Here is a 56,732-nt window from a genome sequence, read left to right as displayed (position 1 = left end):
TGGAGTATCTGGAGAAGCTGGTAAACGACATTCTGGAGCGCTACCCTGCGGGTCAGCTTCCGCCGACCGAGCTGATGACCCAGCGCGACCCCGAGGCGGTACGCGCCGTCCTCGCCGGCGAGCGCCATATCTATACCCTCGCATACGATTGACCGGAGGAGAGTGAGCGAACATGAAAAATCTGCTCGCCATCACGGCGATCACCAGCGGCGCCCCGCGCGCGCCGCTGGTGCTGCGCGGCGATCTGGTGAAAGCCGTCGGGCAGGCTGCGGATTGGGGGTATGACGCCATCGAAATCCACATCATCGATGCGGGCGATTTTCCGCTCCCGCTGATGAAAGACGCATGCTCCCGTTATGGCGTCAAGGTTTCCGCTATCGTCACCGGTCAGATCTTCACCCGCCGGAACCGGTGCATCACCTCCCCCGATCCGGCGAACCGCGAAGCCGCCATGGCCGAAGTAAAGGCCTATATCGACATCGCCGCCGCGCTCGGCGCGACGGACGGCGTCGTGATCGGCTGGGTAAAGGGCAACCGGCCGGATACCCAGCAGGAGGAGTTCGACCGCCTGCTGGCCGGTCAGCTGCGCGAGCTTGGCTCCTATGCCTCAAACAAGGGCCAGCGCATCCTGGTCGAGGTCATCAACCGGTATGAAACCAACCTGTTCAACACCGCCGCCGAGCTGCGGGAATTTCTGGACAAATGGGCGCTGCCGAATTGCTGGATCCATATGGACACGTTCCATATGAATATCGACGAAGCGGATATGCCGCAGGCAATCCGCACCGCCGGCGACAAGCTGGGCTATCTCCATGTTGCCGATTCCAACCGCCTGTATCCCGGCGCGGGGCATTTGGATTTTGCCCCTATCCTTGCCGCGCTGCAGGAGGTGGATTACCAGGGGACCATCTCGCTGGAGTGCATCCCCGAGCCGGACAGTATGACTGCCGGCGTCCGCGGCATGGCATTTCTGTCAAAAGCCGTGAAATGTTCTTGACAGTACTTGGAGATTATAATAGACTAATTTTAGCAATTCGATGCAAAATAACAAAATTATGGTCTCCTAAAAGGCTGTGAAGAATGGTGAAAACGAATGGAATTTTTTGACGAAGGCACTGCAAACGGCGAAAGCAAATCGGAATTTGTATATCGGGTCCTGCGGGATAATATCCTCAACGGCACTTATGCCCCCGGCGCTGCGCTGTATATCCGCGAGCTCAGCAGCCAGCTTGGGGTCAGCCGCACGCCTGTGAAGGAGGCCATCAGCCGCCTGGCGTTCGAGGACTATGTCGAGCTGCTTCCCAACCGCTGCGCCATCGTCTCCAGGATCAGCGCTACCGAGGTCATCGAATTGCTGGAACTCCGGGAGAGCCTGGAACGCTCCGCCGCCTACTATGCCGCGCTGCGGCATACCGAGGCGGATATCATGGAGATGCAGCAGATCCACGATTACCACCGGACGATACCGGCTGAGCAGAAAGAGGCTGTGGCGAAATGCGATCAGCGCTTCCACATGGCGATCGCCAAAGCCACCTACAACCGCCAAATGTATCAGACGATCGAAAAGGTGTTTACCAAGATGGTTCGCGTATCCGTCGCGATTTCCCAGGCGCGCCTCCCCGACTCTCTCGTACAGCATACCAACATCCTCAATGCCATCCGAGAGGGCAACGCAGAGGCCGCGCGCCGCTATATGTCGGAACACGACCAGGATATCCTGACCTCCGTAAAGCTGTTCCAGTATCAAAATATCCATTTGTTCCGCTCGTAACCCTTACATCTATAAAAAGTTCCAGATTCCAAACGGATCTGGAACTTTTTTGTCTTTCCGCGCATTACAACGCCGCGTCTGCGCGCGAACAAAGGAGAAATTGAAAATGGAAAAGCTGATTGACCTTCTTCCCTCCCTGCAGGATAAGCTGCAGGACAAGCCGCTCGCCCTGTACCCCGAATCCTGGAACCAGCTGGAAAACGGCCAGCTCTGCATGGCGGATTTCGGCTCTTACGACGCGATTCTTTTCTGGGGCAGAAACTGCCCGTTTCCGACCGACGAAGTCGTGGAAATCGACCAGCTCCCGCTCGCCAGGGTCCCCCTGACCCACGAAACCGCGGTCTGCCTGCACCATCTTCTGCCCTTCACCGCCCCGCAGCCCGTCCTGGGACAGGACCGCAGCTTCGGCATGGGCGACCGGCTCGGCATCGCCACCCTGGGCCATATCCGCGCCATCCGGAAATATGATGTGTACCCGATTTTCGCCCAGCAGTCCATGCGCGAGATCAAGCTGATGAACCGGACGTATGACGACGTGCTGGACCGCGTGACCTTCCAGGTGCTGCAGGCCGGCTTCAAAAAGGGCTACGGCGCGGACGGCGACCACCTCAAGTCCCTGGAGGAGGTCAGATACGCGATCGGCTGCGGCTATACCATGATTACCCTGGACTGCAGCGAGCATATCCGCGGCGAGGCGGCGTCCATGTCCGGCATAGAGCTGGAAGCGCTGCGCCCACTCCCTGCCGCGCTGGAGCAGGAATATCTCGGCCGTTCGTTCCAGCTTACGGGCGACGTTTCCGTCCAGTTCACCCGCACCACCCTGCACCAGGCCTACCTGATCTATGGCGAGGCCATTTCCTTTGCCAAATCGATTTACGACGCCTGCATCGCCGGTTCCAGCGTGGAGCTTGAAATTTCGATCGACGAGACCGAAACGCCCACCACGCCCGCGCAGCATTTCTTTGCCGCCAATGAGCTGAAAAAGGCCGGCGTGGTTTTCAAAACCATGGCGCCCCGCTTCTGCGGCGAATTCCAGAAAGGCATCGATTATATCGGCGACCTTGCGCAGTTTGACGAGGAATTCAAGGTGCATGTTGCGGTGGCCGACCATTTCGGCTATAAGATCAGCGTGCATTCCGGCTCGGACAAATTTGCGGTCTACCCCTCCGTCGGCCGCATGACGCACGGGCGGTTCCACGTCAAGACCTCGGGTACCAGCTGGCTGGAAGCGCTGCGCCTGGTCGCGGTCGCGGAGCCCGCGCTCTTCCGCGAGCTGTACGCCTATGCCATCGGCGTATTTCCGGAGTCGCGCGCCAATTACCATGTTTCCACCGAGCCCGAGCAGATTCCCGATATCTCCGGCATGGCGGACAAGGATCTCCCCTCCCTGCTCAATCTGGCCACCTCGCGCCAGCTCCTGCATATCACCTACGGCAAAATCATGAACGAAACCAATCCGGACGGCTCGCTCCGCTTCAAGGACCGCCTGTACCGTTTCTGGCGGGAGCACCGCGCGGAATACGACAGCATCCTCGAGCGGCATATGGACCGCCATCTCAGCCTGTTGATGCCCCATATGTGACTTTGTGAAAAAAACGCCTCCAAAGCGCTGCTTTGGAGGCGTTTTCCCTGCGTTTTTTTACCGGCGGGCCTTGAAGCCGCGCGCATACGCCGCGGGCCAGTCGTAATCAATCCGGTAATCCCGCGCTGTGTTGAGCACCCAATAGGGGTTGCGCAGCAGCTCGCGGCCGAGCGCCACAAGGTCCGCGCGGCCGTTCCCCAGGATTTCTTCCACCTGATGCGGGTCGGTAATCAGGCCGACCGTAATCACCGGCAGGCCGGACGCCTGACGGAGAAATTCCGCCGCCTTGACCTGATAGCCGGCATACAAGGCCGCGGGCGGGGTTGGCACAACGCCGCCCGTGCTGACGTCAAGAATATCCGCATAGGGCCGTATGAGCGCCGCGACCCGCGCCATCTCCTCCGGATGCATCCCCTCCGGCTCGTAATCCTCCGCGGAAACGCGCACCAGCACCGGCTTTTCCGCCGGCCACACCTCATGCACCGCCTGCAGCACCTCAAGCAGCAGCCTGCAGCGGTTTTCGGTCGAGCCGCCGTAGCCATCTGCGCGCCGGTTGGTCAGCGGGGACAGAAACTCGCTGAGCAGGTAGCCGTGCGCCGCGTGGATCTCGATCGCATCGAACCCAATCCGCGACGCCCGCTCGGCCGCGCTGCGAAACGCCGCGACCGTTTCCCGCATGTCCGCTTCGGTCATTTCGTGCGGCAGGGGCGAGCCTTCGTCAAAGGGGATCGCGCTCGGCGCATAGACCGCGGGGACCGACGCCTCGCATTTGCGCCCCGCGTGGTTGAGCTGAAGCGCCATTTTCGCCCCCTGCTCCTGGCAGGCCCTGACGATCGGCGCGAGCGCCTCTGCCTGCTCGTCGTTCCACAGGCCCAGACAATGATCGGAGATCCGTCCGCAAGGCAGAACCCCCGTGGCCTCCATAATAATCAGCCCCACGCCGCCCACGGCGCGCGCGATGTAGTGCGAAAAATGGAACGCTTTCGCCACACCGTCCGTCCCCGCGCTGTACATGCACATGGGCGGCATCACAATCCGGTTGCGCAGCGTCATATTTTTTATGGTAAAAGGGGTCAATCCATACATATGCAATTTCCTTTCCCGCCGGATACCGGCGCGCAGCAGATTTCTGTTTTCTTTTCAAGGCAGCGGCTCCGGCCTTGCCGTCCGCTTCCGCCGCTCTATTTACAGTATACGCCAAATGGTCCGGCGGCACAATCCGCTCCGTTTATTTTTCCGCAGGAGGCCTGTCGGACTGTGCGCGCCTTGAACGTTCACTATCCATACATTTCACGAAGTTTTGTCTAAAATCCGACTTTCTTTTTCCCCTTCCCGCGCTTATAATAAAATTGGTATAAACCGGTAAAACAACGGAGAAAGAAAAAGGGGGATGATTCTTGATGGAACAGTATCCGATCACAGCCGCGCAGCGGCTGCACCTTGTCACGCTGCAGAATGCGTGCGAAAAGCAGGTGCTCAATATCTGCGTCAGCCTGTTCATCCATCTGGAGGTTGATTTTGACGCGCTCGCGCGGGCGGTGCGCCGCGCGGTTGAGCGGGACGACTCCGTGCGCGTTCGCTTCACCCGCGGGGAGGACGGAACCGCCCGCCAGTATATCGTGCCGGCGGACGACCGTCCGGTCCGCCATGTCGATCTGTCCCGCATGACCGAGTCCGAGGCCATGCTCGAACTGCACCGCTGGAGCCGCCAGCCGTTCGAGCCGCGGTGGGACGCGCCGCTGTTCGAGATCGTCACCGTTGCCATGCCGGACGGCTGGAACGGCGCCTTTGTCCGCATCGACCACATGCTGTCCGATTCCTGCGCCATGATCGTGCTGCTCTGCGATGTGGTCGAGCTGTACGCCGCCGAGGTGTTCGGCACCAAGCCGCCCGCGGACCGCGCCCCCTACCTTGCCTCGCTGCAGCGCGACTTGGAGCGCGCGGCCGATCCGGTCCGCACGGCGCGCGACCTTGCGTTCTGGAAAGAGCAGGCCGAACGGGAGGGCGAACCGCTCTACACCGATATCCGCGGCCCCGGCCATACCGCCTCCGGCGCGCGCTGGGCGCACAGCGAAAAGCACGACCTGACGGTCGGCCAGCGCACATTCATCCTTGAGCCCGCGCCCGCCGAACGCCTGCTCGAATTCTGCGAGGAGCAGAATATCTCCATGACCAACCTGCTGCTCATGGGCCTGCGCACCTATCTGTCCAAGCAGAATGGCGGTGAGCCTGATATCAGCGTGCGCAACTATGTATCGCGCCGCGTGTCCCGCATCGACCGCAAAGCCGGCGGCACGCGCATCCACTGCTTCCCCTGCCGCACGGTGATGCCCGCGGATACCAGCTTTATCGAGGGCGTGCGCCAGATTGCCGCGGTCCAGAATCAGGTATACCGCCATACGGATTTCGATACGCTGGAAGCCGACCGCCTGCGCCGCGAGCGCTGGGGCGCGCCCGCGGACGCTCTGTACGAAAGCATTGCGCTCACCTACCAGCCGTTCCCCATGCGGATGCAGGACGACCGCCTCAACCAGATCGAGTACCGTTCGATCTGGCACGATAACGGCACCGCCGTGCAGCCGCTCTACCTGACGGTCATGCATCGTCCGCTCGGCACGGGCATGGATTTCTATTTCAAATACCAGGCCGCATGGTACAGCCTGGAGGAAGTCGAAAAGCTGTATTACTACCTGATGCGCATTCTGTTTGCCGCGGTCGAGGATCCGGAGATCACCATTGGAGAGCTCATCCGCACGGTCTGACGCCGCTCTGTCCCACTTCGAAAAACCGCCTGCCGGCTTGTGGGCCGGCAGGCGGTTTTTATGCTTTTTTATCCCCGCTGGGCCGTCTGCACGTTCTCCGGACAGGGGCGCGGATCGAGCAGCGCGCGCTCGACGCTCCAGTAGAACGCCTGCTCGCCCATCAGCTCCACAATGCCCGCGCGCCGCAGCATGGTCATGGAGGCCGTGGGCAGCCCGCAGATCGCCACGTCCACGCCCCTTTCGCGGAAGCCCTCCAGAATGGCCTGCAGGGTCTGCGCGGCGGATACGTCCACCGTCGGCACCCCGCGCATGGACAGCAGCAGCGTATCGCAGCCCGCCGCACGGTCGGGCAGCTCCTCGAGCACGCTGATGTTGGCGAACAGCAGCGGACCGGTGATGTAAGCGACCATCGCGTTGCTGTACCGCGCGTTCAGCACCGGATCGTCGTTTTTCAGGCGGGACATATCCACCCGCTCATAGTTGATCTGCAGCTTGGACAGGCGCGCGACCATCAGGATCAGCCCGAGCCCCACGCCGACCACGATCGCGACCGTCAGGTCGAACACGATCGTGCAGACCATCGTGACCGCGAATTTCGCAATCGCCCCCTTGAACCGGTGGGAAAACATATACCGGATCGCATGCCACTCGTTCATGCGCCACGCGGTCACCATCAGGACGCCGGCCAGCGCAGCGAGCGGCACGTTGCGAATCACAGGCGCGAGCGCGAACATCATAATCAGCAGCCCAACCGCATGGAACACGCCGGTCAGACGGGTCTGCGCGCCCGAGCGCACCGCGACCGAGGTACGGGCCAGCGCGGCGGTCGCCGGTATGCCGCCGAACAGCGGCAGCACCAGGTTGCCTACCCCCTGCGCGAACAGCTCCTGGTCGTTATTGAGCTTGACGCCGGTCGCCCGCCCCGCCGACGCGCCGCACAACAGGCTTTCCAGCATGTTCAGCACCGCGATGGAAAAAGCGGGCGCCAGCAGCGCGGGTACGGCGCTCCAATCGACCGCCCGCGGGGAAAGCCGGTCGGGCAGCAGCAGCGTCTGCGGTATTTCTCCCACCGTCGCGATATCCAGGCCGAGCAGCATGGTCGCGGCAGTCGCCAGAATAATGCCGATCAGCGACGCCGGAACAACCGCGTTCCACTTCTTCGGGAACACAACCATCAGCACCGTCACAAACAGCGCGACCGCCGTGGTCGCCAGATCGGGCCGGAAGCCAAGCGTGCCGTAGCTTGCCAGCTTGGCCAGCGCCGACCCGCCCTCGGAATATGTGCCGAAAAAGTTGTCGATCTGCCCCATGGCAATGATTACCGCGATGCCGGAGGTGAAGCCTGTGATGACCGGCGCGGGTACGAACGCCGTCAGGTTGCCCAGATGCAGCACCGCTGCAATCAGCAGCATGATGCCCGCCAGGAAGGTGGCCACAAACATCCCCTGCATCCCATATGCGCCGATCAGCGAACCGAGGATCGCCGCCATCGCTCCGGTCGGGCCGGATATCTGGTAGTAGCCTCCGGTCAGCGCCGAAATCACCAGTCCGGCGACGATTGCCGTTACCAGGCCGCAGGCTGCGGTCGCGCCCGCGGAAACGCCGAACGCCAGCGCGAGTGGCAGCGCAACCGCCGCCACTGTCAGCCCTGCCATCAGATCCTGTGACAGTTTATGCCCGTTGTATCCCCTGAACTCGTTCCTGAGCTGCTGCAGGAATGCCTTTCCCATTTCATTTCCCCCATTTTCTGATTTTTCCCGCGCCCCTCACGGCGCGAAAAGCCCCGCAATGCTGCATCGCGGGGCTGCGGGACATGGAACGGCGCCGCGCCGTCCATGTCCCCTGTTTGTTTCAGCGCGCCAGGTACTCCCGACCGATCCGGTCCGCTTCCAGAAGCGCCTGGTACACGTCCTCCGCCGTAATATCGGGGGACAGGTTTTTGGTGGACTGCGTCGGTACGCAGGCCGCCTCCGCCACCTTGCGCAGGGTTTCCTCCCTGATCTCGGTAATGCCGAGCTGTGCAAGCGTCATCGGCAGCTCGACCCGCGCCAGGAAACCCAGCACCTCCTCAAGCGTCTGCGCATCCGCCTTTTGCAGCACAAGCTGGGTCAGCACGCCAAACGCGACCTTTTCGCCGTGGTACATGCCATGCGCCTGCGGCTCCTGCGCGAAGCCGTCGTTGATCGCGTGGGCCGCCGCAAGGCCGCCGCTTTCAAAGCCGACGCCGCTGAGCAGGATATTCGCCTCGACCACCTTTTCCAGCGCGGGCGTATATTCGCCGCGCTTGACGCCGTCGAGCGCTTCCGGCCCGTAGCGCAGCAGCAGGTCATAGCACAGGCGGCTCATCATGGCGACGGTTTCGGTCTCCTGACCGCGCGCCATGGTCTTGACGCCGTTTTTGCGGCACGCCTCCGCCTCGAACCAGGTCGAGAGCGCGTCGCCCATGCCGGCCGACAGCAGACGGGCCGGCGCCTTGGACAGGATCTCGGTATCCACCAGCACGAGGTCCGGATTGCGGCGCATCATGACCGCCTTGACCACCACGCCCTGCTCATTATAAAGCACCGCCACGCCCGAGCACGGCGCGTCGTTCGAGGCCACGGTCGGGATGATGATGCAGGGCAGGCCGCCCAGATTCTCGGCAACGGTCTTCGCCGTGTCGATCACCTTGCCGCCGCCCATGCCGATCACGGCGTCGCAGCCCGCGGCCTTGCAGGCGTCCATATGGGCGAAGACCTCAGCCTTGGTCGCCTCGCCGTGGAATTCGGCAAAGACAACTGTTTTTTCCTGCTCCGTCAGGCTTTGCTCGATCTCCTCGCCAAACCGGCGGCGGCCGCCGGGCGAACAGAGCACATAAAACGTGCTGCCAAGCTTTTTCACACTCTGACCGAGCTTTTTTCGCTCCCCAAAGCCCTGTACATACCGGCCGGGCGCTTTCATTGCGATAGACATTGTGGTGCATCCTCCTTGTTGTTCCCCGGGCGTCCCCTGTCCGTCCGGTGCAGTTTGTATTGCCGAAACGAGCCGCTGTATCCGCTTCTGCGGCTATTATATCATATGTATCCGTATTTTTGAAGAAAAAACCGTTCCCGCGCGCAATTTTCTTCCATGCGGAGCTCCCCTTTCCTCCCCACCTTTGCTTTTCGCCCCCGCGCTGTGTAAAATAAGGGTGTCTTAGGGCGGCGGACAACGTCCGCCGCCCCTGGTTATACCTGTCCATGCGGATCGTTATTTAGCAGATAGGCTTGTTTTCCCCAGTCTCCCAACGCCTGTAGCGCCGGATCAATCGCTTTCCCCAGCTCGGTCAGCGCGTATTCCACCCGCGGCGGAATCTCATTATACTGTTTGCGGTCAACGATCTTGCACTGCTCCAGCTCCTCCAGGGATTTGGAAAGCATAACGCTGGAGATCCCGTTCAGCCGCCGCTGCAGCGCATTGAAGCGAATGGGCTCTTGCTGGTTCAATTCCCAGAGGATCTGCAGCTTCCACTTTCCGCTCAATAAATCCAGAGCATATTTTACCGGACAATCCATCCCAACGTCTCCTTTACTTTATTTTTTCTAAGCAGGTAAATAAATATTGCGTACTTGTTATATTCTTATCAGACAGTATAATTATAAACACGGCCGAAAAAAATGTAAAGGAGTCTGACTGATGAATGTGTTCCATGCGATTGAACTGAGGAGAAGCGTCCGCGCCTATACCGCTGCGGCCGTTGAAAAAGAAAAACTGGAAGCCATCGTCAAGGCGGGAAACCTTGCGCCTGTGTTTGGACGGTTCCATATCACCGTGATCCAGGATCCCGCGCTGCTGCAGGCGATTAATCAAACCACACTGGAACGGATGAAACACTCCGGCAACGATTTCTTGGAAAAACGGGCCGCCACAGAAGGATATATTCCTCTGTACGGCGCACCCGTTCTGCTCGTGCTGTCCGCGCCGCACGGTAATGACCGCAGCGGATTCAATATGGCGAACGTCTCCTGCGCGGCGGAAAATATGATCCTTGCGGCCACAGAGCTGGGCTTGGGGACCTGTTTTGTTATGGGACCCATGCTCGCTTTTGACAATCCGGAACTGGCCGAAAAGCTCTCTTTGCCGGCGGATATGGTGCCGCTTGTCGGGGTGCTGGTGGGCTACCCCGCGGAACCCCTTGCAGCCAATGCCCGAAAAACACCGGAAAATGTGACCTATCTCATCTGAACCCGCCATATGCCGCCTTACCGTCTGCGGGATTTCTTTTTCAGAACCGTTGTGATTGCATTAATTTTTGTCGTTTCATGTCGCCCGTTGTCGAATATTACATATTCTGTCATATCATGGAATCATCTTACAATCAAGGTGGTTTTATCATATGGAAAAATCCGAGCGAATCATTCGAACGATTATCGGCGCGGAAAAGGCAAACACCCATGCGCTCGCGCTTTCCGTGGATGTCATGGCCGACCTGCTCTTCCGGCAGAAAATCCCCATGGATGATATTTATGTCGGCAGCGACGTCTATCCGGTCGTGGCCAAGCGGTCAGGTAAATCGCTGACTGCCGTCACGCGCCAGATCGAACGCACCGCCAACCTCTGTCTGGACGCGCTGCACAGCCCGCTGGCCAAGCAGTATATTGGCCGCACGACTTCCGCTCGGCCGACGCCGCGCATGCTGATTATTTATCTGGCGTTTTACGTCCATTTCGACAAGCCCTTTTTCGAGGTCATCCAGGAGCATCCCTCGCTCCTCTTCTGAATCTGCCGATTCCCGCGGCTTATCTCACATGGCAAACAGGCCGGAGGCTTATGCCTCCGGCCTGTTCTCCGTTTGTATCCGCTTGCGTCCGACGCGCCGCGCTTCCACAAAAGCTGGGACGCAGCCCTAACCCAGGAGAGCCTCCTTTTCCTCCCACTGGTCATTTGCTGCGCTGCACCGCAATTCATACATGGGGTCAGCGTAATGGAATTGCTCCGCAAAAAGCTCCACCTCCACCACAACCCGATTGCTTCCCGTCCGAAACAGCGCGGGAAAAATCGCCGGCGCTTGTTTGATCCGGCTTTCCCTGGATACCGTACACAGATATTCGCCCCCGGGAATGCGCATGATTTGCGAGTGCTCTTGCAACGCATTCCCCGTTTCCCGCAGGTCGATGAACAAATAGGTGCGCGCTCCCTGTTCGGTATAGCGGAGCAGCTGTCCATTGTTAAATCCAGCATGCAGTCCATGCCGCTCGATCTCGGTAATCATCCGGTACATGGCGGCATGAAAATCCGGATCGGTCTGCGTCCCTTCATAAGGGATGGTCCAGCACTGCCTTTCCGGAAAGCAGGCCTTGATAAGATGTTGCGCGCTGCAGCTTTCTGCGTGGCACATCTCCTGCTGCATGCTCTCTAAAAAATACAGCCGCTCCTGAATACGGCGCATTTTCTCATAGGCAGTCTGCTTTCCATATTCCAGCAGGCCTGCATAATCAATCCGTCCATCCGTTTGCGAGAGGAACGCTCGAAAAGCCTTGAGCGGGATATCAAGCTCCACACAGTATTGAACCGCCTCCACGATCCGCGTCTGGGAAAAGGTATAGTACCGGTATCCGCTGTCTGGGTCGACAAACGCCGGCTTCAAAAGGCCAAGGCTTTCGTAATAACGCAGGGACTGGATATGTACACCGGTCAGCTTGGATAGCTTCCCGATGGAAAACAGCCGCTTCTTATCCATAAATTTTATCCTTCCCTATTGACTCTCATATTATAGTAGACTTTATAATAAATCGCTGTGGAGAAAAAGTCAACCCGCCTCACTGCGGCGGGACGAAAGGAGAATATTTATGGATCTGCTCAGAGACAAGGTAGGTGCGCTGTATCAAAGGTTCCTGTGGCCCTCCCTTTTTGCCGCGATGGTGACCACGATCTACAGCTTTGTGGACACGGTCGCTATCGGCCAGGGCGTCGGGCCGGACGGGGCGGCGGCCGCCGCCATCATCTACCCCATTTTAGGGGTGGCGTCGCTGATCGGTTTTCTGTGCGGGATCGGCGGTTCGGTCCGGCTGGGAAAGGCCCGGGGCGAGGGCGAAATGGAAAAGGCCAACGCCTATTACACGGCGTCCCTTCTCCTGGTGCTGATTCTGACCGCCATCGTCTGGCCGCTCACCATCCTGTTTGACGAACAGCTCTTCACCCTGTTTGGGGCCAGCCAAACGCTGATGCCGCTGGTGCTGGAATACGGCGACTGGGTCATCTGGACATTCCCCGCCTTTATCCTCTCCGCTTACTTCACCTGTATGATCCGCTGCGACGGGGCGCCGAATTTTGTCATGGCGGCCGTATTGGCGGGCGGCGCGTTCAATGTGTTCGGCGACTGGTTTCTGGTTTTCCCCATGGGCATGGGGATGGCGGGCGCGGCGATCGCCACGGCGGGCGGCACAATCATCCAGTTTTTGATCCTGCTGTGCTACCTGCTGCAAAAACGCTGCCGACTAAAGCTGGTGCGCCCGTTCCGGTTCGCGGGCGCGATCTGCAAATCGGTTTCCGCCGGCTTCAGCGCATCGGTCCTGGAATTTGCGTTCATCGTCCTGACCTGCATTCTGAACAACCAGATCATGCGCTACGGCGGCGAGGTCGCGCTTTCGGTCTTCGGCGTGGTGCTCACCTGCTCCGGCATGTTCCAGCATATCTATACCGGCGTGGGACAGGCCATCCAGCCCATTGCGGCCAATAATTACGGCGCGGGACAGTTTTCCCGCATCTTCCGGCTGCGCCGGATCTCTCTGACAACGGTGCTGCTCATGGGCGTCGTGTTCACCGCGTTGGGTCTGCTGTTTCCCACGCAGATCATCCAATTTTTCATGGACGCCACTCCGGCAGTGATCGAGGCTGCGCCGGAAATCGTCCGCATCTATTTCCTCTCGTTCCTGTTCATGGGAGTCAACATCTGGGCCACATCGTATTTCCAGTCCATCATGCGGACGCTCACCTCCTCCGTGCTCACCATCCTGCGGGGATTTGTCGTCAGCAGCATCCTGCTGTACCTGCTCCCTGTTCTGATGGGAGGCGTCCGCGGCGTCTGGTGGGCGATGGTGCTGACCGAGGGCATTGTGGCGGTGGTCACGCTGTTCTGCGTCAAAGCCGCAAACCGGCGTATGCAAGCCGAGCAGGTATCCCACGGTGAAGCGGCCGCCTGACAAAGCAGATTATCCCCATCGGCAGTACGGGCCTGCCAATCGAAGATCTGCAGCGGATCACCATCATTCTGCGCGATATTCTCTCTTTGGAATTCAAATAGCGTTTTTTCTGTTTGAGCGGCCACTGTTACCCTTTGGTCTTCACGGAAAGGAATGGAACGGCAAGCCAGTATTGCTACACGATTTGAGGCAAAATAAAACCCGCACTTTTTCAATTAGAAAAAGTGCGGGTTTATGGCGGAGACGGAGAGATTTGAAAAGCAAAAACTTGATTTTTTCAATCTTTATAGGTCTATTATCTGCAGAAATATTTAATATTGCCAATAATTCATGACATATTGCACATGCTGTTTTGGTTGATTGTTTTGGGATTGCAGCACGATTGCAGTCATACTTGTTATAGTAGAAAAAATACTGCACGATAGTTTTTAGATTCGAGCAAATCGGCGTGCATTTCAATTACATGGGCAAAGCCATGGAGCATTGCTTTTTGTTCAAGAATATAAGGAAGTAGCAAAAGAAAGATGAGGAAAAAATAGAAGCCTCCTTTCCCCGATATGATATCAGCGACGAGGTATGGGGCCTGCCGGAGTTGCATCTGCCCGGGCAGCAAGGACAATGAGTTGGAAATACCAGGATAATCGGCGCTTTATCAACGCAGTATTTTGGGGCTACGAACCAAAGGACCTTGGCGTGATCTGCCGCCGGATTATGAATGGCTGCTGATCGACGCAAACCATATGAAAGTACATCCTCGTATGGCAGGCGCAAAGGGCAAAAAGCAGAAAATATGTTTTCAAACTTTTGCCGTTGTTAATCCACCCATTATGTACCAAAAATACAAATTTCATCACTGTTAGCACATACAATTCAGGTTGTTATCAACGTGTTTGCACTCGCCGCTGCACTCAAACAAACATGATATTCCTCGCTCACCAGCCTGTAACTGGCTGGTGTTTTTATTTTCAACACATTTTGTTCATGCAAGGGGCTGCTCCGTACTGTCTTTCGCTTTTCGAATCGCTTGGATCAGCTCATTCTGCTGCGCTATACTAAACAATCGTATAACAATCATCCTCTAATAAAAAGGCAGCTTTGTACGTTTCGCAACATTATCCGTATATCCGTTCAGCTCAATTGATTGACGATTTTGCTGATAACGGCGTTCTGTTGAGCCTGTCAATAATAAAGGCCAAAAACGCCCGCAAAGTCACGATATGGCTCGTGACATCCTCTTTTCTTGATAGCACCGTACGTTGAATACAGGAAAGACGTTAACAGGCGGTGCGCGGCGAACTTCCGCAGCATCCTCCGTGACCGCGCCAAACCAGTTTACGATATATCTGACCTCAGGCTGCGTGGCTGGCACCTGCGCGGTTTGCGATACGGGTGCCACCTGTTCTTCAGGCACCCGCGGCTAACTTGTTGTCTGGTGTGTACTGGCTGTGGTGCGGAAAGATGGCCTGCCTGTGGCATCTGCTGCACACTGGGCTGCCCCGTATAATCCGACTCAGGTTGAGGCGACTGCACCTTCTGCAGTTTGGACTGTGACTGTGCTTCCGGAGTTACGGAAGGCTGGTATTGACTGAGGTTTCATTGCCTGCGCTAATGCGGATATTTGATTCCCAAGACCTACAGCGAGAAGGCTTATCTTAAAAACTGCTCTAAGCTGTTGCCAGTTCCCAAATTCATTCCATGCCCATTGTTTTGCAGTTCACTCAAGTCTTTTGCCTCTATTCTCTGCTGTATTCATCCGGCTATGGAAGTATGTACAGTTCAGGCAAACAGACTGCCTCTTGGGCTGATTGCTACAATCTTATTTCAGCCTTACTATCTTCTTATTTCCGTTTTGCGAAGCAAAGGCGCTCTCTCCATAAATACCGGATATGGCAGACGGGCTCTTTTGCTAAATATCTTCAGCCTGCGCAATCCAGAAATCTAGGATCTTGTTCATTAGCTGGATCAACTCCATGGCTGCCTCCGGCGGAAGGTTGGTTCCATATTTTTCATCCCAAAGGGCATAGTGATGCATAGCCGTGACATACATCATTTCCCCAGCCAACTCCATGTCACTGTCGGACAGCTTCTTCCCCATAGAATCAAGTCTTTTCTTTAAAATTATTTTCTTTCCATGGATAAAGCGTTCCTTCCAAATATTGAATGGAGCGTTGAGGTCGTCCGACTCGGACAGATTTTTTCCGAGCGACTTGTTTCCATTCCAGGCTTGCAGAAATTTTTGCAATACAACTACCGATGTAGAATCCAAATTATTCAATGCCAAATTTCCCTCTGCAAGGGTACTAAAATAATCGTCAACATACTCTCCGATCTCTAAAAGGCTCTTGGAGTATATTGAATTGGTGATATAGGTGGCTAAGTCATATTTGTCACGAAAATAATGATAAAAAGTTTTTCGGCAGACGCCGGATTTTTGGCAAATATCGGAGACAAAAATATTCTCCAGCGGCTTTGTTTTGAGAAGGTCAGACATGGTTTGGGCCAACAATTCCTTTATGATAGTCCGCATCATCATTCCTCCCTTTCAATGTCAATAAGAACGGGGATGAACTATTTTTAGCATAGCATGAAACTTACCAAAAGTAAAGATACAGCTTATCATGTGCCGACGTATACACATCCGAAAATTGTAGCCAAATGTAACACAAAAAATATCTGTAAATTGTACTATTTTGCCTATTGAAATATAATAAAAACAGTTATAAGAAGTGTGCAAAACTCCTGCAGATCTCGTTTTTTTCAAACAGGCTCTAAGATATATATGGGCTTTCCAGATGCAGCATAAACGGTAACAGATGCAATGGAGAATGGGTAACGGCTCAAGGCTTAACCTGCTCTCCTATACTTAAAAATAATTTTGGGGGATAGGTGTTTTTCCATTAGCTATCTCTTTGCAGCGGGATAGTATTTTTGTCAGACCTGGCTAAGAAAGGAGGATTCCAAAGCTATACTGCAATGACTGTTTTATCGCTAACTAATTGGGACACGTTTTTCTTCTGGGCGTATAGTTCGCATTCCGCCTACCCTCTTAGGGCGTATGGACATAATGCTACAGCCATATCCTCTGCAAAAGCCGCCTATCCGTCTATTACATTTGCAACCCTTCTCAAAGACATGAAGTATGCGGGGAAGGGAGTCTTTATACTGTGAACAGCTATGCAGCGAAGCATGAAATCGCCTGGCAGGGCTCTCACACGAAGAGACTCTAAATACTCTGCGTTCGGATTCCTACTCATCCCTATTATTATGACTTCACCCAGATGCCACAATGTATGTGGCGATGTTTTGATAAGCGCTGGTTGGGTCTGGTGGAGAATCCTCTGCCATGCTTAGGGACTTATGATGACCCGCCAATGTATTGCTGTATGGTAGACTATGCTTTGTACAGCTTCAAGGTGTTTAAAAGGCAGTCCAATTTTAAAAAATTGCACTTTTTTACCAGAGAGAAGCGTACGGTTAGGAGACATTATGAAAGAGACAATCGATGCGAAACAGATGCGGGGAGATGTTAAGCTTTCTTTTCGCCAGAGAGTAGATTACGGTGTTTATGAATTCGGATACTATTTGACCTATAACTGGATCACCCTTTTTATGTCGTTGTACTATACGGAGGTAATCGGTGTACCGCTGACATCTGTAGCAGCGCTTACGTTGCTTGTACGCATTTTTGACGCCGTTAACGATCCAATTATTGGCTCTATTGCAGACAGAACCAAAAGTAGATGGGGGCGTTATAAGCCGTGGACTCTTGTGGGCGGACTATGCTTAGCGGTTCTGGTCGCCCTTATGTTTAGTGCCAGCCCAGATTGGGGGATGAGTCTGAAAGTTGTATATATGTATGTACTCTACATCCTGGTCACATTAGCCTCCACCGCGTGCTACATGCCCTACTCCGCTCTGAATGGGGTGCTGAGCGCCAATGCGGCAGAGCGCGTAACACTGTCGAATTTCAGGGTTGTATTTCAAAATATCGGCGGACAAATGACGGGGATGATCGCTGTCCCAATGGTCCTGTATTTTGCCGGTACAAAGACTGGTCCTGAAGCCGCACCTGGCTATTCAAAAGCCGTTATCATTTGTGCGGCTGTGTTCATCCCCATCGCAATCTACACCTCTGCCAGAGTAAAAGAGGTGGTCCTACAGCCGCCAAAACAGGATAAGATCCCGCTAAAAACACAATTGGCTTGCCTGGTGAAGAACCCCTGTGCGCTCATCGCTGTCTTGGGCCTGTTTATGCACGGTACCGCACAATACGGAAGAGCGGGTATGCTGTCCTACTACTTCCAGTATGTCGTGGGCGATTTGGGCTTGGTAGGTGTCTATAGTACCATTTCCCTTGTGGCCTGTTTTATCGGGCCGCCTGCTGCAAGCTTACTCCATAAAGCGCTAAAGCATAAAGGAAAGGCTATGACAATTGCATTTTTAGGTGTGGTTGTGACGACCGCGCCCATTTACTTCATACGAGAGATCGGTATTGCGTTCTGGTTACTGCTGTTTATTGGGCAAATTTGCGTATCCGCAGTAGGTGGAATTTCCTATGGCTTGGTTGGGGATGTAACCGACTACGGAGAATACAAGTTTGGCGTTCGTGTAGACGGCTTCCTAGCCTCCTTTGTGTCGCTCTCCTTGAAAGTGGGCGGTGCTGTAGGGCCGGCCGCATTGATGCTTGCAATCGACCAGTTGGGCTTTGTCCCCAATGCTGCAACGCAAAACATAGCAGTGGTCAACGTACTGGCGGCCAGTATAAGTTTAGTGATCTCTGCCTGCTCGCTAATAGCAGCCATCGCTTTTCTCTTTTATAAACTGAGCGACACAGAGCAAAGCCGTATTTGGGCTGAATTAGAAAAACGTCGCGCACAAGATATAAGCTGAGAATTACCCGCCTATATATTGTAGCAGCGCTGGACGGTTTCATGTTGGAACAATTGACGAAAGCGCGAGCAGAAAGGGGAGCGGTGTGAGGATGCTTTTTTGTGCAGACGACTGCACATACACGAAGGGTCTGTCCCAGGATATTTTCTCCTTTTTGCTTCAGCAGGGGGTAGATTGTGAACAACTTTCCCTGCATGGTGATCCTCGCCTCTGTCCAGAAGAGCAGTCACCACCTTTCTGCCAAGACAAACGATTCTCTCCCAAGTGCCTTGTAATCGCATTAGGGCGAGAAACGCTCTTGGCCAAAGCCACAGCTATGGCAGCCGTGATGCACTTTCCAATTCTGAGACTTGGGACTGAACGCGACAGCCAATTGTCAGATCTGCCTGCGGAGGAGTGGGAACAATTGTGGAAGTTGTTGCAGGGTGCGTTTGAAATAAAAAGTTGTTTGATGCTGGCAGCTCATGTAAAACGAGGAAACAGCATAGCCCACAGGATAGTGGTGGCTGGCGATCTTGCAATCACAGGAACGTATCCTGGACAGATAGTGCATTTAAATACTTTTGTGGCGGAAGAATTGCTGTGGGAATTACATGGCGATGGCGTTGTTATTTCCACCCCTACTGGTGCAGGAGGCTACTCCTACCGAGCCGGTGGATGTTGGATGGACCCGAGTATGCAAAATTATATGGTTACACCAATCTGTTGCCATAGCATTAAAATGAGACCCGTGATTCTAAGCCATAAACAAACCTTAAAGGTTTCCCAGGCAAATCGTAGCTACGTTCCTGTCAGAATTATAGTAGATGGATGTTACGCTTTCCACTTGAAACAAGGAGATAGTCTAATAATCAGCGCTTGGGAGCAGAAGAGTTTTTGCGTACGGTTGAATGGATCAAACATATTTTCTTATTAAGCAAATAGGGGGTAGTATCATTGTATCGAATCGCAACCAAACGCCGCCTGCACGACACGGTAACGCTACTGGAGGTGGAGGCGCCGGGCGTGGCGCGCAAGGCGCAGCCCGGGCAGTTCATCATCCTGCGCATTGACGAGCAGGGCGAGCGCATCCCGTTGACCATCGCGGGATATGACCGGGAAAAGGGTACGGTCACCATCATCTTCCAGAAGGTCGGTGCGACCACGCGCCGCCTGGACACGCTCGAGGAGGGCGAGGCGCTGCAGGACTTCGTCGGCCCGCTGGGCAAGCCGAGCGAGCTGGAGGGCAAGCAGGGCAAGAAGATCGCGGTCATCGGCGGCGGCCTGGGCATCGCCATCGCCTACCCGCAGGCCAAGGCGCTGCACGAGGCGGGCGCAAACGTGGACGTGATCGTCGGCTTCCGCTCGACCAGCCTGTTCATCCTCATGGACGAGCTCAAGGACGCCTGCACCAATCTGTACGTCATGACGGACGACGGCTCGAACGGACACAAGGGCTTCGTCACCACCGCGCTGGAGGAGCAGCTGAAGGCGGGCGTGCAGTATGACGAGGTCATCGCCATCGGCCCGCTGCCCATGATGCGCGGCGTGTGCAACATGACCAAGGAATATGGTATCCCCACCATCGTATCCATGAACCCCATCATGATCGACGGCACTGGCATGTGCGGCGGCTGCCGCCTGACCGTCGGCGGCGAGACCAAGTTCGCCTGCGTTGACGGTCCGGACTTTGACGGCCACCTGGTCGATTTTGACGAGGCGATCAGCCGCAGCCGCATGTACAAGGCGGAGGAGGCGGCCAGCATGGAGCGCCACGCAGATTGCAACCTGATGAAGAAGGGGGAAACGGCAAATGCCTAACATGGATCCGAAAAAGACCCCGGCGGTCGAGCAGGACCCGATCGTCCGCAGCGGCAACTTCAAGGAGGTCAGCGCGGGCTACACCACCTACGAGATGGCCAAGGGCGAGGCCGAGCGGTGCCTGAACTGCAAAAATATGCCCTGCGTATCCGGCTGCCCGGTGAACGTGCAGATCCCGTCCTTTATCCAGAAGATCAAAGAGGGCGATATGGCGGGCGCGCACGCCATCCTCAAGTCCACCAGCAACCTGCCCGCGATCTGCGGCCGCGTTTGTCCGCAGGAGAGCCAGTGCGAGTGCAAGTGCGTGCGCGGCATCAAGGGCGAGCCGGTCGGCATCGGCCGCCTGGAGCGCTTCGTCGCGGACTGGGGCATGCAGCACGCGGACGAGCTGCCGCAGGCCGAAGCCGCGGCGCCGAACGGCAAAAAGGTGGCCGTGGTCGGCTCCGGCCCTGCCGGCCTGACCTGTGCGGGCGACCTGGCCAAGCTGGGCTATCAGGTCACGATCTTTGAAGCCCTGCACACCCCGGGCGGCGTGCTGGTATACGGCATCCCTGAGTTCCGTCTGCCCAAGGCGCTCGTGCGGCAGGAGATCGCGACCGTCGAGGCGCTGGGCGTGGAGATCCGCACCAACGCGGTCGTCGGCCGCATGGAGACCGTGGATGAGCTGCTCGAGGAGTACGACGCGGTATTCGTCGGCTCGGGCGCGGGCCTGCCCAACTTCCAGAAGATCCCGGGCGAGAACCTGAACGGCGTATATTCGGCCAACGAGTTCCTCACCCGCATCAACCTGATGAAGGCCTATACCTTCCCCGAGGCGGATACGCCGGTGCGCGTGGGCAAGCGCGCGGCCATCATCGGCGGCGGCAACGTGGCCATGGACGCGGCGCGCTGCGCCAAGCGCCTGGGCGCGGAGGAAGTGTACATCGTCTACCGCCGCTCGGAGAAGGAGATGCCCGCCCGCGTGGAGGAGGTCCACCACGCCAAGGAGGAGGGCATCATCTTCAAGATGCTGTGCAATCCAGTCCGAATCGAGGGTGACGAGAACGGCTATGTCAAGCGCATGGAGTGCATCGAGATGGAGCTGGGCGAGCCGGATGCCTCAGGCCGCCGCCGTCCGGTACCCAAGCAGGGCAGCGAATTTATGCTGGATGTGGATACGGTGGTCGTTGCCATCGGCAACAGCCCCAACCCGCTGATCAAGAGCACCACGCCCGGCCTCGAGACCCAGAAGTGGGGCGGCATCGTGGCGGACGAGGATGGCCGCACCTCCAAGAAGGGCGTTTACGCGGGCGGCGATGCGGTCACCGGCGCGGCGACCGTGATCCTCGCTATGGGCGCGGGCAAAAAGGCCGCGGCTGCCATCCATCAGGACTTGTTGAGCAGCCAATAAGGAAAAAATGTTGCAGTGGTCACAAAACAGCCCCCGCACCTATCCGGTGCAGGGGCTGTTGCTTGCGTACGGAGTGGGAAAACAGAGAATCGCGATGCAGCTCTGTTTATTGGCAGATAACACCTAAACGCTGGATACTCCCCGAGCTGTCGCCGCCAGCAAGCTTCTTCGATCTCAAGTATAGATTCACTTTCGCAGGTGTGTTTTTTGGGGAATATGGAACTTCTTTACAAGGAAACTTTCCCTATATTTGAGAAATACTATGGCAAACTGAATTTATACCCATCAAGGGATAACCATAAAACTCTGCTATTAATAACCTTATTTCAAAATATGCAATATTGGGTATTCAATATACACATAGCAGGATACTGCGCAGATATTGGCATGGTTTTGGGCAGATGCATAGCATGCAAAGAATTAAGCAAACAACATATTTAGGTAGACGTTTTTAATTCCTAAACCGAAATCGGTTAACTGCTCGATAACTACGAAAGGGCGCTTTAAAGCGCCCTTTCGTAGAAACAATATAATTTTTATTGTGTGAAAATCAAACCGTCATCATAAACCCGCCATCTACATTAATTGCCTGACCCGTAATGAAGCTGGACTCTTCCGAAGCCATAAATGCAATTACAGAAGACATTTCTCTGACAGGCGCAACTCGCTTCATCGGGACAAGGTCTTTTGCCCACGGTGCATTGTGCTCAACCGCTTCTTCGAAAGTCATACCCTCCTTCATCAGTTGCCGCAGACTCGTGCCTACGACCGGCATATCCGTTGCGAAGCCGCCCGCTACCAGGCAGTTGCTGCGAATACCATATTCGGCAACTTCCCTTGCTATCGTACGAGACAGGGTAATATTTGCGCCCTTTGCGCAGTTATAAGCTGCGGTTCCCGCTCCACCATGCTTTGCCATGACGGAAGAAATGACAATGAGGTTGCCCGATTTCTGCTCCTTAAACCGTTTGATTGCTTCCTTCGCAACATACCAGAACGAGTTTCCGTTGCTATTCTGCACCTTATGCCACATATCATAATCGAAGTCCTCAGTCAAGCAAAAACCCGGACCAGAAATGCTCGCACAGTGTACAACAACGTCGATTCTACCGAACTCCTCATCAATTTTCTTAAACATCTCTTCGACCTGAGTAACATCTGTCAGTTCCGCATAAACAGGAATGGCTTTCCCCCCCATATCCTCAATTTCTTTGACAACACTAGGAACCCCTTCCCAACCTTCAGCGATATCATCGGGATTTGTTCGCTTGCCTGGACGTCCATGTACTGCTACGATACATCCTTCCTGAGCAAGGCGCAGACACGCGTCATGTCCCATACCCAGCTTGCTGGCAGAACCTGTCACAAGAACAAACTTACCTTTCAGATCATTATACATAATAATACCTCCTGTTTTTGTATGTAAAGTCCGTGACTTTACTTTCTTGTTCAAACTTTATATATGTCTACCTCATATGATAGATGCAATCCTATATGCGCTGTGGATCGCATCACCAACACGCCGTGGATGGATAGCGTCGCCGATCACATATACGTCATCTGCCAAATCTTTCACAGAATTGTATAGACTGCTATTCGGCACCATTCCCATGGCAAGTACAATCGAATCACCCTCGATGCGGACGGGGTTCCGGTTTTTATCCAGCGCAGAGATACCCTTCTCATCAAATGCTGTAATTTTGGTATCGGTACTGAGTTTTACACCTGCACGTTTCAGCATCTCCAATACCGTTGCGCGTGTTACCGGCGAATCACTAACAACCTCTGGCATCATCTCAACGACTGTTACATTCTTACCTTGTTCGCTCAACCATATTGCGGTTTCGCAACCAACAGCGCCACCACCGGCTACGATTACATTTTCACCGACTTCAGCTTTTCCGAGAAGCAAATCAATGCCAGCGATAACATTCTTTCCATCGATTCCGGGTATATGTGGCTTCAGCGGATTTGAGCCGGTTGCCACAATAATCGTATCCGGCTTATCATTTCTGCAACAGTCCGATGTAAACTCTTCGTTAAGATGTACGTCGATATGAAGTCTATCCATTTGACGTAAAAGCCAGTTCTTAATTTCTCCAAGATCCGCCTTGAATGTAGGCACACTTGCTTCATGCAGATGTCCGCCGAGTTTATCACTTTTCTCATAGAGTGAGACCTTATGACCGCGCAAGGTCGCCACGCGGGCTGCTTCCATACCGGCTACGCCGCCGCCAATGATAATCACTCTTTTGGGGGGCGTTGCTTTTCTGAGCGGTCCCTCATCTTCGTGGCCACACTCAGGGTTAACTGTGCAGCGCACGCCGGTAATGGATTCCTTTCCAATGCAAAATTCGTTACAACGGATACAGGGACGGATATCCTCTCGCTGACCTTTTCTAAGCTTATTTACCAACTCCGAATCTGCAAACATGCTACGTCCAAAACCTACAAAATCCAACTCACCTTTTTCCAGGAATTCTTCTGCCAGCTCTGGTGTCATAGCATTGCTGCAAAGGATCGGGATATTCACCGCCTTTTTAATCTCTGCCACATTCCGCATGAAATGTGCGCGCGGCACCAACATACAGGTTGCGGAGTCCCCAGGGATCGGATTTAATGCAGCTTGCTCATAAGTGCCTCCCGAAATCTGCAACGCATCAACTAAGCCTGTCTCTGCGACTGCAATCGCTGTTGCTTTTCCTTCTTCAAACGGAATCCCACCAGGCAGATAATCCTCGCTGTTTAACCGGACAATCAAACCTATGCGTGAACCGATCACCTCACGAATCCTACGAATGGTCTCCATTAGAAATGTCATTCGGCCGTTTAGATCTCCACCATATTTGTCCGTTCTCTTATTTGTTCTTGGGGAAAGGAACTGACTGACTAAATATCCATGTGCAGCGTGCAATTCAACCGCGTCAAATCCAGCAATTACTGCGCGCCTTGCCGCCTGTGCATACGCTTCCACAAGTGCTTGGCACTCTTCCGTTGTCAACTCTTTTGGAACCGGTAACCCTGGAGATGCAATTGCGGATGGTGCTACAACAGGTAAACCAGTGTTTTCCGAACTGGTTTGACGGCCGGTATGATGCAGTTGGATGCATGCTGCGGCTCCATATGCTTTAATAGCTTCCGCCAGGTTTGCCAACCCAACGATCATTTCATCTCGATCAATTGCAAGTTGGTTGGGGAAGGATCTTCCTTCACGGCTGATGCATGCCGCACCCGTAATAATCAGACCCGCACCACCCTTGGATCTTTCCGCAAAATGATCAATTGTCTTTTTGTTTACGCTACCGTCAAGGTTCGCATAATTTCGAATCATCGCCGGCCAAATGGTTCTGTTTCGAATATGGACATTTCCAATAAGGCCCGGCTCTAAAATCTTTTCATACCGTTTATCCATTAAATATTCCCCTTGAATTAAAGAATTTTCTTCATCAGATCACGTTGAAGGCGTATTCGTCCGCTATCTCTCCGTTTTTAATCATGGCGTCCATGCCAAAATCACCGGTTAGTGTATTTCCGTTGATAAAGCTTGCCATTTGACTATTCAGAAAGACGAATGGCTCTGCCATCTCGCGAGTTTCAGCCAGGCGTTTAGCAGGTCCAGTCGTTTTTAACAGTTCGTCCTCCATTCCTGCTTCGATAAAAGCCGCTGTCATTGCGGAATGCGTGCTACCAGGCATCAAAAGATTAATACGAACCTTTTTATCGGCCCAGTATTTTACATGACTGAGCGCATAGTAAGCAATGGCTCTTTTGCTCAAAACATATCCGTCAATTCCAGTATGTTTATCTGGCTCAAGCTCCTTAATCTTGGCAATCATGCCATCCCAATCATCCGCATCTGCAACGGCCTTATATTCGTCCAAATACTCTTTCCAGCGCGCACCTGCCATGGAGGAGATAATTGCAATTGCGCCGCCCTCTTTCATTCTTTCTCCAAGATAAGCGTCTAATATATATCTGTTTCCCATAAAGTTAATCTTGAACGTCAACTCAAAACTCTGCTTTTGTCCAGAAACACCGGCTGCCGCAAAAAAAGCGTCAATTTTTTCTGGAATCTGTGCAAATGCCTTGTCAATAGATTGGCGGTCGCTTACGTCCATGGGAATATACTGTACACCTGGCAATACGTTTTCCACAACATCAAGGCCGATTACCTTTGCCCCCAAGTCTAATAACACTTCTGTCGTTGCTTTTCCCATACCGGAAGACGCTCCTGTGACTACACAGCATTTACCAGCATATCCAAAATAATCCATCATAACAATGCCTCTCCTTTATAGATTTCATGCTGTACCACGCATATCAGTTTTTTCGGCTTTCAATTTAGGGGCAGTAGCGTATGAAACTAAAATCAACGCAAGGGATACAGCCATACCAATCCCGCAAATAATGGTTGCTCTGTACCAGTCTCCGCCGTCCGCAGTGGCAATAGGCACGATGGTAAATGCCTGTATGGCTGAACCAAAAATCAGAGCCGCCGTCAGGATCGGCATGGTTAACTTATAGGCTTTCATGCCATAATAATGTGGAACCAAAAATACGCCTAAAAGCGAGGAAATACCTGTGCCGCAGCCCATCAGAATCGTGCAGATGACCATTAGCCCCATTGCCATTTTGTCCATGCCAGTAATCAGAATGATGTAGCCAATAAAAAGGGAAAAATATGTAATCAGAATGTATCCTACATATTTTATTTTTGGTAATATCTTCCCAATCAGCATCATAAAAATGGTTTGTCCTGCCATCATAATGCCCATGAACACAGAAGATAAATTTTCAGGCAGGCCTGCGCCTGTCAGCAGTAAGGTCAGATAGGTCGTCGGAGCCTGCGTACACCCCATAATCATAATAGAAATCAGTAACAGCCAGAAAGAAACCGTCTTTAAGGCCGCATTTCCGTCGATCCCGTTCAGGGCAGCCTCTGGCCCGACTTCAGTTGTAGTTTGAGAGCTTCCGTATGCCAGAGGTTTTTGTCCTTTCTGCTTTGGTGTCCGCAACATTAAACAGGAAAATCCGGAAATAATTAAAGCGACAATAAACAAAAGGCTTCCTGCCACTTTTGATCCAAGCGCTGTAGATACACCGCCATAGATAAAAAGACCTGCAGCTGCGCCAAACACATAAACCCCTGCCACATATCCGATCATTTCATCACGCCGGTCAATAAACCATATTGACACAAACTGACTAATTCCAGCCTTTGCACCGATACCGTTGCCTATACCGTAGAAAATTGCAAGCGCATAAATCAGGATTATACTATTTCCATAAATATACGCTGCTACATATGCTGCTGTTGTCGCAAAGTAAAAAACCACTGGAAAAATCGAGCCCAGCTTTTCATAAACCTTTGCGCCCAGAAATGATGCCGCGAACATAATAATGGGGTAAATTGCATTCGCGTAGGATATAGCCTGTGCGTCAACGCCTATTCTCTCCAGGGTGGAAGGAAGCGCACCCGACATAACGCCCAGAAAGAAGAATGCACCAAAGTTAGCGATTGTCAGCCATACCATCTGAGAGTAGCCACTAAACTGTTTCTTTGTAGATTCGACCATTTCCATCCCTTCTTCTTGACATAGATTCAGTTTTTATGCTGCATTTGGAATGCCCACATAATAACCGGCTTGTTGAGGCTTCGATATTTCAGCGAATGTTTCATTCCTGCCGGAATAGAAAAAAAGGCGGGTTCCGTAACTGTAACTTTCTCTCCATCAAGGAACACGTCGATTTCAGCATCAAAATCACTTATATCGTTAGGATTTCCACCAAGGAAGGCCAAGATTTCGTCCACATCATGTGCATCCTCTGTAAAAATGTCCTTGGGCATCTCTGTAAAGCAATTAAGTGAAAATACGCAGTCCATTCCAGTTTCCTCTGCATAGCAGCCCAGATACTTTTCATTAAAAAACTCGTTGGCATCCTTTATACACTCTTTGCCATGAACACACATTTTGATTCGATCATTCATTTCTTGTCTTCCTCCTATTGTGTAATTTTCAGCTATCCATATGGATAATCTGTCTTTAAATTAATAGTATTCTTCGCAGATAGCATTTTCAATTTACATTTCGAGCAAGTGTGCAGTTTATACACAAATTGCATTTTTGTATCCACTATTATTTGAGATTTTTAACAAAAATAGGCCTATTTAACAAATTATAACCAGGAAAATTAGGCATTTCCTATATAACGCATGTTACCCTACCAGAGGACATACCTGAATTTTCTGTGTAGTTTTATCGATAGTTCTAACATTATGGTAAAAATCATTTTATGATTATAAGGTTTGTGGAGGAAACCTCCACTTTACAAAGCATGGATAAAAGGATAAAATGAAATCAGGTCAGAGTAATACGTGTCAGAGTAACCCGCCCAGGGGGCAGTATGCCTGCCTGGGTTGTTCAAGAATATAACGCAGCTTTTACTGATATTTCAATTTTTGTTGTTATAGCCCATCCGGTCAAAGCGATGTGCAGTCCGGATAATTTGTCTTGGCTGCAATATGCCTTATGGGCTGTAAAACAATAAGCACAGAGCGATTAAGGACATGAAACTGTAAGGACAGTTTTATGTCCTTTTCTGCATACGGACAACAAACTTCGTTCTGAGGCCGGAGGGTCCACTGTAATACCCTCATTTTTTCCGAGAGAGGAGGAATATCTATGGTTCTTTGTATTTTTCCCGTTTTCAGATACAAGATCAACCGTCCTGTTTCTTCCCTCCGGCTCCAGAACCAGTAACGCGATCAGGATTTGGTAAGTGGATAGAGAAAAGCTTTTGGACGCCTATCGGCGCCAATACGCTTTATCTTTAGACATGAACAAAAATTTTGTGGAGCAATTTGAGACTTACAGAAAAGCAAAAGGCTGGAACTGTGCTGCTTTCTGCGATAAGACAGGCCTTGACAAAAATATCTACTACAGGCTGAAAAAGCCGGATGAGCGTTTTTCCCTGCGCATCCTCGTCACGGTCTGCGTGGCGTTCGGCCTGGATTTAGAGCAGTCAACGGCCTTCCTGCGCGCAAAAGGCAGAGCGCTCGACCCTACGGACCGGATACATTTCGCATATGCTTATCTTATCAGCAGGCACTCCGGCATATCCATAGAGGACGCCAACCAGCTTCTTGCCGTATTGCTAAGCGATTTGGATGATATCTCAAAGTATCTTTTAGGTTCGGCTTAAAGCCGAAAAGCGGCCGCATACCATGTAAAATCGGTATGCGGCCGCTTCTTATTTTCAAAAATAAAAATCTGAATTTAATACGCCGAATTGTTTCCGTTTTTTGTGCATACTATTCTTTTTTCGCGTCTTATCTTCACAAAATGTTCAAACCATCTTCTTCCGCACCTCTAAAAAGGCTGTTTTTGTCTTACTTTCAGAGACGATTTCCGCATCCGGTTTTGCTATCCTTACAGTAACAAACCGGTTTGGAAGAATATCAACATTACATCTTTTGAGAATGGAGGAGCAGTTTTACCATGAAGCTTTCCGATTTAATCATCGATCCCGCGAGCCTGGGCAAACGGTTCTGGCTGGTGGACGTTATGCCGTCGTATGCATACCAGAACGGCCAGCGCACGGATACAGTCACGGGCTACCGCTATACGGTCGCCCTGCCGGACAAGGGGCTGGACAAGATCAACGTGCGCATTGACGGCGAGCAGCGGATGGACGCGCCGGCCAGCTTTGTCGAAGTCCGTTTTGCCGAGCTCGAACCGTACCTGTACTGGTCGGGCGGCGAGTACCAGCTGGGCGCGCGTGCCAAAGGCATCTCTGCGGTAAACACTGGCAAGGGCTGACGGCACAGGGCGCAGGCCGTCAGGGGCGAGGACTTTTCCTTCCGGGGAAAGTCCCCCTGCGGCCTGCGGCCGCGCCGCCTATGCCCTAAGTTAGTATTACCTTAGGGCATGGTTGTAGCATGTAGCAGCCCATCTATCAATCGAAGGTGGTGAACATGGCAAAGAACGAACAGAGCCGCAAATACCTGCTGACGATCAACAACCCGGCAGACTGCGGCCTGACGCATGACAAAATCAAAGCGCTCGTGCAGTCACTGTCCCCCGCATACTTCTGCATGGCGGACGAGACCGCGACAACCGGCACGCATCACACGCATGTTTTTCTGTACCGCCCTTCGCCGGTGCGCTGGCACACGGTCAAAAACCTGTTCCCGACCGCGCACATTGATAAGGCATACGGAAGCGCGCAGGAAAACCGCGATTATATTCAAAAAGGCGGCAAATGGTCGGATACCGAAAAAGCCGAAACTGCGGTAACGGGCAGTTTTGTGGAATACGGGCATATGCCTGAACCGCAAAGCGAGAAAGCCCCCGAAATGTCTGCCCTGCTTGAGGACATTGCCGCTGGAAAAACGACTTCACAAATCATCCGCGAAAATCCCAAGCTGGCGTTCCGGGTGAAGGAAATCGACGTGCTGCGGCAGACGCTGCTGTCCGAAAAATATGCCGAACAAAACCGCATAGTGGAAACGCAATATCTTTATGGCGCGACCGGCACTGGTAAAACAAGCGGCATTTATCGGCGGCACGATCCGCGCGACATCTACCGCGTGACCAACTACCGAAACGGACGCGGCGTTTCTTTCGACGATTACCATGGACAGGACGTAATCGTGTTTGAGGAATTTGCGTCACAAATCCCCATCGAAGAAATGCTCAATTTACTGGATGTTTACCCGCTCATGCTGCCCGCCCGGTACAGCGACAAAGTCGCGTGCTACACCAAGGTGTATATCACCTCTAACCTACCGCTTAGCCGCCAGTATCAAGCGGTGCAGCAGTATCATCCGGAAACGTGGAAAGCCTTTCTGCGCCGCATCCGCACTTTCACCGAGTATCGCGAGAACGTCGCACCGATCACCCGCCCCGTCAGCGAATGGAGGTGGATGCTGGAAGATGGATAACCGAAAACGCGATCTGCTGGAACAGGAAACGCAGCGCAAATATCTGCTGCTTCTGTTTCAAACCGGCCTCAAAGAGATCTGGACAGACCAATACCGTCTGAAGATATTGGTGCTCTATCTGCTCATCGCGCTGCTGTTCAGCATCATCCGCCCGTGGGATCTTGCGTATAGCGGACCAGATATTTTTGATGCAGTCAGCCGGATCGCGTTCAGCCTTTGCTTTCCGTTTCTCGTGTTCGGCGGGCTGGCTGTGCTCATTCTATGGGCGGGTACGCCTTCCAAGGCGAAAATCATACAGAACAATTTGCAGCGTATCGGACTGGTCAACCACGCGGGCGAAACACCGTTGCTGGTTGCCGTCCGGACGGAGGAATCGGACGATATACGCAGCCGCATGACTGTTCTCGAGTTTTTGGCCTGCGGTGTTCCCAAGTCCGTATGGGAGGACAAGCGCGCTGATATTGAAACCGCGCTGAACATCCATATTGCAGACATTCGCGAAAGCGACGGCAAGCTCCGCATCCAGTTGTACACCGTTCCCGCCACCGACGAGCTGCCCAAACTGCTGCCATGGAAGGATGCCTATCTACAGAATACGTTTCCTGCCTGCAAGTTAGTGCTCGGCAAAAGCCTGCTCGGGCCGGTGACGCTCGACCTCAACCTCATCCCGCATGTTTTGCTGGGCGGCGGCACGGGTTCGGGCAAATCTGTGCTGCTCAAGCTGATGCTGATGCAGTGTCTCAAGCAGCCCAATGTGCAGGTCACGATCGCGGACTTCAAGGGCGGCGTGGACTTCGGCAGCCCATGGCGCAAGCATCCAAACTGCAAACTGATTCTCGACCGCAAGACGCTGCTGCGCTATCTGGATGACGTGACCGAAAAGCTGGAACAGCGCAAGGATGTGCTTGGCAAAGCCGAGCACCGGGACATCTACGACTACAACCGGCATGAGCCGATCCCCATGGATCGGATCGTGTTCGCGGTGGACGAGGTCGCAGAGATTCTGGACAAGACGGGACTCACCAAGGCAGAAAAGGAGCAGGTTGCCCGCATTGAAAACCGGCTGTCCACCATCGCCCGACAGGGGCGTGCGTTCGGCATCCACCTGTTCCTTTCCACCCAGCGGCCGGATGCTAATATCCTGTCCGGCCAAATCAAGAACAACATCGGCTACCGCATTTGCGGCCGCGCAGACAACGTGTTGTCCATGATCATTCTGGACAACACGGATGCCAGCGACAAGATCCCGCATGATGCGCAAGGACGGTTTCTCACGGGTGACGGCACGGTATTTCAAGCCTACTGGTTCGACGACACAAAGGAGATGTTCTAAATGGATAAGTTGACCTATAACGCGCCGGAGCTGGCGCTGCTGCTCGGCATCAGCCGCAGCGCAGCCTACAATCTGATGCACCGCGCGGATTTCCCGTCTTTCCGCATCGGCAAACGGTTGCTCGTCAAGCAGGACAAGCTGACCGAATGGCTGGACGCACAAGGCAAAACCACCCACGGCTATCAGCCGCCGTACCTGTTCCCAGACAGCGGCTGTTAAGTTAACAGGCAAACAGATAAACAGGCACATTGCAAAACAGGGCTGCTCGGACACGGGCAGCCCTCTTTACATAGAACAAGGAATATTTCATGTTATAGACTTAAATACCCTCTGTTCCTATGATATACTATAACTATCAACCGAAGCAGCATGTGCCGGAAAGGAGACTACGGTTACAATGGCACAAAAAAAGAAAAAACGCGAAGCTGGCAGCGGGACAATTTATAAGCGTCCCGACGGACGATGGATTGCACAATATACCTCTGGACGAGACCCAGAAACCGGCAAGCTGCGCCGCCACACCATCTATGGAAAAACGCAGCAGGAGGTCGCGGAAAAGCTGCGTGCAGCCACCTCAAGCATCGACAACGGCACGTTTCAAGAGCCGAATAAGATCACGATTGCGGAGTATGCAAAAGAGTATATGCAGAGCCATGTTTCCACACTCGCCCCATTTACCCAGCGGACGTATGAAAAAAATTTGCGGATTCATATTCTTCCTGCGCTGGGTAAAAAGAGGCTGACTGATCTGACGCATCGGGAAGTGCAGCGGTTCGCCGCGTCGCTTGGAGCAACCGGCAAAGGCTTAGCGCCCAAAACCGTGCATACCGTATTGGGGACGCTTCACGCCCTGCTGACCGCCGCCCAGCGTGACGAGATCATTATCCGCAACGTCGCCGACAAATGCACCCTGCCTCGCGTTACGCAAAGCCGGGCAAAGGCGATCACTTCCTCGGAACTGTCCCGTTTCCTGAAAGCGATCGAGGACGACGAGTTTTATAACATCTTTTTCCTCGATATCTTTTCCGGCCTGCGGCAGTCTGAAATCCTCGGTCTGCGCTGGGATGATATCCTGTGGGAGAAAAACAGCATCGTTATTCGGCAGCAGCTTCAGCAGAAACATGAACGCGGCTCGTTCGACTACTACCTCACCCCGCCGAAAGAAAACAAACAGCGGTGCATTGTACTCGCCGCAAGCGCTATCCGCATCCTGCGGAAGCAGCACCGCAAGCAGCAGGAGCAAAGGCTGCTCGCTGGTGAGCTGTGGGACAATGCGTTCGATCTGGTGTTCACCAATGGCTTCGGCCGCCCGCTCAACCATCAGACGGTATATAAGCATCTGAAAAAGGCATTGCAATCCTGCGACATGGAAAACTATACCTTCCATTCGCTTCGTCATTCATTTGCGACGATTTCGATCGAAAACGGCGACGACATCAAAACCGTACAGACCAATTTAGGGCATTTCGCACCGGCGTTCACGCTCAAGACCTACGCCCATGTCAGCAATCAGATGCAGCAGAGCAGCGCCGCCAGAATGGAGGAACTGATCGCCAGTTTGCCGGTAGCAAAATAGCCGCAAACCCGCACTGCGTCTGGCTTTGCAGACCCCATTGCAGTCAAGATTGCAGTACAAATTTTTGAAAACGCCGAAAAAGTTCTAATTTTTCCCCACACAAAAGAAAAATCGCACTTTTCTTTCTCAGAAAAGTGCGAAATTCTGGCGGAGACGGAGAGATTTGAAGACGAGAATCGAATTATTTTTCGTTCAACTATGTCTATATTTTCCCTTTATAACCAAAAAAGATAACATAAGCAACCACTTAGTCCACATGGATTCCGTTGCTGAAATTTCTTAAGGGGTAGCGAAAGGGGGAAATATCTTCAGGCAAAGCAATCTGTTGCACGAATCCTCATCCTGTACTTTCCCTTTTCACTGAAGACTGGCAACACATTATTCCACCTTCATCATGCGGTAGCCAACGCCAATATGGGTCTGGATATACTGCGGTGCATCCGGATCTTTCTCCAGCTTTTTTCTCAGCGTTGCCATAAATACCCGGAGCGAAGCCACATCATTTTCCCAGCTTCTTCCCCAAATTTGCTGCGTGATAAAGGTATGTGTCAGTACCTTTCCTACATTTTTGCAGAGAAGGCATAGCAACTTATATTCACTTGGGGTCAAGTGCAGTTCCTGCCCGTCCAAACATGCACATCCTGCAGCAAAATCGACTTTCAGCTTACCATTTACAAATACAGACTCTGTATTGACCGCCCCGATTTGCAGAGCGGATAACCGGCGCTGCGTCACCCGCAACCGCGCCAGCAGTTCCTCTACGGAAAACGGTTTGGTTAGATAGTCATCCGCACCGGCATCCAGAGCTTTAATCTTGTCTGAATCCTCGCTACGGGCGCTGATGACAATAATCGGCATATTGGACCAGGAACGGACACGGTGTATCACTTCTACCCCGTCTATATCCGGCAACCCTAAGTCAAGCAGTATAATGTCTGGATTATGTGAGCTCGCTTCCAAAATGGCTGTTTCACCATTGAGCGATGTGATGGAACGGTATCCATGTGCCTTTAAGGTTGTTGTGATCAGGTTTCGGATCGGCATATCATCCTCCACGACCAATATTAACGGCTTATTCATGCAATTCGACCTCCCCAGCCGGTATTGAAAAAGTAAAAACCGAGCCATGCGGCAAGTGATCCGATACGGTGATCTCTCCACCGTGTGCATCAATAATGGACTTGCATAGCGCCAGCCCTAGTCCCATGCTGCGACGGCTGTCGGCGATGCGGTTCGACGCGCTGTAAAACATATCAAATATCCGCGGCTTTGCGGAATCCGGTATCCCCGGACCGTTATCCGCAACAGAAACATAAACATATTTCCCCTGACGCTTCCAGTCGACAGTGATTTCCGAACCCGGCGGCGAATATTTTATCGCATTATTCACAATGTTGATAAGCACCTGGATAATGAGCCTTGCGTCTATTTCCACCAGTGTAAATTCGTCGCTTTTTTGTACGTGCAAATGATATTCTGTGCTTTTCCGGTCGATATGGCGCAGCGCCTCTGCAACCACCTCTTCTATCAGTTCCGTAGAAAGGCTGAGATTCATCCGGCCTGATTCAAGCCTGCTGACAGACAACAGATTCTCCACCAGATTGATCAGCCACATTGCATCGTCATAAATATCAGCATACATCTGATTTTTTGTCTGCTCATTAAACAATTTGCCATTGGAAAGGAGGTTGCTTGCATTACCCGAAATCGCTGTAAGCGGAGTGCGGAGATCATGCGAAATGGATCGCAGCAGATTTGCCCTGAGCTGCTCGTTCTTCGCCATAATGGCAGCCGCCTCTTTTTCTTCCAGATTGTTCTGGTTTTCAAGCGCAAGCGCGCATTCCCCGAGAATGGACAGCAATATGCTGGTTTCTACGAAATCCATCGTTTTTTCCATCGCCGCAATGCCGATCACGCCATATACCTGCTTCCCTGTACGTATGGACAAGTAGGTGCAGCGGCCCCCGGGCAAATTGTCTGTGCCTGCCCCGGCGCGTTTGTTGTTCGCCAGCACCCACTGCGCTACACGCCTTTCCTCCGCCGACCGATAGATCTCGCCGGTCTGCGTGTCGTCCATCAGGAAAAACGTCGGAGCGCTCAGCGCGCCGCTTTCTATGTTATACACAACGATATCGCGCTGAAAAATTTTTTGTAGTTGGGTTGCGGTTATGAAAAGGATTTCTTCCTGTGTCTGTGCTTTTTGCAGGCACTGGTTCGTTTCAAAAAGGAGCTTTGTCCGCCACGCGACCTGCGCCGAATGCTTTGCATGCTCTTTCAAGCGCGCAGCCATGGAACCGGTGATGAACGATACAAGGAACATGACCAGAAACGTGACCGGATAATCGCTTCCATGCGCCTGTAGCGTAAAGCGCGGCTCTGTAAAGAAAAAATTAAACGCCAGCACGGCGATGACTGACCCTATCAGACTGCAAAACGAGCTTTTAGTAAATACGGAGATCAGCATAACTCCCAACAGATATATTGCTATGATATTCGCTTCCGTTGAACCGAAATGATAAAATACCCAGCCAGTCAGAGTGACCAATATCAGAATCAATGTGCTTTTCATCAGGTCCAGTATGGATATCGGCGATACATACATGGCCTCCATATATTTTGCAGCGGTTTGATTCGCCGGATGGTTATCCGGTATGATATGGATATCCAGTGCCGGAGCCAGATAAATCAACCGTTCAATCAGGGAGGGTCTTCGGAAAAACAGCTGGCCCGGCCGTGTACTGCGGCCTATTACAATTTTAGCCGCGCCAGACAGCCTTGTAAATTCTGCGATCTGATAGGCAACGTCATCACCATACACGGTTTCGACAGTCGCGCCCAGCTGCTGCGCCAGCCGGATGTTTTCCTGAAGCTGTTTGCGGTCAGCCTCTGCAGCCCATTGAAAGCTCTTTGTCTCTACAAAAAGCGCGATTAATCCGCATTGGAACGCATTTGCCATTTGCGCAGCGGCGCGGATAATCCGTTCGCTTGATGGAGAAGCGGAAATACATACAAGGATCTGGTCATGTGTATGGGGCGTCGTCTGGTGCATACAGGTTGCCGCCCTGTCTGCGCAGCGGCGCAGCCCGACTGCCCGCAATGCGTTCAGCTGAGAGAACGGGAACGTCTTTCGGGTTTGCCGCAGCAGCCGCTCGCACAGGAGTTCGGGTTCAATATCGACAAACTCTACCCGGGCGGCCTGATCAAAAATACGATCCGGGATACGGTCTGCAACAGCTCCCCCTAATATATCAGAAACTGTGTCCTGAAGACTTTCGATATGCTGGATATCCAATGTCGTATATACATCTATTCCGGCTTTGAGCAGTTCCTCGATATCCTGATAGCGCTTCCTGTGACGAGCGCCATCCATATTGTTATGCGACAGATCATCAATCAAAATCAGATCCGGCATGCGTTTCAAACACATTTCCAGATTGACTTCCCTGTATGCCCGTCCGCTTTTCTTCAGCTCTTTACAGGGCAGCATTTCAAAGCGATCCGCAAATGCTCCGGTATCTTTCCACGCATCGCCGGAAAGCAGCCCGATTACCACATCCTGTCCCGTCTGCCAGACGCGTTCGGCCGTTTCCAGCATCCGCCAGCTCTTCCCTGCGCCGGAAAAATAGCTGGCAAAAATCGTCAGCTTTCCATACCGTTTATCCACATCAGACAGTTCCTCTGTCTTAAATGCCATTGCACTCCCCCCTTGATTCAGGAATATTATATCACTGCCTATGCCTTGCGTATACAAAACTGATGTACAAATTCCTGTGCAAGCGGGTTGGGGGCATCCATTCTCCACATAACCTTTTGCTGCTGAGATTCCTTTTCAGCCGATGCCAGCAGCGCCCCATCCTCATCCATCACCAGCGGCTGGGGTGAAATAACGGAAAGTCGGTACATAAGCAAGCGCCCCCCTGCCGCCTCCGGGGAGACGACAGCTGCATCTAAGCGGCGGCTGTTCAGCATTTGCAGGATTTCTCCTTCCTGCCCGATCGACAGGGTATAATGCATATCGGGATGCAAAACTTTCATGTCGCTCAGGATTTCCATGATCTGCTTTATCGCGCATGGATTCGACGTCGCAATATGGAAGCAGTACGATTCCTTCTGCTCCTGCATTTCCTCTATCGTCTTCGCCAATTTCACCATGAGGTAGAACCCCAACAGCATGACAGCTAAAAAGCCGGCTGCTAAAGCGATATCTTTCATTGGTTTCCCTTCTTTTCTGCAGCAGAAACAGTATCATATATGGAAACACCTTTGGACGTCATGATAGCTTCCCAAAACCAGAATCGTACTGTTTTCCGTCAGCATGGTTTCCGGTGTGACCGCGCTCTCGTCAAATCTGCCATTTTTCTTGACGGCCATAATATTAACATGATGCCGTTTCCTTACATCCAATTGCCCGACTGTTTTCCCTGCCCATCCTTCCGGCACCTCAACTTCAAAGATGGCGTGTCCATCACCCAATGCAATATAGTCTGCAATGTGATCCGAGCTATACCGGACAGCGGTCCATATCGCCATCTGCTTTTCCGGATACACCACTTCATCCGCGCCGTTCCGTAGCAAAAATTTCCTCTGGACATCTCTAGACGCCCTCGCTACGACCCTTTTTGCGCCAAGCTCCTTCAATAGCGAGGTGGTCTCCAACGAGCTCTGAAAATTGTCGCCGATTGCCACAATGCAGATATCAAAATTCCTTACCCCAATCGACGAAAGGAATTCCTTGCTGGTACTGTCGCCGATCTGGGCGTTTGTTACAAATGGCAAAGCAGCGTTTACCCTCTCCTCATCCTGATCCACTGCCATGACCTGATGATTCATTTCATTCAGCTGTATGGCGATATGGCGCCCAAAGCGCCCCAGACCAATCAGTAAAATCGCTTTCATAGACAATGTCTCCTTTGTTTCTTTGATAGTTCAGCCGACTGTAATCCGTTCCAGAGGAAGCCTTGCGCTGGAAACCATATTCTGGGGTTTGAACAGAGCAGCAAATATCAGGGTGAGCCCTCCCACGCGTCCAAAAAACATCAATGCAATCAAAATCAGATGGGAAATATCGTGCAACTGAGGCGTTAGGCCTAATGAAAGCCCTACAGTTCCGATTGCCGAAGCCGTTTCAAACAGGCAGTCTAAAAGCGCAACGCCTTCCAGCCGGCTGATCACCATGCCCCCGGTTAAAAACAGTTTCAGGTACATCCCCAAAACAGTTGCCGCCTGCGATACCGTTTCACCTGCGATCCGTCGATAAAAGACCTGTGCATCCTCTTTATGCCGGAAAATCGAAATCATGTTTGCGAACAGAACGCCCACTGTTGTGGTTTTCATTCCGCCTGCGGTAGACCCTGGCGATCCGCCAATCAGCATCAGGATTATAATGATAAACTGCCCGCTTTGGCTCATAACGGTTAAATCCGCAGTATTGAATCCAGCAGTTCTCGGCGTGACCGCCTGGAAGAAGGACAGCAATATACGCTCCTGCATCGGCGCTTCCGAAAATTCAAAAAAGAAAAAGTAGAGCGTCGGCAGCACAATGAGCGCGCCGGTAACGGTAAGGATGACTTTGCTCTGCATCCGGTATTTTGAGAAATGCCACCGGTTTGTGCGGATATCGTTCCATGTAAGGAACCCAATTCCCCCTACCACGATAAGGCATGCAATAGTAACGGAAACCAGAGGATTATCCGCATAATCCGTCAGGGATGAAAATGGCTGCTTTATCCCCATCAGGTCGAACCCTGCATTGCAAAAAGCAGATATGGAATGAAATACTGCGTACCACGCGCCCCTTGCGAAACCGAACTCTCCGGAAAAAACCGAAAACAGCAGCATTGCACCCAGCATTTCAATCAGCAGGGAGGTTCTCAATATAAAGCCGGTCAGTCTCACGATGCCGCCCACATTGGGCGCAGCAATGGCCTCCTGCACTATACTCCGCTGCATCAGATCAATTTTCCGTCCAGAGGAAATCATAAATGCGCAGACCACAGTCACAACCCCCAGACCGCCGATTTGAATCAACATGATGATAATCAGCTGGCCGAAGAAAGACCAATATGCAGCTGTGTCGTGTATGACCAGCCCGGTTACGCATACCGCGGACGTTGCAGTAAAGAGCGCATCCATAAATGACGTGCTGACGCCTGCTCTGGTTGCGGCCGGCAGCATAAGCAACAGACTGCCCAGCAGAATAACCAGCAGGAAGCCTGCAATGATAATCCTGAAGGGAGATTTATTATTTTTGTGCCATACCCGTCGCATCGTGCGCACCTCTTAATATCCGCTTATATTATCTTAACATATTATCCATGTGCAGACATTAAAACGGTATTAGCAATATAACTGCAATATTAAGAATGCATTAAGGCGTTCCGGTACGCTGTTTGCAGCGCTCCGCCTCAGATCAGCCCCCAAATCCATGCGATCGGCAGCACAATAAGCGTTGAACAAATGCACACAGCAGCCAGCGTCAACAAGGGCATCCCAATAAAAACCATCAGGAACCCTAAAAATCTATGATGAAATATGTACTGCTCCATTGCGTCGTCAAATTGCTCTCCCCAATGGATCAGACGTTCTTTCAATGCGGGCATCTTCACTCCTCCTCACAGTTTTATCATAGAGGAAAATATCTAAATCTGGGGCAAAGATTATAAAACCGGTATTAAAACAAAATAAAAAACGAAGGGCGGCCTGTACCATGCAGGCTGCCCTTCGACCTGAAATCTTTGTATTGTATTCCAGCAGCGGCTCCGGTTACTCGGAAACCTCGCCGATCAATCCCATCTCATGGGCAATGTCCAAATTAACACCCAGTACATTCACCGTTACTTCACCGAACACACCGAACATCTTGTCGGTTGTATTATCTGCCACAATCTGGCGCAGGGTGTCCTCGCTCAGGCCGGATGCCTCGGCGATTGCGGGGATCTGGATTTCTGCGGAAGCCAGGGATATGTGCGGGTCAAGACCGGAGCCCGAAGCCGTCATCAGGTCGGTCGGAATCTCCTCGCGCGTGACGTCCGGGTTTGCCTCAAGGAATGCCTTGATGTCAGCCTCGACGCGCTCAACGAGCGCAGGGTTGGACGGCGCGTAGTTGTTGGAACCGGAGGACAGGCCAGCGAATTCACTGCCGTCGTTGTAGAACTGGTTACCTTCCGCGTCCTCATAGTAAGTATTATAATGGTAAGCGGACGGACGTCCCTTCATGAAATAGGGCTCGGTAAACTCCTGCCCTACATATTCAGCGCCAACCGCCTCGCCATCCACCTCAATCAGGCTGCCCTTCGCCTGATGTGGGAAGATGACCGCAGACAGGCCGGAAAGCACGACCGGGAACAGAAAGCCACAGAGCAGTAGCAGCACCAGCGTAACCAGCACCGCCTGCCGGATATTATGCAGCAGACCGGATTTCGTGTTATTCATGATAAAATCAGTGCCTCCTTAGAAACCAATGAGGGTCAGCAGCGGGTGGATCAGGATGTCAATGATTTTGATGCCCACAAACGGGGTAATAATACCGCCGACGCCAAAGATCAGCATATTACGCGCCAACAGCTTACTGGAGGACATCGGGCGGTATTTTACGCCCTTCATCGCCAGCGGGATGAGGCAGGGAATGATGATCGCGTTGAAGATCAGTGCGGAAAGGATCGCGCTGTACGGCGAAGCCAGATTCATGATGTTCAGCACGCCCAGCTGCGGGATCGCCTGCATAAACATGGCAGGGATGATAGCGAAATACTTGGCAATATCGTTTGCAATGGAGAAAGTGGTCAGCGAGCCGCGGGTGATGAGCAGCTGCTTGCCGATCTCAACAACCTCGAGGATCTTGGTCGGGTCAGAGTCCAGATCGACCATGTTGGCCGCTTCTTTCGCAGCGGTCGTACCGGAGTTCATTGCCAGACCGACATTCGCCTGCGCAAGCGCCGGGGCGTCGTTCGTACCGTCGCCGGTCATGGCGACGATCTTGCCTTCGGACTGTTCCTTCTTGATGAGCTTGATCTTGTCTTCCGGCTTACACTCAGCCACAAAGCCGTCAACGCCGGCTTCCTTGGCGATGGTCGCCGCAGTCAGCGGGTTATCGCCCGTGCACATAATGGTCTTGATGCCGATGGCACGCAGGCGCTCGAAACGTTCGGCCATACCGGTCTTGACCGTGTCCTTCAGATAGATGACGCCGAGGATGCGGTCGTTCTCGCAAACGACCAGCGGCGTGCCGCCGAGAGAGGATATCTGGTTTACCTGCTCATGCAGGTCGGACGGGATCTTGCCGCCCAGATCCTTGATGTACTGCTCGATGGCGTCGGACGCACCCTTGCGCACCTTGGTGCCGTCCGGCAGGTTGACGCCGCTCATGCGGGTCTGTGCAGTAAACTCGAGGAACTCGGAGCCTGGGGTCTCCTCGCTCGCGTCGCCGAGACGGCGCGCCAGCTCAAGCGTGGACTTGCCCTCCGGCGTCTCGTCGTGCAGGCTGGTCAGTGCAGCGCAGCGGATCAGCTCCTCGCGCTTCGCGCCGCCTACCGGATAGAAATCCGCAGCGAGACGGTTGCCGTAGGTGATGGTACCAGTCTTGTCGAGTATCATGGTATCAACGTCGCCGCAGGCCTCGACCGCCTTGCCGGACATGGCAATGACGTTAAAGCGGGTGACGCGGTCCATGCCCGCGATGCCAATGGCGGACAACAGGCCGCCGATGGTGGTCGGGATCAGGCAGACCATCAACGCGATCAGCGTGGACATCTGGATCTGGACGCCGGAGTACAGGCCGATCGGGTAGAGCGTTACGATAACGATCAGGAAAATGATGGTCAGCGAAACAAGCAGTGTGTTCAGCGCGATCTCATTCGGGGTCTTTTTGCGGGACGCACCCTCAACCAGCGCAATCATGCGGTCGAGGAAGCTGTTGCCTGGTTCAGAGGTAATGCGGATCTTCAGCCAGTCGGAAACAACGGTCGTGCCGCCTGTTACCGAGCAGAAGTCGCCGCCCGACTCGCGGACAACCGGAGCGGACTCACCTGTGATGGCGGATTCATCGACCGACGCAATGCCCTCGATAACCTCGCCGTCGCCCGGGATGATCTCTCCCGCGGAAACCATGACGACATCGCCTTTTTTGAGTTCGCTGGACATAACGTCCTTGGTCGAGCCGTCTTCCTGCATCAGATGCGCCAGCGTATCCTTCTGCGTCTTGCGCAGGCTTGCCGCCTGTGCTTTGCCGCGGCCCTCTGCTACGGACTCGGCGAAGTTCGCGAACAGCACGGTAATCAGCAGGATAACTGCAACGATGATATTGTAAATGCGGGCGTTTGCCGACGTGTCTCCAAACAGTCCGGGCACGAAAGACAAAAGCAGCGAGATGAGAAAGCCGATTTCAACCACGAACATGACGGGATTCTTCATCATGTAACGCGGATTCAGCTTGGTAAAGGAGCCCATGATTGCCTGACGCAGGATCTCGGGCGTCACCAGCTTCTGATTCTTTTTTTTGCTCATAGTTCCATTCTCCTCCTTAACTCCACAGCGTCAGGTGCTCTGCGATGGGGCCCAACGCCAGCGCAGGTAAGAAAGTCAGCGCAGCAAAAATATAAACAACAAATACCAGAATAATGGCAAACGACAGTGTGTCGGTATGCAGCGTGCCGGTAGATTCACTGACAAAGCGCTTTTTCATCAGCGAGCCTGCAATAGCCAGCTGGATTACAATGGACAGATAGCGGCCAAAGAACATCGCAAGGCCGGCTGTAATATTCCAGAAATAAGTATTATCTGCCAGACCTTCAAAGCCGGAACCATTATTCGCGGCGGAGGATGCGTATTCATACAGCACCTGACTCAGGCCATGATAGTCCGGATTGGTGATGCCCTCCATACCGCCCGGCGTTGCAACCGCCAACGCGGAAAACGCCAGAATCAGCATCGGATGGATAATGATGCACAATGCAGTGAGCTTCATCTCACGGCCTTCGATTTTCTTGCCGAGGTATTCCGGGGTACGGCCGATCATCAGGCCACAGATGAATACCGCAAGGATTGCGTACATAATCATGTTCATCAGGCCGACGCCCTTGCCGCCGAAGACGACGTTCAGCATCATATGCAGCAACGGGATCATGCCGCCGAGCGGGGTCAGCGTATCATGCATGTTGTTGACCGTACCGGTTGTGAACGAGGTGGTCGTGGTCGTGAACATCGCGGACTGCGCGATACCGAAGCGCACTTCCTTGCCCTCCATGCTGCCCATCGACTGGTTCAGGCCGGCGTTTGCAAGCGCCGGGTTACCCTGACTTTCCGCCCAGAAGCATACCGACAGGCCGATGATGAAGATGAGGCCCATTGCAAGGAAAATGCTGCGGCCCTCGCGGCCATAGATGCGCGCAGTCAGGCTGCGGCCCTCGTTCAGGGCAGGCACGGTGACACTGTTCTGGCCAGCCGCTTCCATTGCCGCCTGCTTGCGGTCACGCACCATCTTACCAAAGGTGATAACACAGGCGCCCGGCATGAGCATCATGGAGTAAAGCTCGATCAGGTTGGACAGGATGGTCGGGTTCTCCAGCGGTGTTGTCGAATTCGCGCCGAGGAAGCCGCCGCCGTTCGTACCGAGGTGCTTGATGATCTCAAGCGCCGCGATCGGACCCATTGCGATGGTCTGGAAGGTGCCTTCGATAGTTTCGACAACGACATTCGCATCAAAGTTCTGCGGAACGCCCTGCCAAACCAGCAGCAGGCCGCCAACAACCGAGAACGGGATCATAATGCGGGTTGTGATGCGCACCAGATCCGCGAAGAAGTTGCCGACGTTGTCCTTTGTCTTGCCGGCGAGGCCGCGGATAAACGCCACGCAGGCGGCGTAGCCGCTCGATGCGGAGACGAACATCATAAAGATAATGACCAGCATCTGGGAGAGATAGCTCAGGCCGCTCTCACCCGAGTAGTGCTGCAGGTTGGTGTTCGTCATAAAGCTGATGATCGTGTTAAACGAAAGGGTCGGCTCCATGCCTTCAATCCCGTTCGGATTGAACAGCCCGATGGACTGAATACGCAGGATCAGGTATCCGATGAACACCATAACCGCGTTTGTGCCAACAAGTGCAAGCGCGTATTGTTTCCAGTTCATCCCTTTCTTTGAATCGACCCCGCCGATACGGTAGATGACACCGTCTACGCGGTCAAATACCGGATCGGCAAATGTATGAGCCCCTATGGAAATATGGTACATATACCGTCCCACAGGGATGACGATGATCAAAAAAATGATAATCGTCAAAAGCAATTGAAGCATTGCTGTTTCCTCCTTTTCTTTTATTTCCCGGAATCAGAATTTTTCCGGATGCACCAGCGCATAAACAAGGTATACGCCCAGCAGCAGGACAACAAGTCCGATCAGCAGCATACTCACAGGTTTATTCCCCCTTATTCATCGTTCGCGACTTGCTTGTCGCACCATTTGATCAGCAGCCATACCAGACCGAAACAGGCCAGAAGCGCTGCAACCATCAAACAATCCATCATGGTTATTTCTCCTTTCTGCATCATGCGCCCGCAGACAACAACCAGTGCAGCTGACAGGCTTTTTATTTTGCTTCCATAGGATACAGCAGAATGTAATAAGCGGGGATTAAGAAAACCGGGCCGGCATTAACAAGAAATAAATATTTATCCAATCGGGATTTCCGGCCTTTCTGTCCGATCCGTCCGGAAAACCGGAAGCGTAAACTGAAAAATGGTACCGGTGGGGTTGTTATCCGATATCGTTAATTGTCCCCCGTACAGCGAAACAATTGACTGGCAGAGGCCCAGACCGATCCCCAGTCCCCTCTGACAGTCGGCTTTCCCCTGACCGACCATAAAAAACATATCAAACAAATGGTTTTTGGCATCCTCCGGAATACCCTGCCCATCATCCGCTACGAGGATGTGCGCCATATCGTCCTTCCTGTATCCGCGTAAAGTGATGTTGGAGCCTTTTGGCGTATACTGGATCGCATTATCCATCAGATTCACGAGTACCCGCTCAACCAGCTGTGCATTTACGGAAACCATGAGCATGGGGTCCTCCATCTGCACAGCAATATGATGGTCTGCCAGCCTCCTGCCCAGCCGGGATACCGCCGAGCGGAACAGATCATCCAGCAGTTCGGGTGTCATTTCAAAGTTCTCCTTATCTGTCTCCAACTGCGTTGCAACCAACAGGTTTTCTGTCATGTTGATAAGCCAATCGGTGTCATCATGGATCAAAGTATACAGTTTTTTTCTGGATTCCCGAGACAGCTTATCCTCATTTTGCATCAAAATGCTCGCACAGCCGTTGATGTTGGTAAGAGGAGTCCGTAAATCATGAGAAACCGCACGGAGCAGGCTGGCCTGCAGCCGCTCTTTCTGCGTCTGAAGGGCAGCCCTGTTTTTCTCCTCTTCCAGCCGGATCCTTTCCTGACTGAGGCCGCATTCACTCAAGATCGCGATCATCAGGTTCTTCTCAAAGGCATCCGGAACCGAGTATCCTACAACCGGGATACCTACGATTCCCATGACACTCTGCGATCCGCGCACGGATAAAAAGAGCCATTTAGAGTTCGGCAGCGTATTGGTCGTCGCGCCCCCGTGCTTATTGTTCTTTTGCACCCATCTGGCAACGGCCATCTCCTCTGCGCTTAGCTCCGCCAAGGTCCGCTCTTCATCTGCTGGTTCAATTCGGAACACAAGCTCCTTGCCCGATTCGCTCAAAGCGTAAAGGATCGGGCGGTCGAACAGACGATTCAGGTGCTCAGCCGTCTGCCGCAGGCAATCCCACTCGGTGCGACCCTGCTGTAATTTCTGACTACTTTCCAGAAGCAGCTCCGTATAATAACCTTTTTGCGCAGCAAGGCGAGCCTGCTCTTTCACTCTGCTTGCGAGCGAACTGGCAATCATGCTGGAAAAAAGCATGATAATAAATGTTACCGGATAGCTTGGATCGTTCACCTGAAAGGTAAACTGCGGCTCTGTGAAAAAGTAATTAAACGCCGCAACGCTGAAAAAGGAACAGGCCGCGCCATAAATGTGGCTGCCGGTCCAGACTGCGGCTATCAGCACGCCCAGAATATAGACGGTTATAATATTCGACTCACTGAATCCTGCGTTATAAAACAGAGCTCCTACAATGGTAGAAACCAGCAGGCACAGAAGTATGCTACCCGTGTTTTTCCATGTAAAGCGTTCTTTGGGCATTCGGGGCTTACGAAATGTTTTTTTGTAGAGCGGCTGCCGGTCCGGAATAATATACACATCCAGATCTGTCAGCTCAATCAGGCGATCCGCCAGCCCTTTCCTGCCGAACAGCGGGTTCTGCCGGTGATTCATCCTTCCCATTACAATCTTAGTGATGCCGCTGACCCTTGCATATTCCGCAATCTGTTCCGCCGGATCAGAGCCGTACACAGTTGCAATCTGTGCCCCCAGCTGCTCTGCAAGCCTGAGATTGCTCCGCAGGCGTTTAATATTGTCTCCCGACAGCTCTTTTGTTCCCGGGGTTTGCACAAAGAGCGCGGTAAAGCCGCTGTGGAATGCATCCGCCATCCGCGCGGCAGTACGGATTACCTTCGCATTGGATGGTGCTGAGGAAAGGCAAAGCAGAATATGTTCCCCTGCCCGGGCTGATTTTTCTTTTCCCTCATGCAGTGCGGCGCGGTTGAGCTGATCCGCCGTCCTGCGCATGGCAATCTCACGCAGCGCGGCCAGATTTTCCGTTGTGAAAAAATGGCTCAGCGCCCGTTTTGCCTGATGCTCCCGGTATACTTTCCCCTCCTCCAGACGCTTGACCAACTCTTCCGGCTCAATGTCCACCAGCTCAATCTGATTGGCGCGGTCAAATACGTGGTCGGGAATGCGTTCGTTTACCATCACCCCTGTGATCGACGACACCAGATCGTTCAGCGATTCCAGATGCTGGACATTGACCGTAGTATATACATTGATCCCCGCCTGCAGAAGCTCCTCCACATCCTGATACCGCTTGGTATGGCGGCTGCCCGGTGCGTTATTATGCGCCAGCTCATCTACCAGGATTAGCTGAGGCTTCCTCCGCAGCGCACAATCCAGATCCAGTTCCTTCAGCGTGATCCCCTTGTATGCAATCTCTTTATTGGGCAAGGTCTCCAGACCCTCAAGCAGTGCCAGCGTATCCGGCCGGGCATGTGGTTCCACATAACCCACGACAATGTCAATGCCTTCCTTTTTTGCCTGATGGGCTGCTTCCAGCATTGCATAAGTTTTTCCCACACCTGCCGCATAGCCAAAAAAAATTTTTAACCGTCCCTGCTTTGCCGGCATATCCCGGCCGTATGAAACAGTTCCCTTTTCCATGTTTCCCCCTCCTTTATAAAGCGCGTATTTTTCGTGCAAAATATAAATATCATCCCTCACCTTACGGAAAGATAAAGAAAATCCGATTTGTATTAAAATCACATAAAGCCTGTTTAAACGCACATCCATATCAGCCAATCCGCCTCCATCTCTATCACAGATTATCCCGCAGCTACTGTGCTGCGGAGATGACAGGGGCAGGGCTAACGCATTTTACTAACAGGTAAAACGCGTTAGCCCTGCCCCTATACATCATGATATCATTTCTGAAACGGTCATATAATACGGCACTATATCTGGTCTCAGTGATTTTTGTGCCAGAGCAGTGTCTCCGGCGGACGGCGCACCGTAACCGAACCAGCTTTTGTCCCCTGAATGAGACCATAACGCTGCAAACAGCTCAGAAGCTTTTCCTTAGCTATCGGATCCATATCGCAAAGCGGCAGGCGGCAGCCGCCTACATCCATTCCCATTGCGTTCATAGCACATTTTACAGGAATCGGACTGACATCACCGAAGAGGTTTTCGATCAGCTCCAGATAGCGCAGCTGCAATGTGTCGCTACGCGCTGTATTCCCATCAAAGTAGCTTTGGCAAATTGCATGGGTCTCCTTGGGCACCACATTCGCCAGTACGGAAATCACACCCTTCGCGCCGAGCGCCAGCGCAGAGGTGATCTGATCGTCGTTTCCCGAATAGATATCCATATCGTCACCGCAGAGTGAAATGATTTTTGCAATCTGCGAAAAGTTTCCGCTGGCCTCCTTGGCTCCTACGATGTTGGGAATGCCGCTGAGACGGGCATATGTATCCGGCAGGATGTTGACGCCTGTTCGGCTCGGTACATTGTATAGGAGGATAGGAATATCGACTGCTTCTGCAATGGCCTTAAAATGTAGATATATCCCTTGCTGAGAACACTTGTTATAATATGGTGTCACAGTCAGCAAAGCGTCAACCCCAAGCCGTTGTGCCTGTTTAGAAAGTTCTATCGCGTGCACCGTGTTATTGCTTCCTGTCCCCGCAATAACCGGAATGCGGCCATGCACACGGTCCACTGTGTAGCGGATGACCTCAAGATGCTCCTGATCGGTCATGGTTGACGCCTCGCCGGTCGTTCCGGTAATTACGATCGCATCGGTCTTGTTCTGAACGTGGTATTCAATTAATTCGCCGAGTTTTTCATAATTCACAGACAAATCAGCGTGCATCGGCGTAACCAGTGCCACACCCGAGCCGGTAAAGATCGTTTTTTTCATTGTCTTGCCTCGCTTCTGTTATAATTGGCCGGAACCTGCCGGCTGTTTTGCTACCATATGTTTAGCACGGAATAAGTTAAGATGGTATTAACATCTCGCATGCAGGATTAAGATGTTGCTTCCAAACTTAATATTTTATAAATCCACCGTGTGCTATCATGCTTCTCGAACATACAGCACGGTATGCAGCCTATAGATAGAATCAGCAAACTTCCGGTTATACCATCTCTATTCACAGATCGCTTCCATGTGCCCACTCTGCATACTAGTTGTCCGTCCGGTGCCCGCTCTGGGATGTGCAGTATCTATCCATAGGACAAAGCACACCCTGTCAGGAAATCCTGAATCACGTCCGGAAGATAGACGGGCGAAAGCTGAAGCTCCGTACAGCGTGCAGCGAGCTGTTCAACTGCACGTTTATCATGAGAAAATGCAGATACCAGTGCAATGGTCACCCAGCCCTGTCCGAACCGCTGTTTTGCCAGTATCCCATAAGCAGGGGGAACGCTAGGACGGAACCGTCATTTCATTCAGGAAGTATCTATGGCAACACCGCCAAACACGCAAAAGAAAAGACCCTGCAGGACGATTATATCCGACAGGGAATAAGCATGACTGCTTCATTCTCCGTTCAGAAGGTAAAGCACAGGCAGACGCATTGTAAGCGTCAAATCCTACAGCGAGAACCCATCAGCGATTGTTTGCTGTTAAATAAGTATATCAAAGGCGAAAAAAGAGCTGGCAGATTTACTGCCAGCTCCTCGTTTTTGTGATAAAAATTATTTGTCTTCAGGACAACACAATGCTACCGATCAAAACGGCGTTCCAGATCACAGAAATAAATTCCGCAGCGTATAAGTATCTGTCCAGCGGCCTGTTGGCCAGTGCTTCCAACAATCGGCGGTTGGCAGACCAAGCTGCTGCGGAGACTGTCCGGATATTCCGTTCCACGGCCTTCCAATTCGTCTTGTACTTTCTGGCAACTTCCGGGTAAAGCCGCTTTGTTACGGATAGGAGCAGTTCCTGTTCCTCCATACACAAAGTTACCGCATAGATTGCATAGAAGCAGCCTTTGTATTTTGCAGTTACTCCAAGCCTGAATAACAGTTCACGGATCGCTTCTGTATTCCTGTTTGTTCTGTCTGCTTCATATGGACTCGTCCTGCCGGCGCTGCCTGCCGTGTAATGTGCGGTATCAATCATAAGACAAAGCACACCCTGTCAGGAAATCCTGAATCACGTCCAGAAGATGGACGGGCGAAAGCTGAAGCTCCGTACAGCGCGCAGCGAGTTGTTCAACTGCACGTTTATCATGAGAAAATGCAGATACAAGCGTAATGGTCACCCAGCCTTGTCCGAACCGCTGTTTTGCCAGTATCCCATAAGCAGGGGAACGATAGGACGGGACCATCATTTCATGCAGGAAGTATCTATATACTTCGTTATTGGTTTCATCTGCTGATTCATTTTCTCTCAAACCGTACAGGTCATCAGAAAGCCGGAATGCATCCTGCAGCAGTGAGACCGCATCTCTTGCGATCGGTATGACTCGTGGATGCAAGGCTGATATCTCCATCCTCACAGATTCCATACAGGCAAGTCCGTCAGTGTGTGGGGATTCTTCTCCGGATACCAGCTCGGCCAATGAAATGCCCAGCTTTTCTGCCAGATATTCCAATGAATCTGCCCGCGGGTGAGACGTGCCTTTCATATAACCCGTCAATGTAGTCCTTGGGATCCCCAGCTCCTTTGCGAACTCCTGAAACCTTATCCCTCTTTTGTTCAGTTCTTTCCTTAATGTGGCTGAAATATTTCTCTCTATTTGCATCAGGGCCACCTCCTCATGCAAAAGCATACCGAAGTGGGTTTTGGAATTAAATGTCAGCTTTTCGTCAAAAAGTACAGCTTTTCGACATAGCAAAAAAACGCCTGATTTGGGCGGCACTCATAAGACAGTATTAGAAATGTTTTCGGGAAACGGCGTAGCTTGCGGGCTATGCCGTTTCTCCGTTTTGTAGGTCATTTAGTAAAGACACAGGGAGTATTCCCACAAGGTCATAGGAAATATCAATCTGTTGTTCCCGATAGCCCTTTGACTTGTCCGGCGCGTGGACGTACACCGCCTTTACCATGTCATTTAAGACAGCGGGCGTTAATTCGTCCAAGTCCAAATACTTCCGTACTTTGCTGATAAACCTGTCAATGTTTTCAGATTGTTCTTCCTGTTCGTTGATTTCTTCGTTCAATCGCAACAGCTTTTCCCGCAGTTCTTCCTGCTCCTGTTCGTAATCATCAGAGAGCATTTGAAATCTGCTGTCAGATAGTTTTCCGTTGGCGTTATCCTCATAAATACGCTTGAATAGGTGGTCAAGTTCCTCAATCCGTCGCTCCGCTTGCGTCAGTTGCCGCCGCTTTGCCGCAAGTTCTTTCTTTGTTTCGGCTTTCTGTTTTGCACCCATAGCTTTTCGGAATTGTTCCTCATGGCTTGCGACGCAGGCAATCGTCATTCTCATGTGAGCGAGTACCCCTTGTTCCAACACAACGGCGCGGATAAAATGCGTCGGGCAAACCTCTTTCCCTTTGCGCCTTGAAGTAGAGCAGACAAAATGGTCTTGCCTTGCTTCAAAATTCTTGCTTGTGCAGTAATACAACTTTTCGCCGCAGTCGGCACAGCGCACAATGCCGGAAAACATATTCGTCTTGCCTGTCCTTGTTGGGCGGCGTTTGTTCTTGCGTAATTCCTGTACCCGCGCCCATGTGTCAGCGTCAATGATTGCTTCGTGAGTATTCTCAAACACAAGCCATTTTTCCTCTGGATTATAACAGGTTTTCTTGCTCTTGTAGGACTGCTTGTAGGTTTTGAAGTTTACCGTATGCCCTTGATATTCCGGTCGTTCCAAAATGTCGGCTATGGTATCGCCCGTCCAGTTATACGGCTTGTCCGGCGGCGCGTTTCTCGTTGCTCTGCCTGTCTGCTGAAAATGGATTGTCGGCGTTATGACTTTATCCTCTTTCAGAATACAGGCAATCTGCGACGGACCGTAACCGTCCAGACACAGGGCATATATCCGCTTGACTACTTCGGCGGCTTCTCCGTCCACAATCCACCGTTTCTTGTTGTCAGGGGCTTTCATGTAGCCATATGGCGGGTTGGTACAGAGATGTTCGCCCGCTTCTCCCTTTGACTTCATCACAGCACGGATTTTCTTGCTTGTATCTTTTGCGTACCATTCATTGATGATATTCAAAAAGGGGGTAAAGTCGCTGTCCTGTTGGTTCGCGCTGTCTATGCCGTTATTGATAGCGATAAACCGCACACCCTTTTCCACAAACAGGACTTCGGTATAAAATCCCACTTTCAGATAATCACGCCCAAGCCGCGACATATCCTTGACTATCAGCGTAGATACTTCGCCGTTTTCTATCTTCTCAATGAGTTCGCCCCAACTCGGACGGTTGAAGTTCGTACCCGAATACCCGTCGTCCACAAAGAACGAGAGATTTTTGAAGCCGTTTTCCTTTGCGTATTTACTTAAAATCGCCTTTTGATTTACAATGCTGTTGCTGTCGCCCTGCAATTCGTCGTCGCGGGATAAGCGGCAATAGAGGGCGGTAATTTTGTCAGACTGCCTTAACATCGTTTCTGCTCCTTTCATCGGCGGGCAGTCTGCCAATACAGGATTGCTTATCTCTATTCTATCGGCTCCTGTATTCTTAATCAACATCTTTTTTGCCTTGTTCCTGCTCCATAAGGCGTAAAACCTTGTGGGGCAGGCTCCTTTCCCCGTCATAGCTCCCTGTAAAACGATAGAGCGTCCTGCCGGATTTTATCGTTACCTCATGTTTTGGCAACTCTTGAAACAGCGGATTTTCCACCACGATATGCCCGTCCTTGATTTTTCGTTGACCTTCCATTCCTTTCCCGTCCTTTCCTTGTTTTGCAATGTGATAAGTTTCGTAGCAAGCATAGGGAACGGATAGCCGTTCCCGTAAAATGCCCGACTGCCGCCGGAGCATTTTGTTTGTTGGGAAGTGTCCCAAACCCTCATTTTGCCAAATTCTTAAATTGCAGAAGCAGTCGCCGTTCCAGTCGCCAGACTTCTTCCATGATGCGCTTAATCTCGTCCATGTCGTCGGCATAAATCCGTCCTGTTTCATTGATACGCTTCGCAATCTGGTTGACGTTCATACCGATTTTCTGAAGCTGCGCCGTATGCCCCTTGATTTCCTGTAAATCAAGTGTGATGATGTACCCGTCAATGAGCATTTTGCGGGCATAGGCGGAGAGATTGAGCGTCGGTATCTGCTGCATTTTTTCCTCAATCAACGCCCGTTCTTCCTCTGTTACCCGAATAATGATTTGCACGTTTCGTTTCCTGTTTTCCATGAGTAGCCCCCTTTCGCTAATAAGACGTTTGCAAGCGGCATTTCCGCCCGTTTTGTGATAATTTTTTCTTTTACTACCTACAACACCAGATAAGACGATTTTGCCGGATATTTTAGAAAAATTTAAGAAAAATTTTTCCTGCTTCCTACTACGGGGGATTTTCAAAAATACCAAAATAGAGAAAGAAAGTTTGCAACAAAATTTTTATTCATTTACACTATTTATGAGTTTACAAAAGAGAGCATTAAAAGCGAGGAAAAGCAAGCAACAAAAAGGTATGTTTATAGCAAAGGAGGCACGCAAATGGAATGGTTGAAAAAGTTAAGCGAAGCCATAGACTATATAGAAAGTAATTTAGACAGTGATATATCGTATGATGAAGCCGCGAAAATCGCCTGCTGTTCGACCTTTTACTTTCAACGGATTTTTTCTTATGTAGCGGGCGTTTCGTTGTCAGAATATATCCGGCGCAGACGAATGACTCAGGCAGCGTTTGAATTGCAGAGAACGGGTGCGAAAGTGATTGATATTGCCTTAAAATATGGATATACTTCTCCGACTTCATTTAACAGGGCATTTCAGAGCGTTCACAATATCACACCCGCTGCTGCACGCAGTATAGGAAACACGTTCAATGCTTATCCGGCAATTCATTTTTCAGTGCAAGTTACAGGAGGAAATGCTATGTCATATCACATTGCAGAAAAACAATCTATGAGAATTGTGGGGGTTCGTATTCCGTTGTCTACGGACATGGAGGAAAATCAGAAGAACATTCCTCCATTTTGGCAATCTGTTTTAAGCAGTAATCTATTTTCTGAAATATGCAGTTTGTCAAATCAGTCCCCACAGGGGGTCTTGGGCGTAAGCGTATATGAAAATCCCAAAAGTTTTTTCTATTACATTGGAGTTGCTACGGATGCGCCTGTTCCTAACGGTATGTTCGCGTTTGAAATACCACCGGCTACATGGGCTGTCTTTGAAAACAAAGGTTATTTTAAAGAGAATGTGCAGAACATTTTCAGAAGATTTTATACAGAATGGCTGCCATTTTCGGGCTATGAATATGCAGGACTTCCAGATGTAGAAGTATATCCTATCTGCAAAGAAACGCCGGTAAGCGGTCATTCTGAAGTGTGGATTGCCATCAAAAAAGACAAGGAGGACAGAACGTGTATCATTTAAGACTGAAAGGCGACCATTATCAGATGGGTGTCAAGAGAGGAATGATTTTTCAAAAAAGCAATATCATATTCCCACTACATCTTGATAATTTTCAGCTTGAGCATGGGAGAAAAAGCGAACAGATATTGAAAGAGTTTTTCCCCGAAGTATGCGAAGAAATAAGAGGTGTTAGCGATACGGTCGGCGTCAGCTATCTATCCTTTGTATCCTGGATGTTATGTATGGGCTGCTGTATGTATAACCTGGAGGATAATATCTCCGTAGAGATTAGAGGGTGTACAGCTTTTGCCTATTTCAAAGACAATAGCGTAATTTATGGCAGAAATAATGATTTGCCGCCATATTTAAAAAACGGGAGTAAAAGTGAAATCTATTCCCCGTCAGATGGAAACAGATTTAATATAACGACATCTTCTTTCATTAACGGGGAGGAAGGGATAAATGAACATGGATTAGCGGTTGCAATGACTTTTGTAATGACAAGTCTGGAAAATATACAGGCGGGCTTTAGTTTATGTTTTATCGTAAGGTACCTGCTTGAAAAAGCGAACAGCACAGAAAATGCGCTGCTTCTGCTGATGAAGCTGCCGATAGCGTCTAACTGTAATATCCTTATCGCAGATAAGAACGGAGAAATGCTTGTCGTTGAATGTACGCCTTATGAAAAAAGAATCCGCAAAGCTGTAAGCATGGATAACGGTAAGATTGTGTGTACTGTTAATAGCTTTACATCTGATGAAATGAAACGGCATGACGCAGCTAAGGGAAACGATTACCATTCTGCAAAACGGTATAATACTGTTATGGAGAGTTTCAGCACTCATATAAAAGGAAATCTCGTTGAAGCGACGAAACAGCTTCTAAAAGGTAATTATGGGTTTATGTGTCAATATGATGAACCTGATTTTGAAACGGTCTGGAGTTCTGTATTTGATTTGAAAAATCTAATGGTCTATCGGGCGGAGGGCAACCCACGAAAAAAGAAATTTGTCGTAGATAGCAGGTTACATGACGTTGTGCAAAGAAAATAAAATTTCAGAAGAATATCACTGGATAATGTGTCCTGTCTGCAATAACAAAACACGCAATAAAATCAGAGAGGACACAGTTTTGATAAATTTTCCGTTGTATTGCCCCAAATGCAAACAGGAAACATTGATTAATTTACGACAATTTTATATTTCAGTTATCAAAGAGCCAGACGCACAGACGCAGAGCCGATAGCACGCTTGAAATATAGTGGCTATCGGCTTTTTCTTTTTAGACGGAGGTTTTATTATGTTACTTGCCATTATACAAGCATTATCAAACTCGTTTAAAAAAGCCTAACCAACACAACGGAAATTTCTGCCCATGAATATGAACTATCAGTACATCGTACATACTTTTATAAATCACATTATTCAAACGCCTATGTAGCTCTGTGCTGCATGGGCGTTTGTTGTAAAAGCCCCCTACTGGAAAGAAAGGGGGTGATGAAACAATGAGGTATTCTGAACAATTCATGGAGCGTGTCGAATATTCTTTTGCCGCTTTTTGTAAGATTGTTCTCCGTAATGCGGCAATCAGTGCATACCGCGATTTTGGACGGAAACAGAAGCGCGAAGTATCACTTGACTATCTGATGTCCGAAACGTCCTTTGAACCGTTTACAACAGACAATTACTTTAGCAGTATGACAAGCCAACTGTCTTTGTCGTGAAAGGACAGGAGGTTATTGTTGTAAGTGAATGGTTGGCAAATGTTCTTTCCAAACTTCCAGAACAGCGGCGTACTGTCCTGCTGATGTATTTCTTTCTGGGCTATACCGATACAAAAATCGGGAATGAATATGGACGTTCCAGAAGTACAGCGAATTACTGGAAGCACGCAGCATTGAATCAGTTAAGAAAGGAATGGTTAAAGTCAAAAGATGAGGAACAAAAAATTGGTACCCTTTGCAGTCATTGAAAAAGCGATTGCCGGAGAGCCAGAAGCGATTGAACTTGTTTTACAGCATTACAGTCCACGCATTAAGTATCTGTCAAAATGCCGAGGACATATCAACGACGATATTCAAGAACGTTTGAAAACACAGCTTATCAAAGCTATCCTGCAATTCCGTTTTGACAGGTAGGAAGTAGCAAAGCCAGAAAGCCGTCAAGGATAAAATGCACGCTTGTGCGTCCTTGACAGCTTTCCCTGTCTTTGCTGTTGGGCGGCTAAGAGAGCGCAATCGGATAAACCGCTTACGCTCTCAATCCATTATGGAATGACACGCGATAGAGTGCTTCTCTCGCTTGATTTAAGCGCATTACAGCGATGCTAAAGACAGGAGCAAGGTTTTATATACTCCTACCCTCAAAAA

Annotated in this window: 50 protein-coding genes and 2 pseudogenes; 23 read left to right on the top strand and 29 right to left on the bottom strand. The window is 51.6% G+C overall.

From position 1 onward, the window contains the following. Nucleotides 1-172: 172 nt before the first annotated feature. The 3 genes from ACYQ3S_RS12620 to ACYQ3S_RS12610 all read left to right on the top strand — a co-directional run bounded on the left by ACYQ3S_RS12620 (nt 173) and on the right by ACYQ3S_RS12610 (nt 3,353). Nucleotides 173-997 carry a TIM barrel protein gene (locus tag ACYQ3S_RS12620; protein WP_459689557.1) on the top strand — a complete coding sequence of 275 codons (825 nt, stop codon included), beginning with the start codon at nt 173-175 and terminating at the stop codon, nt 995-997. Between the two features lie 96 nt (nt 998-1,093). Next, the gene (locus ACYQ3S_RS12615) at nt 1,094-1,771 is read left to right on the top strand and encodes a GntR family transcriptional regulator (RefSeq protein WP_459689556.1); all 678 of its coding nucleotides are present in this window, start codon (nt 1,094-1,096) and stop codon (nt 1,769-1,771) included. Nucleotides 1,772-1,877: 106 nt separating this feature from the next. Next, complete coding sequence (locus ACYQ3S_RS12610; RefSeq protein WP_459689555.1) at nt 1,878-3,353, top strand: tagaturonate epimerase family protein; 1,476 nt, start codon at nt 1,878-1,880, stop codon at nt 3,351-3,353. 57 nt (nt 3,354-3,410) lie between these two features. Here ACYQ3S_RS12610 and namA read toward each other — a convergent pair whose 3' ends face one another. Next, the gene (gene namA, locus ACYQ3S_RS12605) at nt 3,411-4,439 is read right to left on the bottom strand and encodes an NADPH dehydrogenase NamA (protein ID WP_459689554.1); all 1,029 of its coding nucleotides are present in this window, start codon (nt 4,437-4,439) and stop codon (nt 3,411-3,413) included. A 314-nt stretch (nt 4,440-4,753) separates the two neighbouring features. Between namA and ACYQ3S_RS12600 the strand changes: the two genes are divergently transcribed. Beyond that, entirely contained in the window at nt 4,754-6,115 is a 1,362-nt protein-coding gene (locus tag ACYQ3S_RS12600) for a condensation domain-containing protein (RefSeq protein WP_459689552.1), read from the top strand. Nucleotides 6,116-6,183: 68 nt separating this feature from the next. Here the strand turns inward: ACYQ3S_RS12600 and ACYQ3S_RS12595 are convergent, their stop codons facing one another. The 3 genes from ACYQ3S_RS12595 to ACYQ3S_RS12585 form a co-directional block, all read right to left on the bottom strand. Further along, nucleotides 6,184-7,845 (bottom strand): SulP family inorganic anion transporter, encoded by a 1,662-nt coding sequence (locus ACYQ3S_RS12595; protein ID WP_459689550.1) that lies wholly within the window; start codon nt 7,843-7,845, stop codon nt 6,184-6,186. A 121-nt stretch (nt 7,846-7,966) separates the two neighbouring features. Further along, on the bottom strand, nt 7,967-9,067 hold the full coding sequence (locus ACYQ3S_RS12590) for a glycerol dehydrogenase (protein WP_459689548.1): 1,101 nt from the start codon (nt 9,065-9,067) through the stop codon (nt 7,967-7,969). A 254-nt stretch (nt 9,068-9,321) separates the two neighbouring features. Beyond that, nucleotides 9,322-9,648 carry a winged helix-turn-helix transcriptional regulator gene (locus ACYQ3S_RS12585; protein WP_459689546.1) on the bottom strand — a complete coding sequence of 109 codons (327 nt, stop codon included), beginning with the start codon at nt 9,646-9,648 and terminating at the stop codon, nt 9,322-9,324. 121 nt (nt 9,649-9,769) lie between these two features. Here ACYQ3S_RS12585 and ACYQ3S_RS12580 point away from each other — a divergent pair, with 121 nt between their 5' ends. Together ACYQ3S_RS12580 and ACYQ3S_RS12575 are read left to right on the top strand one after the other, a co-directional pair. Next, nucleotides 9,770-10,318 (top strand): nitroreductase family protein, encoded by a 549-nt coding sequence (locus ACYQ3S_RS12580; RefSeq protein ID WP_459689544.1) that lies wholly within the window; start codon nt 9,770-9,772, stop codon nt 10,316-10,318. Between the two features lie 151 nt (nt 10,319-10,469). Continuing rightward, nucleotides 10,470-10,853, top strand: a complete 384-nt coding sequence (locus tag ACYQ3S_RS12575; RefSeq protein ID WP_459689542.1) for a hypothetical protein — start codon at nt 10,470-10,472, stop codon at nt 10,851-10,853. A 126-nt stretch (nt 10,854-10,979) separates the two neighbouring features. Here ACYQ3S_RS12575 and ACYQ3S_RS12570 read toward each other — a convergent pair whose 3' ends face one another. Then, nucleotides 10,980-11,813, bottom strand: a complete 834-nt coding sequence (locus ACYQ3S_RS12570; protein WP_459689541.1) for a MerR family DNA-binding transcriptional regulator — start codon at nt 11,811-11,813, stop codon at nt 10,980-10,982. A 109-nt stretch (nt 11,814-11,922) separates the two neighbouring features. Here ACYQ3S_RS12570 and ACYQ3S_RS12565 point away from each other — a divergent pair, with 109 nt between their 5' ends. Together ACYQ3S_RS12565 and ACYQ3S_RS12560 are read left to right on the top strand one after the other, a co-directional pair. Then, entirely contained in the window at nt 11,923-13,275 is a 1,353-nt protein-coding gene (locus ACYQ3S_RS12565) for an MATE family efflux transporter (RefSeq protein WP_459689539.1), read from the top strand. A gap of 535 nt (nt 13,276-13,810) precedes the next feature. Next, nucleotides 13,811-14,060 (top strand): annotated as a pseudogene (locus ACYQ3S_RS12560) (transposase); the annotation flags it as partial. A gap of 1,121 nt (nt 14,061-15,181) precedes the next feature. Here the strand turns inward: ACYQ3S_RS12560 and ACYQ3S_RS12555 are convergent. Further along, a complete protein-coding gene (locus tag ACYQ3S_RS12555) occupies nt 15,182-15,802 on the bottom strand; it encodes a TetR family transcriptional regulator (protein WP_459689537.1) in 621 nt (206 codons plus the stop codon). A gap of 959 nt (nt 15,803-16,761) precedes the next feature. On the opposite strand from ACYQ3S_RS12555, the gene ACYQ3S_RS12550 reads away from it, so the two are divergent. The 4 genes from ACYQ3S_RS12550 to gltA all read left to right on the top strand — a co-directional run bounded on the left by ACYQ3S_RS12550 (nt 16,762) and on the right by gltA (nt 21,355). Continuing rightward, a complete protein-coding gene (locus ACYQ3S_RS12550) occupies nt 16,762-18,165 on the top strand; it encodes an MFS transporter (protein ID WP_459689534.1) in 1,404 nt (467 codons plus the stop codon). A 91-nt stretch (nt 18,166-18,256) separates the two neighbouring features. After that, nucleotides 18,257-19,081, top strand: a complete 825-nt coding sequence (locus tag ACYQ3S_RS12545; RefSeq protein ID WP_459689532.1) for an NAD(+)/NADH kinase — start codon at nt 18,257-18,259, stop codon at nt 19,079-19,081. Nucleotides 19,082-19,101: 20 nt separating this feature from the next. After that, complete coding sequence (locus ACYQ3S_RS12540; RefSeq protein WP_459689531.1) at nt 19,102-19,965, top strand: sulfide/dihydroorotate dehydrogenase-like FAD/NAD-binding protein; 864 nt, start codon at nt 19,102-19,104, stop codon at nt 19,963-19,965. Continuing rightward, on the top strand, nt 19,958-21,355 hold the full coding sequence (gene gltA / locus ACYQ3S_RS12535) for an NADPH-dependent glutamate synthase (RefSeq protein WP_459689529.1): 1,398 nt from the start codon (nt 19,958-19,960) through the stop codon (nt 21,353-21,355). Before ACYQ3S_RS12540 ends, gltA begins: the two co-directional genes overlap by 8 nt. 550 nt (nt 21,356-21,905) lie before the next feature. Here gltA and ACYQ3S_RS12530 read toward each other — a convergent pair. From ACYQ3S_RS12530 to ACYQ3S_RS12510, 5 genes are all read right to left on the bottom strand, one after another. After that, nucleotides 21,906-22,754 carry an SDR family NAD(P)-dependent oxidoreductase gene (locus ACYQ3S_RS12530; protein WP_459689528.1) on the bottom strand — a complete coding sequence of 283 codons (849 nt, stop codon included), beginning with the start codon at nt 22,752-22,754 and terminating at the stop codon, nt 21,906-21,908. 72 nt (nt 22,755-22,826) lie between these two features. Beyond that, complete coding sequence (locus ACYQ3S_RS12525; RefSeq protein ID WP_459689527.1) at nt 22,827-24,767, bottom strand: oxidoreductase; 1,941 nt, start codon at nt 24,765-24,767, stop codon at nt 22,827-22,829. A gap of 34 nt (nt 24,768-24,801) precedes the next feature. Further along, a complete protein-coding gene (locus tag ACYQ3S_RS12520; RefSeq protein ID WP_459689526.1) occupies nt 24,802-25,632 on the bottom strand; it encodes an SDR family oxidoreductase in 831 nt (276 codons plus the stop codon). 24 nt (nt 25,633-25,656) lie between these two features. Further along, nucleotides 25,657-26,931 (bottom strand): MFS transporter, encoded by a 1,275-nt coding sequence (locus ACYQ3S_RS12515; RefSeq protein WP_459689525.1) that lies wholly within the window; start codon nt 26,929-26,931, stop codon nt 25,657-25,659. Nucleotides 26,932-26,957: 26 nt separating this feature from the next. Then, nucleotides 26,958-27,344: a hypothetical protein gene (locus tag ACYQ3S_RS12510; protein ID WP_459689523.1), complete on the bottom strand. Its 387-nt coding sequence runs from the start codon at nt 27,342-27,344 to the stop codon at nt 26,958-26,960. Nucleotides 27,345-28,135: 791 nt separating this feature from the next. Between ACYQ3S_RS12510 and ACYQ3S_RS12505 the strand changes: the two genes are divergently transcribed. From ACYQ3S_RS12505 to ACYQ3S_RS12480, 6 genes are all read left to right on the top strand, one after another. Beyond that, nucleotides 28,136-28,558, top strand: coding sequence for a hypothetical protein (locus tag ACYQ3S_RS12505; protein WP_459689522.1), 423 nt, complete (start codon nt 28,136-28,138; stop codon nt 28,556-28,558). A 296-nt stretch (nt 28,559-28,854) separates the two neighbouring features. Further along, the gene (locus tag ACYQ3S_RS12500; protein WP_459689521.1) at nt 28,855-29,175 is read left to right on the top strand and encodes a hypothetical protein; all 321 of its coding nucleotides are present in this window, start codon (nt 28,855-28,857) and stop codon (nt 29,173-29,175) included. Between the two features lie 155 nt (nt 29,176-29,330). Further along, nucleotides 29,331-30,299 (top strand): viral replication protein, encoded by a 969-nt coding sequence (locus ACYQ3S_RS12495; protein WP_459689519.1) that lies wholly within the window; start codon nt 29,331-29,333, stop codon nt 30,297-30,299. Continuing rightward, entirely contained in the window at nt 30,292-31,632 is a 1,341-nt protein-coding gene (locus ACYQ3S_RS12490) for an FtsK/SpoIIIE domain-containing protein (protein WP_459689517.1), read from the top strand. The genes ACYQ3S_RS12495 and ACYQ3S_RS12490 overlap by 8 nt, the downstream gene beginning before the upstream one ends. Beyond that, the gene (locus ACYQ3S_RS12485) at nt 31,633-31,851 is read left to right on the top strand and encodes a helix-turn-helix domain-containing protein (RefSeq protein WP_441364410.1); all 219 of its coding nucleotides are present in this window, start codon (nt 31,633-31,635) and stop codon (nt 31,849-31,851) included. Between the two features lie 178 nt (nt 31,852-32,029). Beyond that, nucleotides 32,030-33,208, top strand: a complete 1,179-nt coding sequence (locus ACYQ3S_RS12480; RefSeq protein WP_459689516.1) for a tyrosine-type recombinase/integrase — start codon at nt 32,030-32,032, stop codon at nt 33,206-33,208. Between the two features lie 378 nt (nt 33,209-33,586). On the opposite strand, the gene ACYQ3S_RS12475 is transcribed toward ACYQ3S_RS12480, so the two are convergent. The 18 genes from ACYQ3S_RS12475 to ACYQ3S_RS12390 form a co-directional block, all read right to left on the bottom strand. After that, nucleotides 33,587-34,288, bottom strand: coding sequence for a response regulator (locus ACYQ3S_RS12475; RefSeq protein ID WP_459689514.1), 702 nt, complete (start codon nt 34,286-34,288; stop codon nt 33,587-33,589). Next, nucleotides 34,281-36,902 carry a DUF4118 domain-containing protein gene (locus ACYQ3S_RS12470; RefSeq protein WP_459689513.1) on the bottom strand — a complete coding sequence of 874 codons (2,622 nt, stop codon included), beginning with the start codon at nt 36,900-36,902 and terminating at the stop codon, nt 34,281-34,283. The genes ACYQ3S_RS12475 and ACYQ3S_RS12470 overlap by 8 nt, the downstream gene beginning before the upstream one ends. A 38-nt stretch (nt 36,903-36,940) precedes the next feature. Next, nucleotides 36,941-37,420, bottom strand: a complete 480-nt coding sequence (locus tag ACYQ3S_RS12465; protein ID WP_459689511.1) for a hypothetical protein — start codon at nt 37,418-37,420, stop codon at nt 36,941-36,943. Nucleotides 37,421-37,453: 33 nt separating this feature from the next. Then, on the bottom strand, nt 37,454-38,104 hold the full coding sequence (locus tag ACYQ3S_RS12460; protein ID WP_459689510.1) for a potassium channel family protein: 651 nt from the start codon (nt 38,102-38,104) through the stop codon (nt 37,454-37,456). Nucleotides 38,105-38,134: 30 nt separating this feature from the next. Next, nucleotides 38,135-39,475 carry a TrkH family potassium uptake protein gene (locus tag ACYQ3S_RS12455; protein WP_459689509.1) on the bottom strand — a complete coding sequence of 447 codons (1,341 nt, stop codon included), beginning with the start codon at nt 39,473-39,475 and terminating at the stop codon, nt 38,135-38,137. A gap of 137 nt (nt 39,476-39,612) precedes the next feature. After that, entirely contained in the window at nt 39,613-39,807 is a 195-nt protein-coding gene (locus ACYQ3S_RS12450; protein ID WP_459689507.1) for a hypothetical protein, read from the bottom strand. 163 nt (nt 39,808-39,970) lie between these two features. After that, nucleotides 39,971-40,639: a potassium-transporting ATPase subunit KdpC gene (gene kdpC / locus ACYQ3S_RS12445; protein WP_459689505.1), complete on the bottom strand. Its 669-nt coding sequence runs from the start codon at nt 40,637-40,639 to the stop codon at nt 39,971-39,973. An 18-nt stretch (nt 40,640-40,657) separates the two neighbouring features. After that, nucleotides 40,658-42,709 carry a potassium-transporting ATPase subunit KdpB gene (gene kdpB / locus ACYQ3S_RS12440; protein WP_459689503.1) on the bottom strand — a complete coding sequence of 684 codons (2,052 nt, stop codon included), beginning with the start codon at nt 42,707-42,709 and terminating at the stop codon, nt 40,658-40,660. A gap of 16 nt (nt 42,710-42,725) precedes the next feature. Beyond that, nucleotides 42,726-44,495, bottom strand: a complete 1,770-nt coding sequence (locus ACYQ3S_RS12435; protein ID WP_459689501.1) for a potassium-transporting ATPase subunit KdpA — start codon at nt 44,493-44,495, stop codon at nt 42,726-42,728. 33 nt (nt 44,496-44,528) lie between these two features. Further along, complete coding sequence (gene kdpF / locus ACYQ3S_RS12430; RefSeq protein WP_459689563.1) at nt 44,529-44,606, bottom strand: K(+)-transporting ATPase subunit F; 78 nt, start codon at nt 44,604-44,606, stop codon at nt 44,529-44,531. Nucleotides 44,607-44,869: 263 nt separating this feature from the next. Then, nucleotides 44,870-47,683 carry a DUF4118 domain-containing protein gene (locus ACYQ3S_RS12425; RefSeq protein ID WP_459689561.1) on the bottom strand — a complete coding sequence of 938 codons (2,814 nt, stop codon included), beginning with the start codon at nt 47,681-47,683 and terminating at the stop codon, nt 44,870-44,872. A 173-nt stretch (nt 47,684-47,856) separates the two neighbouring features. Next, on the bottom strand, nt 47,857-48,813 hold the full coding sequence (dapA, locus tag ACYQ3S_RS12420; protein ID WP_459689499.1) for a 4-hydroxy-tetrahydrodipicolinate synthase: 957 nt from the start codon (nt 48,811-48,813) through the stop codon (nt 47,857-47,859). 305 nt (nt 48,814-49,118) lie between these two features. After that, a complete protein-coding gene (locus ACYQ3S_RS12415) occupies nt 49,119-49,301 on the bottom strand; it encodes a DUF6514 family protein (protein WP_459689560.1) in 183 nt (60 codons plus the stop codon). 301 nt (nt 49,302-49,602) lie between these two features. Beyond that, nucleotides 49,603-50,016 (bottom strand): sporulation initiation factor Spo0A C-terminal domain-containing protein, encoded by a 414-nt coding sequence (locus tag ACYQ3S_RS12410; RefSeq protein ID WP_459689498.1) that lies wholly within the window; start codon nt 50,014-50,016, stop codon nt 49,603-49,605. Then, complete coding sequence (locus ACYQ3S_RS12405) at nt 50,009-50,641, bottom strand: DUF6514 family protein (RefSeq protein WP_459689497.1); 633 nt, start codon at nt 50,639-50,641, stop codon at nt 50,009-50,011. Before ACYQ3S_RS12405 ends, ACYQ3S_RS12410 begins: the two co-directional genes overlap by 8 nt. A 166-nt stretch (nt 50,642-50,807) precedes the next feature. Then, entirely contained in the window at nt 50,808-52,451 is a 1,644-nt protein-coding gene (locus ACYQ3S_RS12400) for a recombinase family protein (RefSeq protein WP_459689558.1), read from the bottom strand. Between the two features lie 76 nt (nt 52,452-52,527). Continuing rightward, complete coding sequence (locus tag ACYQ3S_RS12395; RefSeq protein WP_459689495.1) at nt 52,528-52,728, bottom strand: hypothetical protein; 201 nt, start codon at nt 52,726-52,728, stop codon at nt 52,528-52,530. 130 nt (nt 52,729-52,858) lie between these two features. After that, the gene (locus ACYQ3S_RS12390; protein ID WP_459689493.1) at nt 52,859-53,200 is read right to left on the bottom strand and encodes a plasmid mobilization protein; all 342 of its coding nucleotides are present in this window, start codon (nt 53,198-53,200) and stop codon (nt 52,859-52,861) included. 303 nt (nt 53,201-53,503) lie between these two features. Between ACYQ3S_RS12390 and ACYQ3S_RS12385 the strand changes: the two genes are divergently transcribed. From ACYQ3S_RS12385 to ACYQ3S_RS12365, 5 genes and pseudogenes are all read left to right on the top strand, one after another. Continuing rightward, entirely contained in the window at nt 53,504-54,385 is an 882-nt protein-coding gene (locus ACYQ3S_RS12385) for an AraC family transcriptional regulator (RefSeq protein WP_459689491.1), read from the top strand. Continuing rightward, nucleotides 54,373-55,416, top strand: a complete 1,044-nt coding sequence (locus tag ACYQ3S_RS12380) for a C45 family autoproteolytic acyltransferase/hydolase (protein WP_459689489.1) — start codon at nt 54,373-54,375, stop codon at nt 55,414-55,416. Before ACYQ3S_RS12385 ends, ACYQ3S_RS12380 begins: the two co-directional genes overlap by 13 nt. Beyond that, nucleotides 55,394-55,609 carry a cysteine-rich KTR domain-containing protein gene (locus tag ACYQ3S_RS12375; RefSeq protein ID WP_459689488.1) on the top strand — a complete coding sequence of 72 codons (216 nt, stop codon included), beginning with the start codon at nt 55,394-55,396 and terminating at the stop codon, nt 55,607-55,609. Before ACYQ3S_RS12380 ends, ACYQ3S_RS12375 begins: the two co-directional genes overlap by 23 nt. Before the next feature lie 259 nt (nt 55,610-55,868). Next, nucleotides 55,869-56,335 (top strand): annotated as a pseudogene (locus ACYQ3S_RS12370) (RNA polymerase sigma factor). Beyond that, complete coding sequence (locus tag ACYQ3S_RS12365; RefSeq protein ID WP_459689486.1) at nt 56,298-56,501, top strand: helix-turn-helix domain-containing protein; 204 nt, start codon at nt 56,298-56,300, stop codon at nt 56,499-56,501. Before ACYQ3S_RS12370 ends, ACYQ3S_RS12365 begins: the two are co-directional and overlap by 38 nt. Nucleotides 56,502-56,732: the final 231 nt, after the last annotated feature.

The sequence above is a fragment of the Agathobaculum sp. TL06 genome (genome assembly GCF_054658635.1).
Note: the sequence above shows the minus strand (reverse complement) of the source record. Positions and strands in the feature narration are given on the sequence as shown.

Bases quoted from the DNA above. Each gene is read 5' to 3' on its own strand.
- ACYQ3S_RS12525 (WP_459689527.1), bottom strand. From the start codon at position 24,767: ATGGATAAACGGTATGAAAAGATTTTAGAGCCGGGCCTTATTGGAAAT.
- ACYQ3S_RS12365 (WP_459689486.1), top strand. From the start codon at position 56,298: ATGAGGAACAAAAAATTGGTACCCTTTGCAGTCATTGAAAAAGCGATT.
- ACYQ3S_RS12570 (WP_459689541.1), bottom strand. From the start codon at position 11,813: ATGGATAAGAAGCGGCTGTTTTCCATCGGGAAGCTATCCAAGCTGACC.
- ACYQ3S_RS12550 (WP_459689534.1), top strand. From the start codon at position 16,762: ATGAAAGAGACAATCGATGCGAAACAGATGCGGGGAGATGTTAAGCTT.
- ACYQ3S_RS12585 (WP_459689546.1), bottom strand. From the start codon at position 9,648: ATGGATTGTCCGGTAAAATATGCTCTGGATTTATTGAGCGGAAAGTGG.
- ACYQ3S_RS12465 (WP_459689511.1), bottom strand. From the start codon at position 37,420: ATGAAAGATATCGCTTTAGCAGCCGGCTTTTTAGCTGTCATGCTGTTG.
- ACYQ3S_RS12580 (WP_459689544.1), top strand. From the start codon at position 9,770: ATGAATGTGTTCCATGCGATTGAACTGAGGAGAAGCGTCCGCGCCTAT.
- ACYQ3S_RS12615 (WP_459689556.1), top strand. From the start codon at position 1,094: ATGGAATTTTTTGACGAAGGCACTGCAAACGGCGAAAGCAAATCGGAA.
- ACYQ3S_RS12545 (WP_459689532.1), top strand. From the start codon at position 18,257: ATGCTTTTTTGTGCAGACGACTGCACATACACGAAGGGTCTGTCCCAG.
- ACYQ3S_RS12500 (WP_459689521.1), top strand. From the start codon at position 28,855: ATGAAGCTTTCCGATTTAATCATCGATCCCGCGAGCCTGGGCAAACGG.
- ACYQ3S_RS12490 (WP_459689517.1), top strand. From the start codon at position 30,292: ATGGATAACCGAAAACGCGATCTGCTGGAACAGGAAACGCAGCGCAAA.
- ACYQ3S_RS12610 (WP_459689555.1), top strand. From the start codon at position 1,878: ATGGAAAAGCTGATTGACCTTCTTCCCTCCCTGCAGGATAAGCTGCAG.
- ACYQ3S_RS12495 (WP_459689519.1), top strand. From the start codon at position 29,331: ATGGCAAAGAACGAACAGAGCCGCAAATACCTGCTGACGATCAACAAC.
- ACYQ3S_RS12620 (WP_459689557.1), top strand. From the start codon at position 173: ATGAAAAATCTGCTCGCCATCACGGCGATCACCAGCGGCGCCCCGCGC.
- kdpF (WP_459689563.1), bottom strand. From the start codon at position 44,606: ATGCTGCTGATCGGACTTGTTGTCCTGCTGCTGGGCGTATACCTTGTT.
- ACYQ3S_RS12475 (WP_459689514.1), bottom strand. From the start codon at position 34,288: ATGAATAAGCCGTTAATATTGGTCGTGGAGGATGATATGCCGATCCGA.
- ACYQ3S_RS12590 (WP_459689548.1), bottom strand. From the start codon at position 9,067: ATGTCTATCGCAATGAAAGCGCCCGGCCGGTATGTACAGGGCTTTGGG.
- gltA (WP_459689529.1), top strand. From the start codon at position 19,958: ATGCCTAACATGGATCCGAAAAAGACCCCGGCGGTCGAGCAGGACCCG.
- ACYQ3S_RS12510 (WP_459689523.1), bottom strand. From the start codon at position 27,344: ATGAATGATCGAATCAAAATGTGTGTTCATGGCAAAGAGTGTATAAAG.
- ACYQ3S_RS12400 (WP_459689558.1), bottom strand. From the start codon at position 52,451: ATGTTAAGGCAGTCTGACAAAATTACCGCCCTCTATTGCCGCTTATCC.
- ACYQ3S_RS12575 (WP_459689542.1), top strand. From the start codon at position 10,470: ATGGAAAAATCCGAGCGAATCATTCGAACGATTATCGGCGCGGAAAAG.
- ACYQ3S_RS12595 (WP_459689550.1), bottom strand. From the start codon at position 7,845: ATGGGAAAGGCATTCCTGCAGCAGCTCAGGAACGAGTTCAGGGGATAC.
- ACYQ3S_RS12485 (WP_441364410.1), top strand. From the start codon at position 31,633: ATGGATAAGTTGACCTATAACGCGCCGGAGCTGGCGCTGCTGCTCGGC.
- ACYQ3S_RS12450 (WP_459689507.1), bottom strand. From the start codon at position 39,807: ATGCCCGCATTGAAAGAACGTCTGATCCATTGGGGAGAGCAATTTGAC.
- kdpC (WP_459689505.1), bottom strand. From the start codon at position 40,639: ATGAATAACACGAAATCCGGTCTGCTGCATAATATCCGGCAGGCGGTG.
- ACYQ3S_RS12410 (WP_459689498.1), bottom strand. From the start codon at position 50,016: ATGATTGATACCGCACATTACACGGCAGGCAGCGCCGGCAGGACGAGT.
- ACYQ3S_RS12425 (WP_459689561.1), bottom strand. From the start codon at position 47,683: ATGGATGTGCGTTTAAACAGGCTTTATGTGATTTTAATACAAATCGGA.
- ACYQ3S_RS12515 (WP_459689525.1), bottom strand. From the start codon at position 26,931: ATGGTCGAATCTACAAAGAAACAGTTTAGTGGCTACTCTCAGATGGTA.
- ACYQ3S_RS12390 (WP_459689493.1), bottom strand. From the start codon at position 53,200: ATGGAAAACAGGAAACGAAACGTGCAAATCATTATTCGGGTAACAGAG.
- ACYQ3S_RS12460 (WP_459689510.1), bottom strand. From the start codon at position 38,104: ATGAAAGCGATTTTACTGATTGGTCTGGGGCGCTTTGGGCGCCATATC.
- ACYQ3S_RS12480 (WP_459689516.1), top strand. From the start codon at position 32,030: ATGGCACAAAAAAAGAAAAAACGCGAAGCTGGCAGCGGGACAATTTAT.
- ACYQ3S_RS12520 (WP_459689526.1), bottom strand. From the start codon at position 25,632: ATGATGGATTATTTTGGATATGCTGGTAAATGCTGTGTAGTCACAGGA.
- ACYQ3S_RS12395 (WP_459689495.1), bottom strand. From the start codon at position 52,728: ATGGAAGGTCAACGAAAAATCAAGGACGGGCATATCGTGGTGGAAAAT.
- ACYQ3S_RS12455 (WP_459689509.1), bottom strand. From the start codon at position 39,475: ATGCGACGGGTATGGCACAAAAATAATAAATCTCCCTTCAGGATTATC.
- namA (WP_459689554.1), bottom strand. From the start codon at position 4,439: ATGTATGGATTGACCCCTTTTACCATAAAAAATATGACGCTGCGCAAC.
- kdpB (WP_459689503.1), bottom strand. From the start codon at position 42,709: ATGAGCAAAAAAAAGAATCAGAAGCTGGTGACGCCCGAGATCCTGCGT.
- ACYQ3S_RS12405 (WP_459689497.1), bottom strand. From the start codon at position 50,641: ATGCAAATAGAGAGAAATATTTCAGCCACATTAAGGAAAGAACTGAAC.
- ACYQ3S_RS12530 (WP_459689528.1), bottom strand. From the start codon at position 22,754: ATGTATAATGATCTGAAAGGTAAGTTTGTTCTTGTGACAGGTTCTGCC.
- ACYQ3S_RS12385 (WP_459689491.1), top strand. From the start codon at position 53,504: ATGGAATGGTTGAAAAAGTTAAGCGAAGCCATAGACTATATAGAAAGT.
- ACYQ3S_RS12555 (WP_459689537.1), bottom strand. From the start codon at position 15,802: ATGCGGACTATCATAAAGGAATTGTTGGCCCAAACCATGTCTGACCTT.
- ACYQ3S_RS12470 (WP_459689513.1), bottom strand. From the start codon at position 36,902: ATGGCATTTAAGACAGAGGAACTGTCTGATGTGGATAAACGGTATGGA.
- dapA (WP_459689499.1), bottom strand. From the start codon at position 48,813: ATGAAAAAAACGATCTTTACCGGCTCGGGTGTGGCACTGGTTACGCCG.
- ACYQ3S_RS12435 (WP_459689501.1), bottom strand. From the start codon at position 44,495: ATGCTTCAATTGCTTTTGACGATTATCATTTTTTTGATCATCGTCATC.
- ACYQ3S_RS12600 (WP_459689552.1), top strand. From the start codon at position 4,754: ATGGAACAGTATCCGATCACAGCCGCGCAGCGGCTGCACCTTGTCACG.
- ACYQ3S_RS12565 (WP_459689539.1), top strand. From the start codon at position 11,923: ATGGATCTGCTCAGAGACAAGGTAGGTGCGCTGTATCAAAGGTTCCTG.
- ACYQ3S_RS12375 (WP_459689488.1), top strand. From the start codon at position 55,394: ATGACGTTGTGCAAAGAAAATAAAATTTCAGAAGAATATCACTGGATA.